At 60.9% G+C, this 57,671-nt stretch carries 49 protein-coding genes and 1 pseudogene (2 of these 50 running past the window's edge); 26 read left to right on the plus strand and 24 right to left on the minus strand.

Features of this window, described 5'->3' with window-relative positions:
* From KW846_RS19780 to KW846_RS19790, 3 genes are all read left to right on the plus strand, one after another.
* Positions 1–2,077, plus strand: partial view of a TonB-dependent siderophore receptor gene (locus tag KW846_RS19780; protein WP_218484500.1) — the 3' portion only. 413 nt of this gene lie to the left of the window's left edge; the window shows 2,077 of its 2,490 coding nt (coding positions 414–2,490); the start codon falls outside the window, past its left edge; it ends in the stop codon at positions 2,075–2,077.
* A 103-nt stretch (positions 2,078–2,180) separates the two neighbouring features.
* Entirely contained in the window at positions 2,181–2,684 is a 504-nt protein-coding gene (locus KW846_RS19785) for a VOC family protein (protein ID WP_218484502.1), read from the plus strand.
* Between the two features lie 33 nt (positions 2,685–2,717).
* Complete coding sequence (locus KW846_RS19790) at positions 2,718–3,551, plus strand: AraC family transcriptional regulator (protein ID WP_218484504.1); 834 nt, start codon at positions 2,718–2,720, stop codon at positions 3,549–3,551.
* Positions 3,552–3,762: 211 nt separating this feature from the next.
* Here the strand turns inward: KW846_RS19790 and KW846_RS19795 are convergent.
* The 6 genes and pseudogenes from KW846_RS19795 to KW846_RS19820 all read right to left on the minus strand — a co-directional run.
* A pseudogene (locus tag KW846_RS19795) lies at positions 3,763–3,924 on the minus strand (LysE family translocator); the annotation flags it as partial.
* A 34-nt stretch (positions 3,925–3,958) separates the two neighbouring features.
* Complete coding sequence (locus KW846_RS19800) at positions 3,959–4,993, minus strand: hypothetical protein (protein WP_218484507.1); 1,035 nt, start codon at positions 4,991–4,993, stop codon at positions 3,959–3,961.
* Positions 4,990–5,766, minus strand: coding sequence for a hypothetical protein (locus tag KW846_RS19805; protein WP_218484509.1), 777 nt, complete (start codon positions 5,764–5,766; stop codon positions 4,990–4,992). Before KW846_RS19805 ends, KW846_RS19800 begins: the two co-directional genes overlap by 4 nt.
* A gap of 28 nt (positions 5,767–5,794) precedes the next feature.
* Positions 5,795–7,942 carry a lipase family protein gene (locus KW846_RS19810; RefSeq protein WP_371321764.1) on the minus strand — a complete coding sequence of 716 codons (2,148 nt, stop codon included), beginning with the start codon at positions 7,940–7,942 and terminating at the stop codon, positions 5,795–5,797.
* A gap of 223 nt (positions 7,943–8,165) precedes the next feature.
* A complete protein-coding gene (locus KW846_RS19815) occupies positions 8,166–8,762 on the minus strand; it encodes a LysE family translocator (protein ID WP_218484510.1) in 597 nt (198 codons plus the stop codon).
* Between the two features lie 86 nt (positions 8,763–8,848).
* Positions 8,849–10,180: a PLP-dependent aminotransferase family protein gene (locus KW846_RS19820; RefSeq protein ID WP_218484512.1), complete on the minus strand. Its 1,332-nt coding sequence runs from the start codon at positions 10,178–10,180 to the stop codon at positions 8,849–8,851.
* Positions 10,181–10,269: 89 nt separating this feature from the next.
* On the opposite strand from KW846_RS19820, the gene KW846_RS19825 reads away from it, so the two are divergent.
* The 5 genes from KW846_RS19825 to KW846_RS19845 all read left to right on the plus strand — a co-directional run bounded on the left by KW846_RS19825 (position 10,270) and on the right by KW846_RS19845 (position 14,592).
* Positions 10,270–11,166: a DMT family transporter gene (locus KW846_RS19825; RefSeq protein ID WP_218484515.1), complete on the plus strand. Its 897-nt coding sequence runs from the start codon at positions 10,270–10,272 to the stop codon at positions 11,164–11,166.
* Between the two features lie 91 nt (positions 11,167–11,257).
* On the plus strand, positions 11,258–11,878 hold the full coding sequence (locus tag KW846_RS19830) for a LysE family translocator (protein WP_218484517.1): 621 nt from the start codon (positions 11,258–11,260) through the stop codon (positions 11,876–11,878).
* 162 nt (positions 11,879–12,040) lie between these two features.
* On the plus strand, positions 12,041–13,123 hold the full coding sequence (locus tag KW846_RS19835) for a bifunctional transcriptional activator/DNA repair enzyme AdaA (RefSeq protein ID WP_218484519.1): 1,083 nt from the start codon (positions 12,041–12,043) through the stop codon (positions 13,121–13,123).
* A gap of 35 nt (positions 13,124–13,158) precedes the next feature.
* Positions 13,159–13,971, plus strand: coding sequence for an isocitrate lyase/phosphoenolpyruvate mutase family protein (locus KW846_RS19840; protein ID WP_218484522.1), 813 nt, complete (start codon positions 13,159–13,161; stop codon positions 13,969–13,971).
* Positions 13,972–13,974: 3 nt separating this feature from the next.
* The gene (locus KW846_RS19845; protein WP_218484524.1) at positions 13,975–14,592 is read left to right on the plus strand and encodes a DNA-3-methyladenine glycosylase; all 618 of its coding nucleotides are present in this window, start codon (positions 13,975–13,977) and stop codon (positions 14,590–14,592) included.
* A gap of 104 nt (positions 14,593–14,696) precedes the next feature.
* On the opposite strand, the gene KW846_RS19850 is transcribed toward KW846_RS19845, so the two are convergent.
* The 3 genes from KW846_RS19850 to KW846_RS19860 form a co-directional block, all read right to left on the minus strand.
* A complete protein-coding gene (locus KW846_RS19850; protein ID WP_218484526.1) occupies positions 14,697–15,794 on the minus strand; it encodes an extracellular solute-binding protein in 1,098 nt (365 codons plus the stop codon).
* A 2-nt stretch (positions 15,795–15,796) separates the two neighbouring features.
* Entirely contained in the window at positions 15,797–16,921 is a 1,125-nt protein-coding gene (gene aguA / locus KW846_RS19855) for an agmatine deiminase (protein ID WP_218484528.1), read from the minus strand.
* A 100-nt stretch (positions 16,922–17,021) separates the two neighbouring features.
* On the minus strand, positions 17,022–17,906 hold the full coding sequence (locus tag KW846_RS19860) for a LysR substrate-binding domain-containing protein (protein WP_218484531.1): 885 nt from the start codon (positions 17,904–17,906) through the stop codon (positions 17,022–17,024).
* A gap of 341 nt (positions 17,907–18,247) precedes the next feature.
* Between KW846_RS19860 and KW846_RS19865 the strand changes: the two genes are divergently transcribed.
* Together KW846_RS19865 and KW846_RS19870 are read left to right on the plus strand one after the other, a co-directional pair.
* Complete coding sequence (locus KW846_RS19865) at positions 18,248–18,736, plus strand: GFA family protein (RefSeq protein ID WP_218484533.1); 489 nt, start codon at positions 18,248–18,250, stop codon at positions 18,734–18,736.
* A gap of 108 nt (positions 18,737–18,844) precedes the next feature.
* Positions 18,845–21,082 (plus strand): TonB-dependent siderophore receptor, encoded by a 2,238-nt coding sequence (locus KW846_RS19870; RefSeq protein WP_218484536.1) that lies wholly within the window; start codon positions 18,845–18,847, stop codon positions 21,080–21,082.
* Positions 21,083–21,274: 192 nt separating this feature from the next.
* Here the strand turns inward: KW846_RS19870 and KW846_RS19875 are convergent, their stop codons facing one another.
* Positions 21,275–21,883: a tRNA-(ms[2]io[6]A)-hydroxylase gene (locus KW846_RS19875; protein WP_007976299.1), complete on the minus strand. Its 609-nt coding sequence runs from the start codon at positions 21,881–21,883 to the stop codon at positions 21,275–21,277.
* A gap of 162 nt (positions 21,884–22,045) precedes the next feature.
* Here KW846_RS19875 and KW846_RS19880 point away from each other — a divergent pair, with 162 nt between their 5' ends.
* Positions 22,046–22,909, plus strand: coding sequence for a universal stress protein (locus tag KW846_RS19880; RefSeq protein WP_218484538.1), 864 nt, complete (start codon positions 22,046–22,048; stop codon positions 22,907–22,909).
* 83 nt (positions 22,910–22,992) lie between these two features.
* Here the strand turns inward: KW846_RS19880 and KW846_RS19885 are convergent, their stop codons facing one another.
* Positions 22,993–23,463, minus strand: coding sequence for a DUF1289 domain-containing protein (locus KW846_RS19885; protein WP_218484540.1), 471 nt, complete (start codon positions 23,461–23,463; stop codon positions 22,993–22,995).
* Between the two features lie 454 nt (positions 23,464–23,917).
* Between KW846_RS19885 and acnB the strand changes: the two genes are divergently transcribed.
* Positions 23,918–26,518 (plus strand): bifunctional aconitate hydratase 2/2-methylisocitrate dehydratase, encoded by a 2,601-nt coding sequence (acnB, locus tag KW846_RS19890; RefSeq protein ID WP_218484745.1) that lies wholly within the window; start codon positions 23,918–23,920, stop codon positions 26,516–26,518.
* Between the two features lie 227 nt (positions 26,519–26,745).
* Here acnB and KW846_RS19895 read toward each other — a convergent pair whose 3' ends face one another.
* Both KW846_RS19895 and KW846_RS19900 read right to left on the minus strand, forming a co-directional pair.
* Complete coding sequence (locus KW846_RS19895) at positions 26,746–28,398, minus strand: SulP family inorganic anion transporter (RefSeq protein ID WP_218484543.1); 1,653 nt, start codon at positions 28,396–28,398, stop codon at positions 26,746–26,748.
* A 130-nt stretch (positions 28,399–28,528) separates the two neighbouring features.
* A complete protein-coding gene (locus tag KW846_RS19900; protein WP_015095407.1) occupies positions 28,529–29,809 on the minus strand; it encodes a serine/threonine transporter in 1,281 nt (426 codons plus the stop codon).
* 362 nt (positions 29,810–30,171) lie between these two features.
* On the opposite strand from KW846_RS19900, the gene KW846_RS19905 reads away from it, so the two are divergent.
* From KW846_RS19905 to KW846_RS19925, 5 genes are all read left to right on the plus strand, one after another.
* Entirely contained in the window at positions 30,172–30,555 is a 384-nt protein-coding gene (locus tag KW846_RS19905; protein ID WP_218484545.1) for a tautomerase family protein, read from the plus strand.
* Between the two features lie 27 nt (positions 30,556–30,582).
* A complete protein-coding gene (locus KW846_RS19910) occupies positions 30,583–31,191 on the plus strand; it encodes a TetR/AcrR family transcriptional regulator (RefSeq protein ID WP_218484547.1) in 609 nt (202 codons plus the stop codon).
* A gap of 229 nt (positions 31,192–31,420) precedes the next feature.
* Positions 31,421–32,386 (plus strand): 2-hydroxyacid dehydrogenase, encoded by a 966-nt coding sequence (locus KW846_RS19915; RefSeq protein ID WP_218484549.1) that lies wholly within the window; start codon positions 31,421–31,423, stop codon positions 32,384–32,386.
* 144 nt (positions 32,387–32,530) lie between these two features.
* Entirely contained in the window at positions 32,531–33,598 is a 1,068-nt protein-coding gene (locus KW846_RS19920; RefSeq protein WP_218484551.1) for a phosphotransferase family protein, read from the plus strand.
* Between the two features lie 136 nt (positions 33,599–33,734).
* A complete protein-coding gene (locus tag KW846_RS19925; RefSeq protein ID WP_007976320.1) occupies positions 33,735–34,502 on the plus strand; it encodes an SDR family oxidoreductase in 768 nt (255 codons plus the stop codon).
* Positions 34,503–34,960: 458 nt separating this feature from the next.
* On the opposite strand, the gene KW846_RS19930 is transcribed toward KW846_RS19925, so the two are convergent.
* From KW846_RS19930 to KW846_RS19950, 5 genes are all read right to left on the minus strand, one after another.
* The gene (locus KW846_RS19930) at positions 34,961–36,052 is read right to left on the minus strand and encodes a hypothetical protein (RefSeq protein WP_218484554.1); all 1,092 of its coding nucleotides are present in this window, start codon (positions 36,050–36,052) and stop codon (positions 34,961–34,963) included.
* Positions 36,053–36,606: 554 nt separating this feature from the next.
* Positions 36,607–36,858, minus strand: coding sequence for a DUF1652 domain-containing protein (locus KW846_RS19935; protein ID WP_218484556.1), 252 nt, complete (start codon positions 36,856–36,858; stop codon positions 36,607–36,609).
* A 178-nt stretch (positions 36,859–37,036) separates the two neighbouring features.
* Complete coding sequence (locus KW846_RS19940) at positions 37,037–38,533, minus strand: helix-turn-helix transcriptional regulator (protein WP_218484558.1); 1,497 nt, start codon at positions 38,531–38,533, stop codon at positions 37,037–37,039.
* 237 nt (positions 38,534–38,770) lie between these two features.
* Positions 38,771–40,054, minus strand: coding sequence for a Zn-dependent hydrolase (locus KW846_RS19945; RefSeq protein ID WP_218484560.1), 1,284 nt, complete (start codon positions 40,052–40,054; stop codon positions 38,771–38,773).
* Positions 40,055–40,196: 142 nt separating this feature from the next.
* Entirely contained in the window at positions 40,197–41,681 is a 1,485-nt protein-coding gene (locus KW846_RS19950) for an NCS1 family nucleobase:cation symporter-1 (RefSeq protein WP_218484563.1), read from the minus strand.
* A gap of 543 nt (positions 41,682–42,224) precedes the next feature.
* Between KW846_RS19950 and hydA the strand changes: the two genes are divergently transcribed.
* The 3 genes from hydA to preA all read left to right on the plus strand — a co-directional run bounded on the left by hydA (position 42,225) and on the right by preA (position 46,491).
* The gene (gene hydA, locus KW846_RS19955; protein WP_218484566.1) at positions 42,225–43,664 is read left to right on the plus strand and encodes a dihydropyrimidinase; all 1,440 of its coding nucleotides are present in this window, start codon (positions 42,225–42,227) and stop codon (positions 43,662–43,664) included.
* Positions 43,665–43,848: 184 nt separating this feature from the next.
* Positions 43,849–45,216: an NAD(P)-dependent oxidoreductase gene (locus KW846_RS19960; RefSeq protein WP_218484747.1), complete on the plus strand. Its 1,368-nt coding sequence runs from the start codon at positions 43,849–43,851 to the stop codon at positions 45,214–45,216.
* Entirely contained in the window at positions 45,217–46,491 is a 1,275-nt protein-coding gene (gene preA, locus KW846_RS19965) for an NAD-dependent dihydropyrimidine dehydrogenase subunit PreA (protein WP_218484567.1), read from the plus strand.
* Positions 46,492–46,606: 115 nt separating this feature from the next.
* Here preA and KW846_RS19970 read toward each other — a convergent pair whose 3' ends face one another.
* Positions 46,607–47,227, minus strand: a complete 621-nt coding sequence (locus KW846_RS19970; protein WP_218484570.1) for a TetR/AcrR family transcriptional regulator — start codon at positions 47,225–47,227, stop codon at positions 46,607–46,609.
* A gap of 135 nt (positions 47,228–47,362) precedes the next feature.
* Here KW846_RS19970 and copC point away from each other — a divergent pair, with 135 nt between their 5' ends.
* From copC to KW846_RS20000, 6 genes are all read left to right on the plus strand, one after another.
* Positions 47,363–47,728 carry a copper homeostasis periplasmic binding protein CopC gene (gene copC / locus KW846_RS19975; RefSeq protein WP_218484573.1) on the plus strand — a complete coding sequence of 122 codons (366 nt, stop codon included), beginning with the start codon at positions 47,363–47,365 and terminating at the stop codon, positions 47,726–47,728.
* Between the two features lie 3 nt (positions 47,729–47,731).
* Positions 47,732–48,589, plus strand: coding sequence for a copper homeostasis membrane protein CopD (gene copD / locus KW846_RS19980; RefSeq protein ID WP_218484576.1), 858 nt, complete (start codon positions 47,732–47,734; stop codon positions 48,587–48,589).
* Between the two features lie 301 nt (positions 48,590–48,890).
* On the plus strand, positions 48,891–50,186 hold the full coding sequence (locus KW846_RS19985; RefSeq protein ID WP_218484578.1) for an OprD family porin: 1,296 nt from the start codon (positions 48,891–48,893) through the stop codon (positions 50,184–50,186).
* 248 nt (positions 50,187–50,434) lie between these two features.
* The gene (locus KW846_RS19990) at positions 50,435–51,259 is read left to right on the plus strand and encodes an NAD(P)-dependent oxidoreductase (RefSeq protein WP_116582821.1); all 825 of its coding nucleotides are present in this window, start codon (positions 50,435–50,437) and stop codon (positions 51,257–51,259) included.
* 52 nt (positions 51,260–51,311) lie between these two features.
* On the plus strand, positions 51,312–52,199 hold the full coding sequence (locus KW846_RS19995) for an SMP-30/gluconolactonase/LRE family protein (protein ID WP_218484580.1): 888 nt from the start codon (positions 51,312–51,314) through the stop codon (positions 52,197–52,199).
* Between the two features lie 88 nt (positions 52,200–52,287).
* On the plus strand, positions 52,288–53,172 hold the full coding sequence (locus KW846_RS20000) for an aldose 1-epimerase (RefSeq protein WP_218484582.1): 885 nt from the start codon (positions 52,288–52,290) through the stop codon (positions 53,170–53,172).
* Here KW846_RS20000 and KW846_RS20005 read toward each other — a convergent pair.
* The 5 genes from KW846_RS20005 to pqqC form a co-directional block, all read right to left on the minus strand.
* Complete coding sequence (locus KW846_RS20005; RefSeq protein WP_007972173.1) at positions 53,148–54,884, minus strand: NahK/ErcS family hybrid sensor histidine kinase/response regulator; 1,737 nt, start codon at positions 54,882–54,884, stop codon at positions 53,148–53,150. The two genes, KW846_RS20000 and KW846_RS20005, sit on opposite strands and share 25 nt — an antisense overlap.
* Entirely contained in the window at positions 54,868–56,031 is a 1,164-nt protein-coding gene (gene ercA, locus KW846_RS20010) for an alcohol dehydrogenase-like regulatory protein ErcA (RefSeq protein ID WP_007972176.1), read from the minus strand. Before ercA ends, KW846_RS20005 begins: the two co-directional genes overlap by 17 nt.
* A gap of 235 nt (positions 56,032–56,266) precedes the next feature.
* Entirely contained in the window at positions 56,267–57,409 is a 1,143-nt protein-coding gene (gene pqqE, locus KW846_RS20015) for a pyrroloquinoline quinone biosynthesis protein PqqE (RefSeq protein ID WP_218484584.1), read from the minus strand.
* Positions 57,387–57,659: a pyrroloquinoline quinone biosynthesis peptide chaperone PqqD gene (pqqD, locus tag KW846_RS20020; RefSeq protein ID WP_007972043.1), complete on the minus strand. Its 273-nt coding sequence runs from the start codon at positions 57,657–57,659 to the stop codon at positions 57,387–57,389. The genes pqqE and pqqD overlap by 23 nt, the downstream gene beginning before the upstream one ends.
* Positions 57,656–57,671: the final stretch of a pyrroloquinoline-quinone synthase PqqC gene (gene pqqC / locus KW846_RS20025; RefSeq protein WP_218474400.1), read on the minus strand. Its footprint extends 737 nt past the window's final position; 16 of the gene's 753 nt are visible here — the last part of the coding sequence; its start codon lies beyond the right edge, outside the window; it ends in the stop codon at positions 57,656–57,658. The genes pqqD and pqqC overlap by 4 nt, the downstream gene beginning before the upstream one ends.

Below are 57,671 nucleotides of genomic sequence, written 5' to 3' on the forward strand. Positions count from 1 at the left end.
GGCACCCGGGACCATCAGCGAAGACTCCCGTTCCTACACCGCCGGCTCGACGTCTTCAGCCACCGGCCTGCCGCTGTCCCTGCGTGAGACCCCGCAATCGGTCACGGTCATCACCCGCCAACTCATGGACGACCAGGGCGCCACCAGCATCGTCGACGCCCTGCGCCGCGCGCCCGGCATCAGCGTGCAAAACTACGACAGCGAGCGCTGGGAGTTTTCCAGTCGTGGCCTGCCGATCACCAACTTCCAGTACGACGGCGTCAATACCGACTACGACGGTGTCTACGACTACGGCACCACCAGCACCGACATGGCCCCCTATGACCGCGTCGAAATCATCAAGGGCGCGACCGGCCTGATGACCGGGGCGGGTGATCCCTCGGCGACCGTCAACCTGATTCGCAAGCGCCCGACCCCGGCATTCAAAGCCTCGGTCAGCGGCACCGTCGGCTCCTGGGACACCTATCGCAGCGAGGGCGATATATCCGGTCCGCTGAGCGCCAACGGAAATGTCCGCGGGCGCCTGGTCGGGGTCTATCAGGACCGCAGCGCCTACATCGATCACTACCGCAACACCAGAAACATCGCCTACGGCATTGTCGAAGCCGACTTGACCCCGGACACCCTCGTCACCCTCGGTATCGACCAGCAAGACACCCGCTCCCGGGGTGCCAGCTGGACCGGTTTCCCGATGTACTACAGCGACGGCTCGCGCACCGATTTCTCCCGTTCCTTCAATCCGGCCACCGACTGGAGCCGTCGCGACTTCACCAACCAGACGCTGTTCGCCACCGTGCAGCAACAACTGGCCAACGACTGGGCATTCAAGGTCAGTTACGACCGCAAGCACCGCCAGCACGATACCTTCCTCGCCTCCGCCAGTGGCGGCAACCCGGACCCGGTCAGCGGTGACGGCATGTTCATGTACATGGGCAAGTTCAAGGGCGACCAGGTGCAGGACAACATCGACGTCAACCTGAGCGGTCCGTTCACCCTGGCAGGTCGCGAGCACGAACTGATCGCCGGGTTCATGTCGATGAACACGCGCCAGGACATCCCGGTGTACGGCTCAGTGTATCCGCCGGTGGACGGCAGCCTCTTCGACTGGCGCGGCGAGTTTGCCAAACCCGAGATCCCGCGGGTGGGCACCAACGACATCGTCCAGCGCCAGACCGGCGCCTACCTGGCCGCCCGGCTCAAACCCTTCGACGACCTGGCGCTGATCCTCGGCGCGCGCGTCAGCAACTTCAGCGGACACGACGATCTGGACTACAGTGACCCGCACAGCGCCGACCTGCGCGACAGCTATCGCCAGAGCGGTGTCGTCACGCCTTACGCCGGGCTTGTCTATGATCTCGACGACACCTGGTCGGTGTACACCAGCTACACCAGCATCTATCAGCCGCAAATGAGCAAGGACGCCAACGGGCAACTGCTCGATCCGGTACAAGGCAAAAGCCTTGAAGCGGGCATCAAGGCCGAATACTTTGGCGGGCGCCTGAACGCCAGCTTCGCCCTGTACCGCATCGAACAGGACAACATCGCCGAACATGTCAGCGGCGTTGATACCGAGTCGGTGTACCGCGCCGTCCAGGGCGCCACCACCCAGGGCTTCGAGTTCGAACTGGCCGGCGAGTTGCGCGACGGCTGGAACCTGTCGGCCGGCTACACCTACAACCACACCCGCGATGCCCAGGGTGATTACGTCTACGGTTCGGTGCTGCAAACCACCGCACCGGAACAGCTGGTGCGGGTCTTCAGCACCTACCGCCTGCCAGGTGCGTGGGACAGGCTCACCGTCGGCGCCGGCGTGAACTGGCAAAGCGAATTCTTCGGCAAGGTGTTCCGCCCCGACCCCGCCGATACGGTGAACTTCGGTCAGTACACGACGATCACCCAACCGGGCTACACCCTGGTGGACGCGATGGCGCGCTATCGCTTCAACGAGCACCTGAGCACTACGCTGAACGTGAAGAACCTGTTCGATAAAACCTACTACACCGGGCTGGGCAACTTCGGCACCGGGTTTTATGGCGAACCGCGCACCGTGCAACTGACCACCCGGTGGGCGTTCTGATCGCGTCCTGAAACGGCTGTTTGGCGATCTACGGTACTGCCGACCCCACTCAGGCTGGCTACGCTGTATTCCTGCATGCATAACCTGCCGAGGAGTGCCCGCCATGCAACGCGTACAAAAACTCACGCCCTGCCTGTGGTTCGACGATCAGGCCGAAGCAGCGGCGAAGTTCTATTGTTCGATCTTCGACCATTCGAAAATCACCGCCATCACCCATTACGGCCGCGCCGGTTTCGAATTCCACGGGCGGCCCGAAGGCTCGGTCATGACCGTCAGTTTCGAGCTCGACGGCCAGAGTTTCACCGGCCTCAACGGCGGCCCCCTGTTCAAGTTCACTGAGGCGGTTTCGTTTCAGGTCAATTGCCTGACCCAGGAAGAAGTCGACCATTACTGGGGCAACCTGTCGGCCGGTGGCGCGCCCGAGGCCCAGCAATGTGGCTGGCTCAGGGACAAGTTCGGGCTGTCGTGGCAGATCGTCCCCGTCGCGATGATGGACATGATCAAAGACCCCGACACGAAAAAGTCCCAGCGGGCCATGCAGGCGATGATGCAAATGAAAAAACTCGATATCGTCACACTGCAACGAGCCTTTGACGGCGAGAGCTAATACACTCGGACGCTGACCTGCCGAGGAGTGAGCATGAAGCACGCCGTTGCCAAGAACACCGACAAGGCCCCGCGCTTCTGGCGCGATGACGCCCTGCCCTTCATCGAAGCCCGCGCCATCGCCGACGGGCGCGAGGTCTGCTACACCCGGCACGCCCACGAACACTTTTCCATCGGGGCGATCACCGCCGGGCGCAGCACCTATCTCCACGAGCAGTCAGCCTTCGAGGTCAGCGCCGGCACGGTGGTGCTGATGAACCCCGGCGACGTCCACGCCTGCAACCCGATCGAAGACCAACCCTGGTCGTACCTGATGTTGTACGTCGATACGCCGTGGCTGACCGATTTGCAGCATCAGCTCGGGTTCAGCGATGACGCGGCGTTCCGCCGCTTTTCAGCGACCCATACGCGCGATGCCAACCTGTTTGCCGGCCTCGCGCAGTTGTATGAAGTGTTGGTCGACCCGCAGCAGGATGTCCTGCGCAAGCACAGTGTGGCCGTGGAGTTTTTCACTGACGTGCAGCTGCGACTCAACCCGGTTGATCAGCCGCTGCGCGAACCCAACTTCAAGCTCGAGCGTGCCGCCGATTACATCCGCGACCACTGCACCCAAACCCTCAGGCTCGAAGACATTTGCGAGGCCGCGCAATTGTCACCGTCCTACCTGATCCGCGCCTTCAAACAGCATTACGGCATGACACCCCACGCATTCCTGGTGAACCGGCGCATCCAGTTCGCCCGGGATCAATTGCGCAGCGGCAAGCTGATCGCGGACGTGGCACTGGAAGCGGGGTTCGCCGATCAGGCGCATTTTCAACGGGCGTTCAAACAGCATTTGGCGGCGACACCGGGGCAGTATCGGGGGTGATACCCAGGTTTACCTAGATCTGTGGTTGGGTTAAATCTGTGGCGAGGGGGCTTGCCCCCGTTCGGCTGCGAAGCGGCCCCCGGCGTTCTTTCAGACATACTTTGCATTCAGGTTTTACGACGGCTTCGCCGCCGAACGGGGTGGTGCGGCATTCCGACCAGCCCCCTCGCCACAAAGTGCTCTCTCGCCACAAAACCTGCAGTGGCTGCCATTACGGCAGCAACAGGTACACCGCAATCACCACCAGCAACAACGCCATAACCCGATTGAACAACCGCATCCCCACCGGGTTGTTCAGGAAGCCGCGCAAAAACGTCCCGGCATAGGCCCAGCAACCCACCGACGCATAGCAGATCACCAGATAAATCGCGGCGAGTACCTTGATTGCCAGTTTTTACGCGTAAACATCACCACACCCGCTCGGGAAACTCGGCTTTGCTCAGCGCACGCGCGCTTTCCGGCAATGGGTTTGTCCGCCCGTTGAGCTCGGTCAATCCCTGGAACACCTCACCGTTCTCGCCGACCAGCCGATAGAAATACGACGGCAGCTTATTACCCCATTCGTCAACAATGAGGTAGCGCCCAAAACCAGGTTGATCGGGCTCGGGAAGCCAATCGGGCAATAGCTGTGGACGGCGGCCTGGACAGTTGGCATAACGCCAAACATCGAAACAATCGCGGTCGCGCCCAGTGCGGATCATTTGTAGTTTCAGAAAGTCCGGCTGCGATTGGCCATCTGCCACGACGCTGCCGTCCGGATACGTGAAGGTGGTGTGATTACCTTTTTTCTTAACCTTCGGTTGGGTGGAGTAAACCGTAAAGTCGCTATGCAGTATCGGCTCAAAGTACACTTGCCGCGCCTGCAACGCCTGATAGCTGAGATAAATACTTCCCTCTCCCACGAGACTGATACGCTTACTGTATCCGCCCAAAAAGTTCTCTTTTAACCAAGGGTAGTATTCCTTCTTGATCGTCAAATCCCCATCGACTTCAATCCCCGCACCTCCTCGTGGTGAATTGTTGTAGTCAAATATCACCACTACACCGCCCCCTGCCCCGGCGGTCACATTCTCGCCAAAGCGAGTCGGATCGGCATAAGTGACCCCAAAGATCACATTGGCCAAATGCCAACGGCATGCCCCGCCGCCATCCTTCGGCAGCTTGACTTGATAGAGATCGCTCTGCCCCTGACGCTTCAGTTGCACATCAAATCCGTGATGGCCGTCCGATTCAAGACGCTGGCCGCTCGGCCCCTGAGAGATGCGTTTGCAAGTGGCTGAGCGGTACATGACCTGCATGGTCTCCGCTTTCAGTTCCTTAGGGACCTTGACCGTCACGGTAATCTGTTCACTGTCCGCCGGCGGGGACAGGCTGTAATCCTGACCGCAGCCGTTCAAACTGAGCGCAAGAACAGTCAAAGCACTGGTATAGACCGAGGTCATTTTTTGTGCTCCGCAGCCAGGCGTATAGCCTGCAATTTGCGGAAGTCGGGTTGGGCTCGTGCTATGGCCTCTACAGTTCCATCTGGATAAGTAAAAACTGCATAGTTACCCTTTTCCTTTACTTTAGGTCCTACCGAATGAACCAGAAATCCGGAATGCAGAATCGGTTCAAAGTACACGTCTTTCGCCTGCAGTGCCTGATAGTTCAAGTAGTAAGTCCGACTCTCGCCTAGCAGGCTAATATCTTTTTCATACCTGCCAATAAATGACTCAATTATCCAAGGGTAGTAGTCCTTCTTGATCGTCAAATCCCCTTTGACTTCGATCCCTGTTCCTCCACGTGGCGAGTTTTTGTGATCAAAGACCACGACCACTCCTCCTCCCCCTCCAGTGGTCACGCTCTCGCCAAAGCGGGAGGGGTCAGCATAGTCAACGCCAAAGGTCACATTGGCCAGATGCCAACGGCATGCACCGCCACCATCCTTCGGCAGCTTTACTTGATAGAGATCGCTCTGCCCCTGACGTTTCAGTTGCACATCAAATCCGTGATGGCCGTCCGACTCAAGGCGTTGGCCGCTCGGCCCCTGAGAGATGCGTTTGCAAGTGGCCGAGCGGTACATGACCTTCATGGTTTTCGCTTTCAACTCCTTGGGGACTTTGACCGTTACGGTGATCTGTTCACTGTCCGCAGGCGGCGACAGGCTGTAATCCTGACCGCAGCCACTGAGACTGAAAAACACAACGAACAAACCAACAGAAATCCTCAGGGGCATGCTTTTTTCCTCTGCCGTATTGACGGGCTTATCCGAAGGTTTTTTCGTAATAGGCCTTTGGGTCGGCGATGGCATCGAAGCGCTGTATCGCCTCACCGCCGCCCTCGGCTTGCAGCGTCACCTGCAAGGCGCGGTCGATCAGTTTCTGCAACTCGAGGAACACGCTGTTACGGGTGTATTCATCCTCGGGAATGCTGCCGTAGTGTTCCTGCATCTGCCGTTCGAACTTGCGCCGCTGCACCTGCCGCTCCAGCAACGGCTCGCGTTCGGGATTGATCGACTCCAGCAACTGATTGTGGATATAGGGCTGGTACTGCGACATGAAGTGGTCGCCAATGCGCAGCATCCGGCCCACCGCCGGGTTGCTGTACTGTGGAAAAAACCTCGCCCGGCTTTCGGGATTCAGCGACGCGTTCAGACGTTCCTGGGCTTGTTCGGCCTGCTGCTCTTCGGCCTCGCCCAGGCTGGGCACAAGGTACAACTTGGCCTTTTCCTGCAGCTTGACGGTGATGGTGCTGCGATAGGGCGCGCCCTGTGGATTGCGGTAGGCGGGATACGGCGTGATCTGTTCCTCCCGGTGTTGTTCGGTCCTGAAAAACATGGCGACTTCGCCGTGATGGCTGAAGGGGTCGCCGTGTTTGAACAGTGCACTGACCAGCGCCTGGCGGGCCGACCAGCCCAGGCCCATCAATGTGCCCATCGGGCCGTGGAGGTCATACAGATGATTGTCCAGCGCCGCCTCGGGGGGGACGCGAGGGACGACGTCGGTGTCGTTGACATGACGGAAATGCCATAGCTCATTCAAGGACTGTACGGCCTTGAGGGTGAAGGTGCGCGGCATGCCGTAGGTGTATAGGAGCGGATTGCGTTCTTTCAGCGAAGCTGCATGAATCAGACCTAAGGCCCCGCCTAGGCTGTGGCCGCAGATAAACAACTCCTTGTCGAACGCATTTTCCAGAATCATCTCTCCCAAATCTTTCGCATAATTCCTTGTGGCTACCTCGAAGGCATCGCGAAAGCCCATATGCACGCTGCCTGCTGGGGTCAGGTCGCCACAGGGCACCTTGGGCTCACAATGGGCCGCAACCTTCGGCTCGGTCGGACGGAAGGTGACATCGGTGATGAGATCGGACAGACCATTCGTTTCGGTGCCACGCCAGCCAACCAGCACCTGGGTGGCACTGATGGCATAAAACAGTTGGGTATCACCTTCCGGTGGCTCTGCTTGAGCTGTGTTGATGGGTTTAATCGTTATATAGCGCTCACTGAAGGGCACGTCAGTAACCAAGCAGGGCCACGCCTGACCGTTATCCCAGACCCGAGGTGTGCGCGACAGATCCTGACATTGGTCTTTAAAAAGTTCCTCGACAGATCCACGTTCCTTTTTGGGCTGATTGCTGTAAGCCAAGATGCTCATCAGCCCCAAGTTGTAGGCGTTAGCCAGGCTGTACTCCGCCTGGTGATGCAACACCAGCGACCAGGCGCGAAACGGGCAAACTTCCAACACATGCCGGCGATCCAGTTGCTCGTCACCAATGGTAAAGCCACTGAATGTCCGGTCCGGAAAATGGAAGGCCGGGAGCTGATCAGGGTCTTCCAACGGCGGCACAAAAGTCGGACGCTGAGCGCACAACTGCCCAATGCGCAGGTAGTGATAGCCATGACCCTCCACCAGCGCCTGTCGCTCGATCGGCGAGAAGCCCGAGCGCTGCGGACCATACAGTGGCGTGCGATCCCCAAAACCGGGTTGCGGTGGCTCGGCCCGTACGGCACGCAGGCGCCGACCCTGCAGTTGTTCCGCCAATGGATCGGCCTGCATCTGCAGGGTGATGGGTAACGGGTGCAAACCCTCAATGCGGATCACCCCCAGGGCATCGCTCTGCCCGGCATATTCGGCAGCGATGCCGCATCGAGTGGCCTCATTCACCGCGCGCCAAGGCAGGTTCGCCAGGGGCTCACCCTGCTCGTCCAGCAACTGGAACTCGATCCAGTGCCGTTTTTGTGCGCCGCAAGTAACGGTCTTGAAAGGGTTCAGCGTGTCCGTACGGTGCAAGGTGTCGTTCATATCAGCCCTTTTACATTGGGTTACTCGACAGCCAGGGATGTTTGTCTTTTTCAACCACACGTTTTGCAATTGACCGTTTTTCGCCCTTGAGGGCGAGAACGGCGTCAACACCGTGGACGTGTCGTCTATCGCTGCTGGGGTCGAAGAAGGGCCGCAGGGGGTTGAGCAAATCCAGACATCCTTGGTCTGTATGAGGGATAAGGGAGACTGGAGGTCCACCCTCGTTCAAACGCTCGCAAGCTTTTACGAGGGTGACGAGGATGGAAATAAGCTGTTTCTGATAAGTGCGTAGGGCATTTCTGCGAATAGCATGAGCATCAAAAAACGTCTGCTATCAGTGCATCTCTGGCAACACCAGATACACCGCACTCACCACCAACAACGCCGCCATCACCCGATTGAACAACCGCATCCCTGCGGGATTGTTCAGAAACCCGCGCAAAAACGTCCCGGCATACGCCCAGCAACCGACCGACACATAACAGATCACCAGATAAATCGCGGCAAACTGCCAGACCAGACGAGCCTCGCCATCGGCGACAAACGCGCCCATGCCGGCCACGCAGGCAAGCCAGGCCTTGGGATTGAGCCATTGCATGACGGCGCCATACAGCATCGACGGGGCCTGCGCCGATTCACTGGCTTGCACCTGCCCATTGTCGGCCGCCAGCTTGAAGGCCATGTACAACAGAAAGGCCACGCCGGCCCATTGCACTCCCTGGGTCAACGCCGGCCACTTTTGCAACAGCTCATGCAGGCCCAGCCCCATCAGCACCAACAACAGGACAAACCCCAGCGTGGCCCCGGCCACGTGACGCTGGCTGGCCCGGAAGCCAAACCGCGCGCCGGCGCTCAACGCCACAATATTGACCGGCCCCGGGGTGATGGACGCGACCAGCGCAAACGCCGCCATGGACATCATCAGACTCATTGCACACCTTCTTCCATCGAGTTGAACAAGGCCCTCAAGGTAATGAGCCGAGCGGCTCGCGTATTGAACAAAACTGCCCTGCAGCGCTATGAGTAATAACCGACGACGCTTTTCACTTTGCCCAGGGCAATGCGCAGCGAGTCCATGTCCACCGAGCCCAACGCCAGGCGTATCGCGTGGGGAACGTGGGCTGAAATCGCAAAGGGCTCGGCCGGCGACACCGACACTTGCTCGCGCATCAGCGCCATGGCGATCTGGTCGGCCCGGGCGTCTTCCGCCAACGGCAACCAGATGAAGTAGGAATTCGGGTGACTGACGGTCCTGAGTCCCGCCAACACCTCACGGGCCAGGGTTTGCCTGGCCCGGGCGTCCGCACGTTTTTGCGCTTCCAGCTGGAGGACGGTGCCATCGTCGAGCCAGGCCGTGGCGATGGCGGTCATCACGCCGGGGGTGTTCCAGGTGGTCGCCATGATGGTGCGTTCGAAGGCAGCGATCCATTGCGCCGGTGCCGCGATAAAGCCGACGCGCAAGCCGGTGGCGATATTCTTCGACAGACCGGACACGTACACCGTTCTCTCCGGCGCCAGCTCGGCCAGCGGAGGCGGCACGTTTTCGGCCAGGAACGCGTAGGCGGCGTCCTCGATGATCGTCAGGTCATGCTGGCGCGCTATCGCCACCAGTTCCTCGCGCTGCCCGGCGTCCATCACCCAGCCCAGCGGGTTATGCAGGGTCGGCATCGAATAAACGGCGCGCACCGATCGGCTGCGGCAGAGTCTTGCCAGCGCGGGCAGATCAGGCCCGGTATCGGTGACCGGAATGGGCAAGACTTCCAGATGCAGGGTTTCGGCCAGCGTCTTGAAACCGGGATAGGTCAGCGCATCGGCGGCGATGACATCGCCGGGCTTGAGTAGCGTCATCATCGTCACCGCCAGGCCATGCTGGGCGCCGCTGACGATCAACACCTGCTCGGCCGGCACGTTCAGCCCGCGCTCGTCCAGATGACGGGCGACCGAGGCCCGCTCATGCAGGCGCCCCGCGTGGGGCTGGTAACGCAGGAGCGCCTCCAGGTCACCGGACAACGCCAGTTGACGCAGGGCATGGCGCAGCAGATCGGCCTGGCCGGGCAATGACGGGTAGTTGAAATTCAGGTCAATCATCCCCGCCGCCACCACGTGCTGCGAAATGCCCTGCCCCGGCGGCAGCGAGGTCTCCCTGACAAAGGTCCCGCGACCGGTTTCACCACTGACCAGGCCCATGCCCTCCAGCTCGGCATAGACCCGGCTGGCGGTGACCAGCGCCAGACCGTGCTCGGTTGCCAGTTGCCGGTGCGTCGGCAGGCGCGTGCCCGGCGGCAAACACCCGGAACGGATGTCGGCGGCAAAGGCATCCACCAGCGTTTTATAACGGGATCGAGGCATGTCGAGATGTATCCATGACAATTTTTTGATTGTATCGATACTCGCTCATACGATGGGTTTCGTGCAATCAGACAATGAGCGTGAGCCAAATGGAACGGACTTCGAACCTGCAACACCGGACGCTGGAAACCACTACCAGCGGCTGGATCAACGGACTGATCGGCGTGGTGATTTTCAGCGGCTCGCTGCCGGCGACCAGGGTGGCGGTGCTGGAATTCGACCCGGTGTTCCTGACGGTTGCGCGGGCGACCATCGCGGCGATCCTGGCGCTGTGCCTGCTGGGAGTATTCAAGGAAAAACGTCCGGCGCGCCAGCAACTGGTCCCGCTGATCATAGTCGCCCTCGGCGTGGTCATCGGGTTCCCCCTGCTGACAGCCCTGGCGCTGCAATACGTGACGTCCGCGCACTCCATCGTCTTCGTCGGCCTGTTGCCTCTGGCGACGGCGGTGTTTGGCGTGCTGCGCGGCGGCGAGCGACCACGGGCGGCGTTCTGGATTTTCTCGGTGCTGGGTAGCCTGTTGGTGGTCGGCTTTGCCCTGTCCCAGGGGCTGAGCGCCTCCCCGCAGGGCGACATCCTGATGCTGCTGGCGATCCTTGCCTGTGGCCTGGGTTATGCCGAAGGCGCGAAGCTGTCGCGCACCCTCGGTGGCTGGCAGGTGATTTCCTGGGCGCTGGTGCTGTCGCTGCCGGTCGTGGCGCTGCTCAGCTGGATGCGCATGCCGGCTTCGTTCAGCGGCATCAGCACCCCAGCCTGGTTCAGCCTGGCGTACGTCTCGCTGTTCAGCATGCTGATCGGTTTCGTGTTCTGGTATCGCGGCCTGGCCCAAGGGGGTATCGCCGCGGTTGGGCAGTTGCAGTTGCTGCAGCCGTTTTTCGGGTTGACCCTGGCGGCGACCCTGCTGCATGAACAGGTCAGCCTCGGCATGCTGGGTGTGACCGTCGCCGTGATCCTGTGCGTCGCCGGGGCGAAAAAATTCGCCAAATGAGCCCTGATACGGTGGTTTAAGCCCATCACTGTATGGGTCTGACCACCGCCTGGCTGTGATAAAAATAGCGCTCTTGCTTCAGGAGCCGACCATGGACCTCGCCACCCTCACCCTGTTTCTGCCGGCCTGCTTCGCCCTCAACATGGCACCCGGCCCCAACAACCTGCTGTCGGTCAGCAATTCGACCCGCTATGGCTACCGCACCGCGTGCGTGGCCGGCATCGGCCGGTTGCTGGCGTTCGCCGGGATGATTGCCCTGGCCTCGGCGGGGTTGGCGGTGGTGCTGCAAACTTCAGAACTGTTGTTCTACGCTATCAAGATCCTGGGGGCGGCGTATCTGCTCTACCTCGCCTGGCAGTTGTGGCGCGCCGATCCCACTGTCGAGAACCTGGTCACCAGTGCGCCAGCGGGCACCTTGGCACTGGCCCGGCAGGAGTTCCTGGTGGCGGCCGGCAACCCCAAGGCGATCCTGATCTTCACCGCGTTCCTGCCGCAATTCGTCGACTCGACCCAGGCCATTGCGCCGCAGTTCGTCGTATTGGGCGCGCTGTTCCTGGTGCTGGAATGGATCGCCATCGGCGCCTATGCCTACATGGGCCTGCACATGCGCCGCTGGTTCGCCAGGCCGTCCGGCAAGCGCCTGTTCAACCGCTGCTGCGCCGGGTTGCTGTCGGCGGCGGCCTCGGTACTCCTGATGGCCAGACGCGCCTGACCCTGTAGGAGCTGCCGCAGGCTGCGATCTTTTGATGTTGCTTTTCAAGATGAAGATCAAAAGATCGCAGCCTGCGGCAGCTCCTACGGATCGTTGCAAAAATCGGAATTCGCTGTCGATTTTCCGGTGGAGGCCACCCATGACGCCCTCTATGCTGCGCCCATGAACCTACAAAAAACGCTGCTCCCGCCCCGCGCCGAGATGGTTCGCGCCATGCTCGAACGAGACACCTCCTACGAGGGCGTGTTCTTCACGGCGGTCAAGACCACCGGCATCTTCTGCCGCCCCGGCTGCACCGCCCGCAGCCCGAAGCCTGAGAATGTCGAGTTCTTTGCCAACGCCGAGCAATGCCTGGCGGCGGGCTACCGCGCCTGCCTGCGCTGCAAGCCACTGGACACCGCCGCCAGCGCGCCGGACTGGGTGCAGAGCCTGTTCAAATCGGTAGACGCCGACCCGGAACAGCGCTGGACCGACGTCCAGCTACTGGCCGCAGGCATCGAACCGCTGAAGCTGCGCCGCTGGTTCAAGCAGCATTTCGGCATGACCTTCCACGCGTGGCTGCGCGCCCGGCGCCTGGGCATGGCGTTGGGCGGGATCAAACAGGGCGACTCCATCGACGCCGTCGCCTTCGATTCCGGCTACGAGTCCCTGAGCGGTTTTCGCGATGCCTTTCAAAAGTCGTTTCACATCACTCCGGGTCGCGCGGCCAACAGCGAGCCGCTGCTGTTCACCCGCCTGACCACCCCGCTGGGGCCGATGATCGCCATGGCCGAACGGCGCGGGCTGGTGCTGCTGGAGTTTCTCGATCAGGCCTCACTGACCCCGTCGATCGAAGCGCTGCAAAACCGTTTCGGTTATGCCGTGGCCCCGGGGCACAACACCCATTTGCAGCAGATCGAAGCGCAATTGTCGGCGTATTTCGCCGGGACGCTGACTGAGTTCAGCGTTACCCTGCACATGCCCGGCAGCGAGTTCTCCCGCCGCGTCTGGGCGGAACTGGCGAAGATCCCCTACGGCCAGACCACCACCTACGGCACCCTTGCGGCGACGTTGGGCAAGCCCGGTGCCAGCCGGGCGGTAGGCCTGGCCAACGGGCATAACCGCCTATCGATTGTCGTGCCGTGCCACCGCGTGATCGGCGCCGACGGCTCGCTGACCGGCTACGCTGGAGGCCAGCCGCGCAAGGCGTTTCTGCTCAGGCTGGAAAACGCTGCGGTGCAGCTCACGGAGCAGTTGACGCTCTGATCCCCCCACAGGCTTTTCATAAGGAAGGAAACTCGATGGACAGGCTCGACCATCAACTGCACCAACTGCATCACGAGGGTTTGCTGATCCTCACCAACGTCGCCGATGCCGCCGGGGCGCGGCTGGTGGAGCAACTGGGCAACAAGGCGGTGGCCACCAGCAGCGCCGCGGTGGCCTGGGTGCATGGCTATCCGGACGGCAACACCCTGCCCCTTGAGCGCTTGGTCTCGACTGTCGAGTCGATTGCCCGGGTCATTTCGGTGCCGCTGACGGTGGACATCGAGGCCGGTTACTCCGATGACCTGGAACGGGTGGCACAGGTGGTTGACGCGGTGATCGCCGCCGGCGCGGTCGGGATCAATATCGAAGACGGTTCCTCGCCGCCGGAGTTGCTCGTCCGCAAGATTGAAACCGCGCGCCAGGTGGCCGATCGACGTAACGTGAACCTGTTCATCAATGCGCGCACCGATGTCTACCTGCGCGGCCTGGTGCCTGCCGAAGACCGCGTCGCCGAAACCCTCAGGCGCGCCGCGCTGTATCAGGCGGCCGGTGCCAATTGCCTGTTTGCGGCGGGCGTTACCGCCGAGTACGAGATCAAGGCGCTGTGCCACGGCACCTCGCTGCCATTGAATGTGCTGGGGTTCCCGGGCCTGCCGTCGCCCGAAGCGCTTGAAGCGCTCGGCGTACGCCGTCTGAGCGCCGGTTCCGGCATCGCCGAATTCCTCTACGGTGCCATGGCCGGTATTGCCCAAAGCTTTCTGCAAACCGGCAAGTTCGATAGCCACAACCTGAAGGCTTTCACCTATGGCGAAATCAACGCCCTGTTGAAACCGTCCGGGAAAGCCTGAGCCATGGCCGACGGCTATCGGGCTGCCAGTGAGTTCCTGGCCGCCATCGATGACGACTGGCGCCGCCACATCGACGCCATCGGCCCCTGCCTGCACCAGCCGCATGCGGCGCGTGATCCGTATGAGTCGCTGGTGCGGGCGATTGCCTATCAGCAACTGCACGCCAAGGCCGGCGATGCGATTGTCGGCCGGCTGCTGGCGCTGTTCGGTTCGGGTGCCTTTCCCCGGCCTGAACAGATCGTCGCCACGGACTTCGACCGATTGCGCAGTTGCGGGTTTTCCGCGAGCAAGATCGCGACCATCCAGGGTATCGCCCAGGCATCACTGGACGGTGTGGTTCCGGATTACGCCACGGCGCTGGCCATGGACGATGAGGCACTGATCGAGCGGTTGATCACATTGCGCGGCGTCGGGCGCTGGACCGTGGAGATGCTGCTGATCTACAGCCTGGAACGCCCGGATATCCTGCCGGCCGACGACTTTGGCGTGCGTGAAGGTTATCGACGGCTCAAGGGGCTCCAGGTGCAGCCGACACGCAAGCAGATGATCGAGATCGGCTCGGCGTGGACCCCTTACCGGACGGTGGCGGCGTGGTATTTGTGGCGGGTGCCCGGGCGGTAGACCGCGTTATCGTTCTTCGCGAGCAAGCCCGCTCCCACATTTGAAATGCAATCCCCTGTGGGAGCGGGCTTGCTCGCGAAGACGTCAGCCCAGTCAACACAGCATCACAACCCCGACTTCAACCGGCTGAACGCCCGGATCAACGCCCGGTTGAACGCCTTGCCATTGTCATTCTTGCTGTACAGCGAAGCCTTGACCGCGGCCGGTGGATACGTCCCCGGATCATTGCGGATCGCCGGGTCGATCAAGCCATCCGCCGCCGTGATCGCATTGGCGTAATGGATGGTGTCGGTGATCGGCGCAATCACTTGCGGGGTCATCAGGTAGTCCATCAATGCCAGGCCGGCCTTCGGATGCGGCGCATCCTTGGGAATGACCATGGCATCGAACCAGATCAACGTGCCCTCCTTCGGAATCCGGTACTTGAGCGAATAGGGTTTGCCCGCCGCCTCGGCCTGGCCCGCCGCGATGCCCACGTTGCCGTTCCACGACATCGCCACGCAGGTGTTGCCGTTGGCCAGGTCGCTGATGTTCAGGTCGTTGTCGAAGTAGCGGATGTACGGCCGGATCTTCGCCAGTTGCTGCTCGGCGAGTTTCAGGTCGTCGAGGTTCTGGCGGTTGATGTCCAGCCCCATGTACTTCATGACCGCCGCGAACACTTCATTGGGATCATTGAGCAGGCTGACCCCGCAATCGGCGAATTTCGAGACCACGGCCGGGTCGAACAGCATCGCCCAACTGTCGGTCGGCGCGTCGGCCAGGCGCTGCTTCACGGCCTGCTCCTGATAACCCACGCCCGTGGTGCCCCAGGCGTAGATCCCGGCATAGCGGTTGCCCGGATCGAACACCGCCATGTGCTGGCGGAACTCCTCGCCGACGCCGGCGAAATGCGGCAGTTGCTGCTTGTCGACCGTCTGCACCGCGCCACTCTCGATGGCGCGCGACAGGTGCTGCCCCGCCGTCAACACCAGGTCGTAGCCACTGCGGCCGGTGAGCAGCTTGGTCTCGACGGTTTCCAGGGAATCGAAATGATCGACCACCACATGAATGCCGGTTTTTTCCTCGAAGTTCTTCAGGGTATCCGGGGCCAGGTACTCGCCCCAGATATACAGGTTGACCACCGGCTTGGCGGTGTCGGCGGCCTGCACACACAGGGGTGCAAGCACCAGCAGTATTGCTTGAGTCAGTTTGTGCAGGCCCATATTTAAACTCCCTTTTTGTTGCAAGCAGTGCCGGCGTACTGCGGCATGGTGATGCACGCGACGTTGCCGCCGCCGAGGAGGATCTCCCGGGAGTTTTCGATGCCGACGATGCTGTGTTTCGGAAACAGCTCGGCCAGGGTCGCCAGCGCCACCTTGTCGTTGCGATCACCAAACAGCGGTACCACGATGGCGCTGTTGCCGGCGTAGTAGTTGATGTACGACGCGCAGATCTTCGTCCCGGCCTGGCGGGTATGGGTGCTGTCCTGCTGGTCCAGACCTTCGGCTTCTTCGGCCGTCCATTCCAGCACGTCCGGCTGCGGCAGCTTGTGCACGATCAGCTCGCGGCCGCGACTGTCGCGGGTGCTGCGCAGGATGTCATAGGCTTCCTGATAGATTTCCCACTGCGGGTCGTCGCGGTTGTCGGTCCATTGCAGCACCACTTCACCGGGGCGCACGAAGCAGGCGAGGTCGTCGACGTGGCCATCGGTTTCGTCGAACTTGCAGCCCCGCGGCAGCCAGATCACCTGTTCGGCGCCGAGGTAGTCGGTCAGGCGACGGGTGACTTCGTCCTTGCCCAGATGCTGGTTGCGGTTGCGATTGAGCAGGCATTGCTCGGTGGTGAGGATGCTGCCCTGGCCGTCGCTCTGGATGCCACCCAGTTCGGCAATCAAGGGGGCGCGATAGCGGTCGAAGCGTTCGATTTCGAGGATCTTGCCCGCGATCTGGTCGTCCTTGTCCCACGGGTAGTACAGGCCGCCGTCGAGCCCGCCGTAGGCATTGAATTCGAAGTCGACACCGCGCACTTCGCCGCTCTGGTCATTGACCACAAAGCACGGGCCGCTGTCGCGGAACCAGGTGTCGTTGCAGGTCATTTCCACCACACGCACCTGCGGCGGCAACTGGCGGCGCGCGGTGGCGAACTGTGCCGCCGAGGCGCACACGGTGACCGGTTCGCTCATGGAAATGGCGGTGACGATCTGCACCCAGACTTTCTGCGCAGGCTTGGCACCGTTGCGCCAGACGTCGGTGCGCTCCGGCCAGCCGAGCCAGCAACCGGACTTGGCTTCGAATTCGCCGGGCAGACGGAAACCGTCCTGTTTGGGAGTGGTGTCGAGCAAACGGGCCATGGTCAAACCTCTTCAGCAGGGATTGGAATGACCACAGGCTAAGGGCGTTGGCGACTGGCTCGCCAACGATGATTATTTCGGAATACTTGAATTCAACTCATCAATCGAGCAATTGATCGTTGAACCATTCCAGCATCTGCGCCACGGCCGGACGCTCCAGCCGCACCCGCTCGCACACCAGCGCGTATTGGCCCAGGGCAGTCATGCTCGAGGTAAACGGCCGTACCAGGCGGCCGCTGAGCAAATCTTCCTGGGCCGTCAGGTTGTCGCCCATGGCCACGCCCTGCCCTTGCGCCGCCGCCTCCAGCGCAAGCCCGGCATGGGCGAAATACAACTGGCGGTCGGGGCGCAGGTCACCGGCATGGCCGGTGAGCCACGCGGTCCAGGTCTTGCCGTCCTGGTCGTCGTGCAGCAGGCAGTGACGGACCAGGTCCTTCGGGGTTTTCAGCGTGCCCTGGTTGAACAGGCCAGGGCTGCACACCGGGAAGAACTGCAACGCCGGCAGCGGCCGGACGAAATACGCGCTGCTGTCCACCGGGCCGGTGCCGTAGGTGATCGCCAGGTCGATGTCTTCCCCCGGCGCCGTGGCGTCGATCGGTTGTTCGTACAGGTGCAGGGTGATATGCGAATAGCGCGCATAGAAATCCGTGAGACGGCTCATCAGCCACTTTTGCGCCAGCTCGGCGGTCACCGCCAGACGCAGCACCGCGAGCGATGAAGGATCGCGCAGTTCATCGCAGGCATCGCCAATCAGTTCGAACGCCTGCTGCAAACTCTGCATCAGGCGCCCGGCGGCCAGGGTCGGGCGAATCTGCCGGCCTTCGCGCACGAACAGCGGCACACCGAGCTGCTCCTCGAGCTGGCGAATCTGGTGGCTGACCGCGCTGTCGGTGACACACAACTCGGCTGCCGCCCGGCCGAAATGAGCATGGCGGGCGGCGCATTCGAAGGTTCGCAGGGCTGCCAGGGAAGGTAATCGTCGCATCAGGTCGTGTCCCGGTTTCGAGGGGGACATGCTGACTTGGCCTTTGCCGGGCGTCCAGTGGGACTGCGTTATCGTTCTTCGCGAGCAAGCCCGCTCCCACAGGGGATTGCATTCTAAATGTGGGAGCGGGCTTGCTCGCGAATGGGCCGGTCCATTCACCACAAATCCACCCGCCCATCACCTTCCCTTATGGATCATGACATCCACCCGCACCCGGCACATGCTGGACGTGACCCGCGCACAAAGCGGCGAAGCCGAACTCACCCTGGCTTTTCGCGCCTGTCGAGTCACGCTAACGGTCTAGGCTGTTCCGGGTACGCTCAAGACAGCCGGAGGCTCCCATGCAACTCGAAGGTTCCTGCCATTGCGGCGCGGTGTCGTTCAGCCTGACCTGCGCCCACCCCTACCCGTACCAGCGTTGCTACTGCTCAATCTGCCGCAAGACCCAGGGCGGTGGCGGCTATGCGATCAACCTCGGTGGCGATGCCGCCAGCCTCAAGGTGCGCGGGCGCAAGCACATCACGATTTACCATGCGCGGCTCAAGGAAGAAGGCGACAAACGCGCCCACAGCAGCAGCGCCGAGCGGCATTTCTGTGCGGTCTGCGGTTCGGGCCTGTGGCTGTTCAGCCCGCAGTGGCCGGAATTGATTCACCCGTTCACCTCTGCCATCGACACACCGCTGCCGGTGCCGCCGGAGCACACGCACCTGATGCTCGGCTCGAAAGCGCCGTGGGTGGAGGTCCAGGCGCAGCCCGGGGATCAGCAGTTCGATCTGTACCCTGAAGAATCCATCGCCCAGTGGCATCAGCGTCTCGGCCTGGTTCGCTGAGAATAATTATCAATTTTTTTCAGACGGCAGTTCCCCTTTGCATGTTTCGTTCGGTTAACCCCTCAGAAGCACTTCAACTACCGATCGATTCGATGCAAAGGGATCCCCATGTCGCACCCGCTTGTCGCCCGTTTCCGTTTTGCCCTGTGCCCTCTGGCCCTGCCCGCCGCCCTGCTGAGCCTCGCCGCCCACGCCGCTGATACCGATGCCGAGAAGAAGCCGGCGAAGGACGACGGTGTACTGCAGCTAGGCGCAACGAACATTTCCGCCCAGGCGCTGGGCGCCACCACCGAAGGCACCCACTCCTACACCACCGGTTCAACGTCTTCGGCCACCGGCCTGCCCCTGTCGATCCGGGAAACGCCGCAATCGGTGACCGTCATCACCCGCCAACAGATGGACGACCGCGGCGTGCAGACCATCGGCGACGCGCTGCGCAACACCCCCGGCATTTCGACGCAGAAGTACGACAGTGACCGCACCGAGTTTTCCGCCCGTGGCTTTGCCATCACCAACTTCCAGTACGACGGCATCAACATCCCGTATGACGGCGTCTACGGTGAAAACCCCAGCAACAGCGACGACGCCTCCAGCCTGGACCGCATCGAAATCGTCAAGGGTGCGACCGGCCTGATGACCGGATCGGGCGACCCGTCCGCCACCGTCAACCTGATCCGCAAGAAGCCGACCAAGGAATTCAAGGCGTCGATCAGCGGCACCGTCGGTTCGTGGGATGCCTATCGCAGCGTCGGAGACATTTCCGGCTCACTGAACGATTCCGGCAGCGTGCGTGGCCGTTTTGTCGGCGCCTATTCCGACAAGAACGCCTACCAGGATCACTACAGCCAGAAGAAGGACCTGTTCTACGGCGTCCTCGAAGCCGACCTGACTCCCGACACCCTGCTGACCTTCGGCATCGACAAGTCCAGCGCCACCCCGCGAGGCTCGTCCTGGACCGGCAACCCGGTGTACTTCTCGGACGGCGGCCGTACCGACTTCCCGCGTCACTTCAACCCGGGTGCCGACTGGAGTCGTCGCGACTTCGACGACATCACCTACTTCGCCTCCCTGGAACAGGCCCTGGCCAATGACTGGACGTTCAAGGCCACCGTCGACCAGAAAACCACCGATCACGACACTCGCCTGGCCTCGGCCAGTGGCGGCAACCCGGACCGCGCCACCGGCGAAGGCATGTTCCTGTACTGGGGTCGCTGGGAGGGTCACCGCGTGCAAAACACCGCTGACGTGAACGTCACCGGCCCCTTCTCCCTGGGTGGCCGCGAGCATGAACTGGTGGCCGGCTTCATGGCCTCCCACTCGCGCCAGACCGGCGCAACCTTCGACACCAGTGCCTTCGCCATGGTCCCGGGGAGCATCTACGACTGGAATGGCGATCTGCCGGAACAGGACTTCCCGAAGAACGGCAAGTACGAACGCACCCAAAGCCAGAACGGCCTGTACCTGGCCACGCGCCTGCACGCGACCGATGACCTGTCGATCATCCTCGGCAGCCGCTTGAGCACCTTCAAGTACAGCGAAGACTATTCGTACTATCCGGGTGCGGGACTCGATGACACCCATGCCAGCTACAAGGAGCATGGTGTGGTCACGCCTTATGCCGGTGTGGTCTATGACCTGGACGACACCTACTCGGCCTACGCCAGCTACACCAGCATCTACCAGCCGCAAACCTACAAGGATAGCAACGGCTCGACCCTGGCACCGGTCGAAGGCGACAGCTACGAAGCCGGCCTGAAAGCCGCCTACTTCGACGGGCGCCTGAATGCCAGCCTGGCCTTATTCCGCATCGAGCAAGACAACCTCGCCGAATCGATCGGCACCAACCCGGTGACCAACGAAGGCATCTACAAAGCCGTTGACGGCGCGACCACCAAAGGCGTGGAGCTGGAATTGGCCGGTGAACTGGCCGAAGGCTGGAACGTGTCGGCCGGCTACACCTACGCCCGCACCCGTGACGCCGATGAACAGCGCATCTTCGGCTTCCCGCTGTCCACCAGCAAACCGGAACACGTCGTGCGTACGTTCACCACCTACCGCCTGCCCGGCGCTCTGGACAGGGTGACCGTCGGCGGCGGCATCAGCTGGCAGAGCGCGTTCTACGGCAAGATCTACAGCCCGACCGTGGGCGACTACACCCGCATCAAGCAAGGCGGATACACCCTCGTCGACCTGATGAGCCGCTACCAGTTCAACGAGAACCTGAGCTTCACCGTCAACGCCAACAACGTCTTCGACAAACGCTACCTGACGGGCCTGGGCAACTTTGACACCACGTACTACGGCGAACCACGCAACGTGATGGTGACCACCACGTGGGATTTCTGAAGCTGAAGACCTGACAAAAAAGCCAGTCAGTCAAGCACAATACCTGTGGGAGCGGGCTTGCTCGCGAAAGCGGTGTGTCAGGCAGCATCAATGTTTACTGTTGCGCAGTCTTCGCGAGCAAGCCCGCTCCCACACTGGATCCCGGCGTTTATGAGATCCCATGTGGGAGCGCGTCGGAACCACACCAGCTGATCAGGCTGCGGCCGGTACGCCGCTATGGAAACGGAATTCCACATCCGGGGATTCGATCAGTTCCTGTTCGGCGGCGCGGACCTTGTCGATCACCTGGGCGATGTCCCTGGCGTCGCCATACTGGTAGGCCAGTTTCAGGTAACCCTGGAAATGCCGGGCTTCGCTCTTGAGCAGGCCGAAATAGAACTTGCCCAATTCTTCGTCCAGATGCGGCACCAGCGCTTCGAAACGCTCGCAACTGCGGGCCTCGATGAATGCGCCCACCACCAAGGTGTCCACCAGTTTCACCGGCTCGTGACTGCGCACCACCTTGCGCAGGCCCGACGCATAACGCCCGGCGGACAGCTGGCGCAGGGCAATCTTGCGGCGCTTCATCAGGCGCATGACCTGCTCGTGGTGCACCAGTTCTTCCCGGGCCAGGCGCGACATCATGTTGATCAGGTCGACGTGGGAATGGTACTTGGCGATCAGGCTCAACGCAGTGCTGGCGGCCTTGAATTCGCAGTTCTTGTGGTCGATCAGCAAGGTTTCCTGATCGGCCAGCGCGGCTTGAACCCAGCCGTCGGGGGTGCGGCAGCCAAGGAACTCGTGAATTTCGGGAAGGATCATGGGGCTCACGGACAAATAGGTTCAAAACGAAGGGCGCCGATTATACCGGCCTGCCCGCAGACCACCAGTCGCCAACCGTTGATATGCATCAAGACCCCGAATCGCAGGCAGCAACTATAGTTGTGCAACGCCGTGCTTTTTTATTTTCAGGAGATCGCGCTCATGCAAGCCGTACGCAGCATTCTGGTGGTCATCGACCCCGAACACTCCGAAAGCCTGGCGCTCAAGCGGGCGAAGCTGATCGCCGGGGTGACCCAGGCGCAGTTGCATCTGCTGGTGTGCGACCCCAAGCATGATCACAGTGGCCTGTTGGGTGTGCTCAAGGCCGCTTTGACGGAGGACGGCTATAGCGTCACCACCGAGCAGGCCTGGAACCACAGCCTGCATCAAACCATCGTCGAGGTTCAGCAAGCCGAAGGCTGCGGTCTGGTGGTGAAGCAGCACTTTCCCGACAACGCCCTGAAAAAGGCCCTGCTGACACCCGAAGACTGGAAATTGCTGCGCCAATGCCCTTCCCCGGTACTGCTGGTGAAAACCGCTGGCTCATGGAAAGACAAGGTGATCCTGGCCGCTGTCGACGTCGGCAACACCGACCTCGAACACCGCCACCTGCACGACACCATCATCAATCATGGCTATGAAATCGCAACGCTGGCCAAGGCCCGTTTGCACGTGATCAGCGCCCACCCGTCGCCGATGCTGTCGTCGGCCGACCCGACGTTTCAACTCAGCGAAACCATCCAGGCGCGCTACCGCGACCAATGCAAGTCGTTCCAGGCCGAGTACGACATCGACGATGAACACCTGCACATCGAGGAAGGCCCGGCGGATGTGTTGATTCCGTTCATGGTGCGCAAGCTGCAGGCGGCCGTGACCGTCATCGGCACCGTGGCTCGTAGCGGGTTGTCAGGGGCGTTGATCGGCAATACGGCGGAAGTGGTGCTCGATGCGGTCGAGAGCGATGTGCTGGTGCTCAAGCCGACGGAGATCGAGGATCATCTTGAGGAGATTGCCGGCAAGCATTGAGGGCAGATCAAAGGATCGCAGCCTTCGGCAGCTCCTGCATTGATCGTGTTTTCCTGTAGGAGCTGCCGCAGGCTGCGATCTTTTCAGCCGCCAAAAGCATCTTTCAGGAACCCCGGCGCAATATAGCGCTGGTAATGCGCCTCGGAGAGTAGGAAAAACTCCCGATCAATGGCATCGCGCAATTCCGGCAGGTTCCAGTCGCGAAACTCCGGCAGCAACACCATCCCGTAGGCTTCCAGGTTGTTGATCACCCGCGCGCCCCGGGCGATCAACTGGTAGGCCCAGCAATACTCCGACTGATGGGGCACGAAACGGATCTTGCGTTGCTCCAGCTGCATCCGCAGCTGCGCCGGATCGAAAACTTCCACCTTGGCGGCCATCACTTGCGACAGCAATTGCTCAAGACGTAGCCATACAGCGCGCTTTTCCTCCTCGTTGTAACCGTTCCAGTGGATCACTTCGTGATGGAAACGCTTGCAGCCACGGCACACCAGGTCACCGTAAACAGTGGAGCAAAGGCCGACGCACGGCGTCTTGATGGTCTGATTGGGCATAGGTAGGCAAAACGCGAAAAAGCAGAACAGGCCGGCATGTTAGACCTTTGTCCACCATTGATCACCCCTCAAAGTTCAGGGCCATGGCTAAATCGGCGTTTACCGGCCGCCACCAAAGTCCAATAAAACCTGACTTACCTTAAATTTTTTTTTGCCGTAGAATCAGCCTGCCTTTTTAGGCGCCAATGTCCGTTAGAAGCTGTTTTCAAAGCGTCACGAGCACAGTCGTTCCTTCAGAGCGGTGTTGGCGAGGGGTTTTTCCAGCGGGGAAAAGCCCAACGCCAACCCTCATCAGCTCCCGTTCTGCAGGCGTAAAACTTTGAAAGCAGCTTCTGTAAGGAATTGTCGGTAATTCTGGCTAAGTGGCTCACAACGCCATGCAGCGCATGAGTACGGCAATTTCGGGATGAGCGTCCCGGACACCCATTTGGGACCACTGATGAGGGTAATAACTGTGCTTGAAGCCTACCGCAAACATATCGAAGAGCGCGCAGCACTGGGTATCGTTCCCCAGCCGCTAAACGCCGAACAAACTGCAGGCCTGGTCGAGCTGCTGAAAAATCCCCCGGCTGGCGAAGAAGCATTCCTCGTTGACCTGATCACCGATCGCGTTCCGCCAGGCGTGGACGAAGCGGCCTATGTCAAGGCCGGTTTCCTGTCCGCCATCGCCAAAGGCGAAGCCAAATCCCCCCTGATCGACAAGAAGCGCGCTGTTGAACTGCTCGGCACCATGCAGGGCGGCTACAACATCGTGACTCTGGTGAACCTGCTGGACGACGCCGAACTGGCGCCAGTAGCTGCCGAAGAACTCAAGCACACCCTGCTGATGTTCGATGCCTTCCACGACGTCGCTGAAAAAGCCAAGAACGGTAACGTTCACGCCAAAGGCGTGCTGCAATCCTGGGCTGACGGCGAGTGGTTCGTGAAGCGCCCGACCCTGGCCGATAAGATCAGCCTGCGCGTGTTCAAGGTCACCGGCGAAACCAACACCGACGACCTGTCCCCTGCGCCTGATGCCTGGTCCCGTCCGGACATCCCGCTGCACGCCCTGGCCATGCTGAAAATGGCTCGCGACGGCATCGTGCCTGACGCACAAGGCGTCACCGGTCCGATGAAGCAGATCGAAGAAATGCGCAACGCCGGCTTCCCGATCGCCTACGTCGGCGACGTGGTCGGTACCGGTTCTTCGCGTAAATCGGCCACCAACTCCGTACTGTGGTTCTTCGGCGACGACGTTCCTTACGTGCCGAACAAGCGTGCCGGCGGTTTCTGCTTCGGCAGCAAGATCGCTCCGATCTTCTACAACACCATGGAAGATGCTGGCGCACTGCCAATCGAATTCGACGTTTCCAACATGCACATGGGCGACGTGATCGACCTGTACCCGCATGCTGGCAAAGTCTGCAAGCACGGCACCGACGAAGTCCTGACCACCTTCGAAATGAAGACCCCGGTCCTGCTGGACGAAGTTCGTGCCGGCGGCCGTATTCCGCTGATCATCGGCCGTGGCCTGACCGAGAAGGCTCGCACCGAGCTGGGCCTGCCACCTTCGACCCTGTTCAAGAAGCCTGAAGCACCGGCTGAAAGCACCAAGGGTTTCACCCTGGCGCAGAAAATGGTCGGCAAGGCTTGCGGCGTGACCGGCGTTCGTCCGGGCACCTACTGCGAACCTAAGATGACCACCGTGGGCTCCCAGGACACCACAGGTCCAATGACCCGTGACGAACTGAAAGACCTGGCGTGCCTGGGCTTCTCGACCGACCTGGTGATGCAGTCCTTCTGCCACACCGCGGCTTATCCAAAGCCGATCGACGTGACCACCCACCACACCCTGCCTGACTTCATCATGACCCGCGGCGGTGTTTCCCTGCGTCCGGGCGACGGCATCATCCACTCGTGGCTGAACCGCATGCTGCTGCCAGATACCGTCGGTACCGGTGGTGACTCCCACACCCGTTTCCCGATCGGCATCTCGTTCCCGGCCGGTTCCGGTCTGGTTGCGTTCGCCGCAGCCACTGGCGTCATGCCGCTGGACATGCCTGAGTCGGTCCTGGTTCGCTTCAAGGGCGAACTGCAGCCAGGCGTCACCCTGCGTGACCTGGTTCACGCCATTCCTTACTACGCGATCCAGGCTGGCCTGCTGACCGTAGAGAAGAAAGGCAAGAAGAACGCCTTCTCCGGTCGCATCCTGGAGATCGAAGGCCTGCCTAAGCTGACCGTCGAGCAAGCGTTCGAACTGTCCGACGCCTCGGCTGAACGTTCGGCTGCCGGTTGCACCATCCAGCTGTCCAAAGAGTCGATCGCTGAATACCTGCAGTCCAACATCACCCTGCTGCGCTGGATGATCGGCGAAGGCTACGGCGATGCCCGTACCCTGGAGCGTCGTGCCCAGGCGATGGAAGCCTGGCTGGCCAACCCTGAGCTGATGGAAGCGGACAAGGACGCCGAGTACGCCGAAATCATCGAGATCGACCTGGCCGACATCAAGGAGCCTGTGCTCTGCGCGCCGAACGATCCGGACGACGCCCGCCTGCTCTCCAGCGTTGCTGGCGAGAAGATCGACGAAGTGTTCATCGGTTCGTGCATGACCAACATCGGTCACTTCCGCGCTGCCGGCAAATTGCTGGAGCAGGTCAAGGGTCAGCTGCCAACCCGTCTGTGGCTGTCGCCGCCGACCAAGATGGACGCTCACCAGTTGACCGAAGAAGGCTACTACGGCATCTACGGCAAGGCCGGCGCGCGCATGGAAATGCCGGGCTGCTCGCTGTGCATGGGTAACCAGGCACGTGTAGAGCCGAACTCGACCGTTGTGTCGACTTCGACCCGTAACTTCCCGAACCGTCTGGGTGACGGCGCGAACGTCTACCTGGCTTCGGCTGAGCTGGCGTCCGTGGCTTCCATCCTGGGTCGCCTGCCGACCGTCGAGGAGTACATGGAATACGCTGGCAAGATCGACAGCATGGCGGCCGATGTCTACCGCTACCTGTCCTTCGACCAGATCGCCGAGTTCCGTGAAGCTGCTGCGAACGCCAACATCCCGGTCGTTCAAGCCTAACGTTGCAACGCAATGAAGAACGCCGCCCATCGTGAGATGAGCGGCGTTTTTTTATGCCTGAAAACTCGCCAGTGAAGTGAGAGCTTTTTGTGGCGAGGGGGCTTGCCCCCGTTGGGGCGCGCAGCGGCCCCGGTATTTCCATGGCTAAACAGTGTTTACCGAATTTACGACTGCTTCGCAGCCGAACGGGGGCAAGCCCCCTCGCCACAAAGGCCTGCACCTAGCAGTCATGTGTTCAGCTCAAGGGCCTGCTGCACCGCACCATCCACACTCAGCCCACTGAGCACCACCCCGTTAGCCCCCACCTGCGGCAATGCCGCCAACGCCGCTTGTGCGTCGTCTTTCAGACGCGCCAGGGTCAGGCACTGGCCTTCCTGATGCACATGCACGAAAAACGCCTGCAACGCCTCAATGCTGGTGCCATCCAGATCCGGCGACTCCTCCAGGCTGAGAATCACCGTATGAATCGGCGTTTGCGAATGTCGGATCAAGTGCAAGGCAGCGCCGAGAATCCGCTCGACATTGGCAAAGAACAACGCTTCACCCGGCCGCACAATCAACACGCCAGGCACGGCTTGCGCCGTTGGATGGCGTTGCAGGTCGACAAAGTCGTGACCGCCATCGATGCGCCCGAGAATCTGGATATCCGCCGCCGACAGTTGCTTGAGCATCAACAACACACTGATCGCCACCGCCACCAGCAAACCGTCCAGCACACCCAGTAGCAATACCGCACCCACGGCGCAGATCACCAGCAAGCGGTCACGGCGCCAGATGAAATAGCGTCCCAGGGGTTGCAGGCTCAAGCCACGCCCCAACGCATGGATAACGATGGCGGCGAGAATCGGTTCCGGTGTCAGGGCGATGTACGGCAGCACTGTCAGGACAATGAGCAGCACCACCAGCGCCGCCACGATACCGGCCAGGCGTGAAGTGGCACCGGCGGCCTCATTGGCCGACGTCGCCGAATACCCCGCGCCCGCCGGCATGCCGTGGAACAGACCGGACAGCAGGTTGGAAGCCCCCAGCGCCAGCAGGTCGCGGTTCGAGGTGACGCGATCACCGTGCTTGAGCGCATAGGCACTGATCGAGCCATACGACTCGGCATACAGAATCATCACCATGGCGAACGCCAGCTCACCCAGACGCAACCAGTCGGCAAACGGCAGTACCGGCAGCTTCGGCACCTCCAGGCTCAGGTCGATCAAGCCGATCAGTTTCACGCCATAGGCCGGCAGGTCCAGCCACTGCCCCGCTGCGATGCCGATCACCACCACCAGCAAACCACCCGGCAGGTGCCGGAACCGCGCGAACAGCCATAACAAGGTCAACGCCACGGCGCCGACCGTGGCTGCGACCCAGTTCCATTGCGGCAGTTGTTCCAGCAATTGCGGCAGAAAGCCCACCAGGTTGGCTTCGGTCAAATGCACGCCCACCACGCTGGCGACCTGCTTGAGAATGATGGTCAACGCCAGGCCAAAGGCAAAACCACGCAGCACCGGCTTGGCGATGAACGAGGTCACGCTGCCGAGCTTGAACAGCCCGGCCAACAGGAAAAACGCCCCGGTCACCAGCACCAGGCCGATGGCCAGGGTCGAGCGAAGCTCAGGGTCGCCATTGGCCAGGGTGGCGGTCGCGGCGGCCAGCACGGCGGCGGAGGATGAAGTGGCCGAGACAATGGCAAAACGGCTGGTACCGAACAAGCCATAGCACAACAACCCGGCGAACAAGGCGATCACTCCGGCCTGAGGCGCCACTGCGGCGATGCTTGAATAGGCGACGGCTTCGGGCAACAACAGGCCGGCTATCGACAACCCGGCCAACAGGTCCTGCCAGCGGTTGGGTTGCTCGGTGGGGGTTGCGTTGGGGGCGCTCGACAATCGAATGTCTCCAGGCAAAAAAAAGCCGCTGCACGTATCACGTGCAGCGGCCACTGTAGCTGAAAATCAAAGGATCGTCCGAACGCGGCCCGAGCCTGTAGGAGCTGCCGCAGGCTGCGATCTCCTGGTCTTACGCGCTCAACGAATAAATCAACGCGGTAATCGCCACCAGGCCCACCGCCGTCACAAAGACGTTGGACGCCTGACCGCGATAGCGTGCCATCGCCGGCACCTTGCGAATGGCGTACATCGGCATCAGGAACAGGATCGCCGCGATCACCGGGCCACCGAGGGTTTCGATCATGCCCAGGATGCTCGGGTTCAGCGTGGCGACGATCCAGCACACCACCAGCATGAACGCGGCGGTCATGCGGTCCAGGGCCTTGGCGGACGGACGCTGGCCGCTCTTGACGATCAGCCCCTTGAGACCTTCGCTGGCGCCGATGTAGTGCCCCAGGAACGACTTGGAAATGGCCACGAAGGCAATCAACGGCGCCGCAAAGGCGATGGTCGGGTTGCTGAAGTGGTTGGCCAGGTATGACAGGATCGACAGGTTCTGCGCCTTGGCTTCAGCCAGTTGCGCTGGCGACAGTGTCAGCACGCAACTGAAGACGAAGAACAGCACCATCACCACCATCAACAGGTGCGCCCGGGACAGGATCTGCGAGCTGCGCTCCTCGGCGTGATCGCCGTAGCGACGCTTCTGGTCCACGGCGAAGGCCGAGATGATCGGTGAATGGTTGAACGAGAACACCATCACCGGAATCGCCAGCCATAGGGTGTGCAACAGCGCCGACGGTGCCGGCACGCTGCTGGCGGTGGTCAGGATGCCGCCGTTCCAGTGCGGAACCAGGTACACCGCCAGGAACAGCAGGGCGACGATGAACGGATAGACCATCAGGCTCATGGCCTTAACGATCAGTTGCTCACCGCAACGCACCACCGCCAACAGGCCGAGGATCAGCACCAGCGACAGCACGGCGCGCGGTGGCGGCGTGATGTGCAGTTGATGCTCGAGGAAGCTGCCCACGGTGTTGGTCAGGGCCACGCTGTAGATCAGCAGGATCGGGAAAATGGCGAAGAAGTACAGCAAAGTGATCAGCGCGCCGGCCTTGATGCCGAAATGCTCTTCCACCACTTCAGTGATGTCGGCGCCTTCGCGACCGGACAACACAAAACGGGTCAGCCCGCGGTGCGCGTAGAACGTCATCGGAAACGCCAGCAACGCCAGGATCAGCAGCGGCCAGAAACCGCCGAGGCCCGCATTGATCGGCAAAAACAGGGTGCCCGCACCAATCGCCGTGCCAAACAGGCCCAGCATCCACGTGGTGTCCTGGCGATTCCAGCTCGAAAGCGTTGCGGGTGTTGCTGCTACATAGCGTTTGTTGACGCTATTGGCCTGATCATTCATCCGGTGGGATCTCCACATTCCGGTCACTTGCCACCCGGTCAGAACGCGTCGGAATACCCGACAGGCAGCGCCCTGACTGGAACAGGGACGCGATTCTGGAGGATTAGTGAACAGAAGCAAAGACTTAGGTGAGGAACGGTGGTACCAGATTGACGAAAAAATCCTGTGGGAGCGGGCTTGCTCGCGAAAGCGGTGTGTCAGACACATCAATGCTGAATGTGCCGCCGTCTTCGCGAGCAAGCCCGCTCCCACAGGTTTTCTGTTTGTTTTCGAGATCGCCATCGGCATTTCATCATCCACACTTGATAAAGGTCTACCATCATGTATTTTTAAACAACCTGCATTCCACCTGGAGTCTTCCCATGCCACTGGTTCGCGTAGACATCAAAAAACATCAGGACCCCACCCACGCCAAACGCATCGGCCAACTGATCTACGCCGCCATGCACAGCACCATCGGCGTGCCGGAGAACGATAATTTCCAGATACTCGCCGAACACGATGAGCAGCATTTCATCTTTGATCCCGGTTACCTGGGTATCGACCGCACGGACCAGTTGGTGGTGATCCAGATCACCATGAGCGAAGGGCGAACCGTCGAGCAGAAAAAAAACCTCTACAAAACCATCGCCGAAAGCCTTCACACAGAGCTGGCCGTGCGCCTGGAGGATGTTTTCATCAATCTGGTGGAAGTCAAAAAAGAGAACTGGTCGTTCGGCAACGGAATTGCCCAATACGCCCTCTGATATTCAACCTGCATCCGAGAAAGCCCCATGCCCCGCGTTTCCCGCAAACAAGCCGACCTCAACCGCGAGACTATCGTCGATGCCGCCACGCGGTTGTTCCGCGAACGCGGTTTGCATGGGATCAGCGTGGTCGATGTGATGGCCGCCGCGGGCCTGACCCACGGCGGCTTCTACGGGCACTTCGAATCCCGCGAAGCGCTGGCGCAAGAGGCCAGTGGCCGCGCCTTCGAGCAGGCCGCGCAACGCTGGCAAGCACGGGTGGCCGATCAGGAGAGCAAGGACACCGCCCGCCGCGCCGTGGTCGGAACGTACCTGTCCAGCGAAAGCCGGGACAATCCGGGTGACAGCTGCCCGGTGGTGGCCTTTGCCGGGGACATGTGCCACGAGGCCGCCGAGAGCGGTTTGCGTCAAACCTATCTGCAGGGCCTGAACAACCTGCTCGACTCCCTGGGCTCACTGCTCGACACGGAGGACGAAGCCGACAAACGGCAGCAGGCGCTGGTGCAGTATTCACTGATGTTCGGCGCACTGATGTTGTCCCGAGCGACCCGCGGCGATCCACTGTCGGATGAAATTCTCGAGGCGGCACGGGCAGCACTCTCAGCGTCGTCTTTAAGCATTCCCGGGAAACCGTAGGAGCCAGCTTGCTGGCGATGGACTCCAGTGCGCCGCGTTCATCCAGGTCACCCGCGTTATCGTTAACGACCATCGCTGCGATGCGGCGACCCGACAAGCCAGCTCCCACACACGCAGTTCCATATGAAATGGCGCAGGTCGCGATCGCCGGCGGTTGCCAAGCTATCCTGAAATCAGCAATCTCAAGCGACGTTCGAGCCGATTTTCCGATGCCCACAGGGAGCCAAGCATGCCTGTAACCGTTCTGGTACTGGTTGAAACCATCAATGATTACCTGCCTATCCTCGAACATCAGGGCTTCCACCTGATACTGGCCCCGACGCCCGCCGAACGCGCCGAAGCCATCGCCCGCCACGCCGGGCAGATCGACGCCGTCCTGACCCGGGGTCCATTGGGACTGTATGCCGATGAAATCGCCGCGCTGCCCAATCTCAAGATTATCTGCGTGATCGGCGCCGGCTACGAACACGTCGACTTGCAGGCCGCCGCCGACCGGGGCATCACTGTCACCAATGGTGCCGGGGTCAACGCCTCGTCCGTCGCCGACCATGCCATGGCGCTGCTGCTGTCGCTGGTACGCGACGTGCCACGCTGTGATGCCGCCGTTCGGCGCGGCGAGTGGCCGAAGATCATGCGCCCTTCCCTCGCCGGCAAGCGCCTGGGCATCCTCGGCCTCGGCGCGGTCGGCATGGCCATCGCCAAACGTGCCGGCACCGGCTTCGACATGAGCATCGGCTATCACAACCGTCAACGTCGCAGCGATGTCCCCTACACGTTCTGCTCCACCCCGACCGAACTGGCGCGCGCCTCGGACTTCCTGATCGTCGCCACGCCCGGCGGCCTGGGCACCAAGCACCTGATCAATCGCCAGGTGCTCGACGCCTTGGGGCCCCAGGGATTTATCGTCAACATCGCCCGGGCCAGCGTGATTGCCACCGCCGACCTGGTCACCGCCCTGGAGCAACGCCGGATCGCCGGCGCCGCGCTGGATGTGTTCGACGCCGAACCGAAGGTGCCGGATGCGCTCAAGACCCTGAACAACGTGATCCTCACACCCCATGTCGCCGGACTGTCCCCGGAAGCCACCCAGGGCACCGTCGAACTGGTGGGCCAGAACCTCGTGGCGTTTTTCTCCAGCCAACCGGTGCTGACGCCGATCGACTTGCCACCAGCCATGAGCCGGGTCGTTCATTGATGGCAATTCAAACAGCTGTATCAAAAACAATGATTGGCCGGCAACACGCTCACCTATAAGAGCCGATCGCGGTTGTAGGTGCGGGGTGTGCGCATTAGATTAGCCAATAGTTTCAGGCCTCCAGAATAAGCAGAAGGGATAAGCATGGCGCTTACTGACCAGTCCACCCGTATCCGCACCGGCGAAGAGCTCGATGCCAGCCTGATCGATCCCTACCTCAAGACCCATATTCCGGGGCTCAGCGGTTTGCCGAAGATCAGCCAGTTCCCGGGCGGCGCTTCAAACCTCACCTACTTGCTGGAATACCCCGAACAGGAATTCGTCCTGCGTCGCCCGCCCTTTGGCCACAAGGCCAAGTCGGCTCACGACATGGGTCGTGAATTCCGCATCCTCAATCAACTGCGCGACGGATTTCCGTACTGCCCGAAAGCCTACGTACACTGCACCGACGAATCGGTGATCGGTGCCGAGTTCTACGTGATGGAACGGGTCAACGGCATCATCCTGCGCTCCGACCTGCCGCCGGAACTGGGGCTGGACTCAGCGAAAACCGAAGCCCTGTGCAAGAGCTTCATCGACAAGTTCGTCGAACTGCACCAGGTCGACTACAACGCCTATGGCCTGGGTGACCTCGGCAAACCCGAAGGCTACGTGGCGCGCCAGATCAAAGGCTGGAGCGATCGCTACGAGAAGGCCCTGACCCCCGATGCGCCACAATGGGAAAAGGTGAAAGCCTGGCTCAACGACAAGATGCCGGCCGACCATCCGACCTCCAGCCTCGTGCACAACGACTACCGCTTCGACAACGTGATCCTCGACCCGGCCAACCCGATGCAGATCATCGGCGTGCTCGACTGGGAGCTGACCACCCTGGGCGATCCGCTGATGGACCTGGGCAACACCCTCGCCTACTGGATCGAAGCCGATGATCCGGCACCGGTGCAGATGATGCGCCGCCAGCCAAGCCACGCGCCGGGCATGTTGACCCGCCGCGAGTTCGTCGATTACTACGCCCAACGCTCGGGCATCCAGATCGACAATTTCGATTTCTACTACACCTACGGCCTGTTCCGCCTGGCCGGTATCGTGCAGCAGATCTACTACCGCTTCTACCACGGCCAGACCCAGGACAAACGCTTCGCCCAGTTCATTCACATGAACAAGCTGCTGGAGCAGATGAGCTTGCAGGTGATCCAGAAATCCAGCCTGTGACCGTACGCGATCCCTGTAGGAGCGAGCCTGCTCGCGATGATCGTGAACGATAACGCGCACTGACTGGCCTCAACTCAACAGCATTGGCCGCACCCGGCATTTGACTCGATAACAAGACTTTTCATAAGGGAATCCCATGTCCAAGACTCAGTTGTTCGACCTCGACGGCAAGATCGCTTTCGTCTCCGGCGCCAGCCGTGGCATCGGTGAAGCCATCGCCAAACTGCTGGCCCAGCAAGGCGCCCACGTGATCGTCTCCAGCCGCAAGCTTGAAGGCTGCCAGCACGTCGCCGACGCGATCATCGCCGCTGGCGGCAAGGCCACCGCCATCGCCTGCCACATCGGCGAAATGGAACAGATCAGCCAGGTCTTCGCCGGCATCAAGGAACAGTTCGGCCGCCTCGACATCCTGGTCAACAACGCCGCGACCAACCCACAGTTCTGCAACGTCCTGGACACCGACCTCAGCGCTTTCCAGAAAACCGTCGACGTGAACATCCGCGGCTACTTCTTCATGTCGGTCGAAGCCGGCAAGCTGATGCGCGAAAACGGTGGTGGCAGCATCATCAACGTCGCCTCGATCAACGGCGTCTCGCCGGGGATTTTCCAGGGCATCTACTCGGTGACCAAGGCGGCGGTGATTAACATGACCAAGGTATTCGCCAAGGAATGCGCGCAGTTCGGGATTCGTTGCAATGCCCTGCTCCCGGGCCTGACCGACACCAAGTTTGCTTCGGCGCTGGTGAAAAATGAGGCGATTCTGAATACTGCGCTGCAGCAGATTCCGTTGAAGCGCGTGGCGGATCCGAGTGAGATGGCGGGGGCGGTGTTGTATTTGGCCAGTGATGCTTCGAGTTATACGACTGGGGTTTCGTTGAATGTGGATGGGGGGTTTTTATCCTGATTGCATCTTGGGCGAAGACAGCCGCTTAGCTCAAGGCTAAGGGAGATGCAGCACTGTAGGAGCCGACTTGCTGGCGATAGTGGTTCGTTAGGCGACATCTTCGTCGACTGTTATCCGTCATCGCCAGCAAGCCTGCGCGCCTACCTATTCACTATTGATGATAATTGTCTGCGTACCCTGCTTGTTCTTCATAAGCATTCAATAGCCTTAATTGACGGGACTCAACAAAAATTCCAGCTCCAGATCAGGCAGCTCAGGCTCGATAAATTTCAATAACATTGAAAAAGTACCTTCATCCGCTGACATGTTGCCACAGTACATTCTCCAGCTGGCCCCAGTAATTGAGTCCAACGGCTGCGAAACTTTAATATCCGGACTAATCCATACAGATGCAGGCGGATGTTTACCCCAATCCACTGTTACTAGCGCCTCCTTTATCAAACTACTTGATTTAAGTTTCAATGCCAACGTCGAATAACCACCCTTAATTGGAAAAAAATTTCCCCTGGATCGCGTAGTTTATCGTTGAATCGCAGTTCGAGCTCAGTAGCAATATTTCCTAGTAGCTGGAGAGCTGGAGTTCTTATCTCGGCCTTTCCAGCATCGACCGATGCAACCAAGTCAAATGTCCCCCATTTTCCCTCTGCCCCCGTAACTGTCCATTTATGGACAGGGACATCCAGCAAAAATGGTGGATCACTTAAGACATCATCTGGACCAAGACCTGTTTTTGGAACCATAATCAACTTCAACGGCACACCAGACAAATAACCACCATTTTTGTATCTCAAGCTCAACTCCTTTGGCCTCCCTGCATAAAAGTTCACTCCATCGGCTGGAATAATTGTTCCGTCAAGAAAAATATCCGCCTCATCCAGCAAGTCACTCGATAGTAATTTACTGACCTTCAGGGAAATTCCAGTCATACCCCGCACCCTTTCCAGATACACATTGAGCGTAAAGGTATACTCCGAGGTGGTGTCGTCATACCGACTGTAGACCTTGGCCGTAATCGTATGCTCCCCCTCTGCGGTAACTACATGGTCGAACTTGCTCCACCCCGAGCCCGTTGTCGGCTCAGTACGCACGATTTTCCCGTCGAAGTACCATTCGACATCCACACCTTCCAGTTCCTTCTCGATATAAAACGAACCGACCTGAATCTCTGCTGATACTTCATCGCCCACCACCGGCGCACTGATAGGATCCCGCTCATTCAGAATTTTTCGCCGGTAATCCCCCAACTTGAAAGGAAACTGATAGGGCACTGCAGTAAATTCACTCTGCACCTGAAGATTGAAATCGATGTCCGTTCCTTCAGCCGGGCATTTGAGCTTCCACTCGCCCCCCTCCGCCAGAAGTGGCTGATATTGACCGAATTCAGGTTCGGTAGTGATGTAAAGTGTTTCTCCGGGAATCGGATTGACGCTGGCGCCCTGGTTGATCCAAGGACTGTCCTCGACTGCCGCAAACTTTAAATCATGTTCAGCACCACGGCAGATATATAGCGGTTCAGCAGCCATCACTCCAGAATTACGATTACCAGCCATAACGACATCTCCCGATCATTGGCACAACGTGAAAATTATGTGTTTTCACTACCTGAGAAATGTCGGCTGGCGACCACTGTCAGAAATGACAGATCGAAAGATCATTCGGCGATAAAAACAGACTGCCTGATATCAACTTTTATTCAATAAAGAAGGCCGCGCCGTTCATCAGTGCGGCCATTGCACAGACTCACTGAGTAACACAGCGAGTCGTGGTGGTGGTTCGGGTCACCTCGCCGTTTTCAGCCCGCACATCGCCCAGTACATCGGTTTTATCCATGGCCTGGCAGGTGCGTACAGGTGGGGGTGGCGTGACCGCTGGAGGGGGTGGCGGGCTGGAACAGCCGCCGAGAATCGCTACGCACAATGCCAGCGACAAGGATGAGATAACGCGTTTCCCAAGAGTTTTCATAGGTTGACCCGCGATAAGTGATCGACACATTTTTGTGACAACAAAACCGGCGCGCAAAATCCATACACCTGTCACAAAAATAAATATCTGCGAATCACTTATAGTCCAGCCGGTGGTCAATGCCAGTAAAAGCTGGCAGTTCTTACATCACCGGGTCAGGGCGTTGCAGGGAATTGCACTGCAGTTCATAGCGCAACTCTTCGATCAGCGAGGCGACCGACTCTGCTGTTTGTAGTGTGCTCATGTTCAGGCCGCTGACCACCAGGTCCACCTGACCCGACACCGGGTGATAGAGCTTCACGGTCAGCCAGTGGTCGCCGGTGATACTGCATTCACAGGCCAAGGGTGAAAAACTGCCTTCGATCAGCAGCCTCAACTGCGCCAGCGTAATCATTGCGACGGACCCTGGCGGCCTGATGCAGGGGGTAACGGGCTCATGGGGCTATTCCTGTTGGCGGTTTACGCAAGGGGCGCGCAGGTGACTTCAAGTCGCCTGCTGCATCACCAGCCTAAGATCCATCACAGCGAGTCGACACATGAATTTGCACCCTGCGCCTTAGTGCAATTGCACCTTAACGCTGCCCCTTGGGCCGCCACTCGCTGGAGAACAGTCCCCGCTCCCGCGCCCAGACAATCGCTTCGCTGCGACTGTGTATAGCGAGCTTGGAATACACCGCAGCCACATGGTTGCGCACCGTGTTCGGCGCCAGTTTCAGGCGCGCGGCGATTTCCTTGTCGGCCAGGCCTTCGCAAATCAGTCCCAGCACATCGCGCTCACGGGCGGTCAGCTCAGTGAAGGACACGCTGGGCAACTTCGGCGAATTCACGCTTTTTACGTTGGCCAGTTTTTCGATCAGCGTGCGGCTGAACCAGGAGGCGTCCTTCATCACTTCCTCGATGGCCGCCACCAGCTCCAGCTCGGTGCGCTTGCGCTCAGTGATGTCCATCAACACCAGCAGATAACAGGGTGTGTCCTGAATGTTCACGGTGTCCGCCGACACTGTGCAATCGATCAGCCCGGCGTCTTTTCTACGCACACGCACATCGATGCGGTCCAGGCTGCCGGTTTTCTCCAGGGCGGCGAACAGCTGGATGCGTGCATGCCGGTCTTCGAAGAAGTCGATCTGCGTTATGCCGATCCCACGCACCTCTTCACCGGAATAACCCAGGGTATCCAGGAACGCTTCGTTGAAATCCAGCACCATCTGATCCGCCGCGCCGCATACCAGTATCGGCACCGGCGAGAGGCGAAAGGCCTTGGCGAAACGTTCTTCGCTTTGGCGCAGGGCGATTTCAGCCTTGTGCCGGGGCTCCATGTCGACAAAGGAAAACAGCATGCAGGCCTCGTCGTTGAGCTCCAGCGGCTGGCCGGCCACGATCACTTGCTTGCTGCCACCGTCGGCCAGGCGCAACTCGGCCTGCATCTGGGGAATGGTCACCCCTTCGCACAGACGCTGCCTGGCCAGTTCCTTGTGCTCGGCCTGGTCCAGCACGTCCAGCTCATAGGTTGAAGTGCCGATCACCTGGTCACGGGCATAGCCGGTCATTTCGAGGAAACCGGGATTGACCTTGATGTAGCGCAAGTCACTGAGGCGGCAGATCACTGCCGGCGCCGGGTTGGCGGCGAAGGTTTTCTCGAAGCGTTGCTCGGCGCTGGCCCACTCGGTGACGTCGTCCATGATCAGTACCAGCGATTCCGGGTCGCCACGGCTGTCAGCCAATACCAGGCTGCGCACGCGATGGACCCAGGTACGCGTTTCGTCCGCCGCCGGCGTCACTTGCACCAACACATCGCTGAACGTCTCGCCCCGCGCGACCCGGTTGATCGGGTAGCTGTCGATTGCCACCCCGTGATTGTTGCGATAGCGCAAGGCGAAGCGTTTGGCATACGCCCCGGCGTTGGCACCCAGGTCGCTGACTTGCGCAACACCGTGCATGGCCAGCGCCGCCTCGTTGGCCCACAGGATGCTCTGGTCGGGATCGAGCAGAATCACCCCGTCGGACAGACCGGCGATGATCTGCTGCAACTGGCGGCGATTGGTTTCAGTGCTCAGGACGTCCTGGCTCATTGCATCTCCACAAGAATGGCGACCCTGTGAGAATACGACCGCCCGGGCTTGCAATAGTGCAAAGAGACCTTGTGGGAGCGAGCCTGCTCCGGGCGGCCGTTTGACTAGTACAGATTCAACGATGCCTCCCGCCCTGCCAATTTGGTGACATAAAAGCAAAGATCGCAGCCTGCGGCAGCTCCTACATGAGAACGCATTCCCCTGTAGGAGCTGCCGAAGGCTGCGATCTTCTGATCTTCAAGCCGCCAATTCACCACTGGCCACCGCCGCCGAAGCCGCCAGCATCGCCCGCAACAACACCGCACACCCGGCCGCCAGATCTTCCGGTGCGGCGTTTTCGATTTCGTTGTGGCTGATACCGCCTTCGCACGGCACAAAGATCATCCCGGCCGGGCCGAGTTCGGCGAGGAAGATCGCGTCGTGCCCTGCTCCGCTGACGATATCCATGTGCGACAGGCCCAGGCCTTGGGCAGCGCCGCGCACCGCCTCGACGCAGCCCTTGTCGAAGTACAGCGGCGGGAAGTCGGCAGTCGGAGTGAGTTCGAAGGTCAGGCCGTGTTCGTCGCAGGTGGTTTCGATGACTTCGCGCACTTCGGCGATCATCGAGTCCAGGCGCGCCGGTTCCAGGTGGCGGAAGTCCAGGGTCATGCGCACTTCGCCGGGAATGACGTTGCGCGAGCCGGGATAGGCTTGCAGACAACCGACGGTGCCACAGGCATGGGGTTGATGGCTGAGGGCGGCGCGGTTGAGCGCACCGACGATCACCGCGGCGCCGACCAGGGCGTCCTTGCGCAGGTGCATCGGGGTCGGGCCGGCGTGGGCTTCGACGCCACGCAGTTTCAGGTCGAACCATTTCTGCCCGAGAGCGCCCATGACCACGCCAATGGTCTTGCGCTCGTCTTCCAGGATCGGGCCTTGCTCGATGTGGGCTTCGAAATAGGCCCCGACCTTGTGGCCGCTGACTTTACGCGGGCCGGCGTAGCCAATGGCATTCAGCGCCTCACCCACGGTCACGCCATCGGCATCGACCTTGGCCAGGGTTTCCTCGAGGGTGAATTTTTCCGCGAACACACCGGAACCCATCATGCAAGGAGCAAAGCGCGAGCCTTCTTCGTTGGTCCAGACCACCACCTCCAGCGGTGCCTCGGTTTCGATGTTCAGGTCATTGAGGGTGCGCAGCACCTCGACGCCCGCCAATACACCGAAGCAGCCATCGAACTTGCCGCCGGTGGGCTGGGTGTCGATGTGGCTGCCGGTCATCACCGGTGGCAGGTCGGGATTGCGCCCGGGGCGACGGGCGAAGATGTTGCCGACCGCGTCGATGCTGACGGTGCAGCCGGCATCGATACACCATTTGACGAAGATGTCCCGGGCCTGGCGATCGAGATCGGTCAGGGCCAGGCGACACACCCCACCCTTGACCGTGGCGCCGAGTTTGGCCAGTTCCATGAGCGACTGCCACAGGCGGTCGCGGTTGATGTGTTGATGGCTGGACTGCAGAACGTCGACGGCCGCGTTCATGATGATCTCCTCTGGCTGTTCTTGTGTGTTTCTTCAGGCAGTGCTTTGGTGATTGTGCGGCCGCCTTCGCGAGCAAGCCCGCTCCCACAGGGGGAATGCATTCCAAATGTGGGAGCGGGCTTGCTCGCGAAGAGGCCAGCCGCTACACCGCAGATTTCGCAACAGATGGGCTGGGCCGCATCACACTCAACCCGTAATAAATCACCCCGCCCAGGATCGAACCTGTAAACCAGCCGTAGCTGTAGAACCAGCTGAACGCATCGCTGCCCAGGGACGCCAGCGTCAACACCACCGGCACGCCGAAGGCCATGAAACCGCTCCAGTTCCACGCCGGATACACGTCATCGCGGTACAGGCCGGCAAGGTCCAGTTGCTGTTTCTTGATCAGGAAATAGTCCACCACCATGATCCCGGCGATCGGCCCGAGCAGGCTGGAATAGCCGAGCAACCAGTTGGAATAAACGGTTTCCAGGCTGAGATCAGAGACAATCAGGCCAAGCTTTTTCAGCAGCTCATGGGCCATCAAAGCCAAGCCGACGAAGCCGGTCAGCAGCACGGCGTTGGTGCGGTTGATCACCTTGGGGGCGATGTTCTGGAAGTCATTGGTCGGCGACACGATATTGGCCGCGGTATTGGTCGACAGCGTGGCGATGATGATCAGCGCCATGGCCAGTGCGACCCACACCGGGCTCTGGATATGGCCGATCAGAGTCACCGGATCGGAAACCGTCACGCCCACCAGCTTCACCGAGGCCGCGGTCATCACCACACCCAGGGACGCAAACAGGAACATGGTCAGCGGCAGGCCGATGATCTGCCCGACAATCTGATCCTTCTGGCTTTTCGCGTAGCGGCTGAAGTCCGGAATGTTCAGTGACAACGTGGCCCAGAAGCCGACCATCGCGGTCAGCCCGGCGGCGAAGTAACTGGCCACCCCGGCGCCTTCGGGACGCTTGGCCGGAATCGCCAGCAACTCGGTCATCGACACGTTCGGCATGGCCCAGACCAGCAGCCCTGCGCCCACCAGTACCAACAGCGGTGCAGACAGGGTTTCCAGCCATTTGATCGACTCGGCGCCACGTATCACCACCCACAGGTTCAGCGCCCAGAACACCATGAAGCCGATGACCTCGCCGGTGCCGCCCAGGGACTTCCAGCCCTCGAACACCGAGCCGAGGAACAGGTGAATCGCCAACCCGCCGAACATGGTCTGGATGCCGAACCAGCCGCACGCCACCAGCGCGCGGATCAGGCACGGAATGTTGGAACCGAGCACGCCGAAGGACGAGCGCAGCAACACCGGAAAGGGAATGCCGTACTTGGTGCCGGGAAAGGCGTTCAGGGTCAGGGGAATCAGCACGATGATGTTGGCAAACAGAATCGCCAGCAGCGCTTCGCCGACAGTCAGGCCGAAGTACGCGGTCAGCACGCCACCGAGGGTGTAGGTCGGCACGCAGATCGCCATGCCCACCCACAGCGCGGTGATGTGCCATTTGTTCCAGGTGCGTTCGCGCACCTTGGTCGGGGCAATGTCGTGGTTGTAACGGGGACTGTCGAGGACATCGCTGCCGGCTTCCAGCTCAAACAAGCCGTCGCGCTCGGTCACTTGCGATCTGATCTGTTGCATGGCCGCTCCACTGTTCTTTGAATTATTTTTTTGCTCATCGGGGGCTGACGGCATCAATAAACGTGCCGGGCACCCCGATTACGCATCGGGCAGTTCCATAAACACATTGCAACCAACTGATGTTTATCGGTTTTATTCGCTGACTCGACTAGTTGTCAGGTCACTCCGGCCAAATGCCAGGCAAGTTGTCCGGACAGTCAGGACTCAAACTGGTGCGTTGATCTTTTTTTCAATGGTTGCGCATCAACCATAGACCATACTCAAACAGCTGATTTCACATAAGAAATCTTGACTATTTTTCGATCCTGTCAAGTGCGTCAAAATGGTGAGGTCGCTCACCATTTTGGTGATTCTTGTATTTAATCGTTAAATATCAATCAGTTAATAACTGCATAAGCTTATAAAAAATATTCTTGCCGATTCGAATAACTGCAGCTAGCGTTTAATCCTGACAGCACTGACAGGAATACACCTGTTGACACTGGCGTCATATAAAACATCTAGAGCCGGCACAAGCCGGTCATTGCCTGCGAGGAACTCGGAATGTCTCTGTTGATCCGTGGCGCCACCGTTATTACCCATGATGAAAGTTATCGCGCCGATGTGTATTGCGCAGACGGCGTGATCAAGGCCATCGGCGAAAACCTCGATATCCCTGCAGGCACGGAAGTGCTCGACGGCAGCGGCCAGTACCTGATGCCCGGCGGCATCGACCCGCACACCCACATGCAACTGCCCTTCATGGGCACCGTGGCCAGCGAAGACTTCTACAGCGGCACGGCGGCGGGACTGGCCGGCGGCACCACCTCGATCATCGACTTCGTGATTCCCAACCCGCAGCAATCCTTGCTTGAAGCCTTCCACCAGTGGCGCGGCTGGGCCGAGAAGTCGGCGTCGGACTACGGCTTTCACGTCGCCATCACCTGGTGGAGCGACCAGGTCCGCGAGGAAATGGCCGAACTGGTCAGCCAGCATGGCGTCAACAGCTTCAAGCATTTCATGGCCTACAAGAACGCGATCATGGCCGCCGATGACACCCTGGTGGCGAGTTTCGAACGCTGCCTGGAACTGGGCGCGGTGCCGACCGTGCATGCGGAAAACGGCGAACTGGTCTATCACCTGCAACGCAAGCTGATGGCCCAGGGCATCACCGGGCCGGAAGCGCATCCGCTGTCGCGGCCATCACAGGTTGAAGGCGAGGCCGCGAGCCGGGCGATCCGCATCGCCGAAACCCTGGGTACGCCGCTGTACCTGGTGCACGTCTCGACCAAGGAGGCCCTCGACGAAATCACCTACGCCCGCGGCAAGGGCCAGCCAGTGTACGGCGAAGTACTGGCCGGGCACCTGCTGCTGGACGACAGTGTCTACCGTGATCCGGACTGGCAGACCGCCGCCGGTTACGTGATGAGCCCGCCGTTCCGTCCTCGCGGCCATCAAGAGGCGCTCTGGCATGGCCTGCAATCGGGCAACCTGCACACCACCGCCACCGACCACTGCTGCTTCTGCGCCGAGCAAAAAGCCGCCGGCCGCGACGACTTCAGCAAGATCCCCAACGGCACCGCCGGCATCGAAGACCGCATGGCAGTGTTGTGGGATGAAGGGGTGAACAGCGGGCGCTTTTCGATGCAGCAATTCGTCGCGCTGACGTCCACCAACACGGCGAAGATCTTCAACCTCTACCCACGCAAAGGCGCGATTCGCGTGGGGGCCGATGCCGACCTGGTGCTGTGGGACCCACAAGGCACGCGGACCATTTCCGCCAAGACCCACCATCAGCAGGTGGACTTCAACATCTTCGAAGGCAAGACCGTGCGCGGCGTGCCCAGCCACACCATCAGCCAGGGCCTCGTGGTCTGGGCCGACGGCGACCTGCGGGCCGAACGTGGCGCCGGGCGCTACATCGAACGGCCGGCGTACCCGGCTGTGTTTGACTTGCTGAGCAAGCGGGCCGAGCTGCACAAGCCGACGGCAGTGAAACGCTGAGAGCGGCCTTCGCTCCCACATTTGGAATGCGATCCCTGTAGGAGCTGCCGAAGGCTGCGATCTTTTGATCTTGATCTAAAAAACAAAGTCAAAAGATCGCAGCCTTCGGCAGCTCCTACAGGAGATCGAGTTGAATCAATGCCCATTCAGAGGCAGCACCTCAAATAACCGTGAGGCCAACACCGTGATCAAGACCCTGGACCACCTACCGCATCCCGTCGAGAATGCGGCCGCCCTCGCCGGCCATTTCACCGATCTGGCACCGCCACTCAATGAGCGCCAGGCTCAGCTCGAAGCTTCGCGCTGCCTGTATTGCTATGACGCGCCCTGCGTGAATGCCTGTCCGAGCGAAATCGACATTCCCTCGTTCATCCGCAATATCCAGCAGGACAACGTGCAAGGCGCCGCGCAGAAGATCCTCTCGGCCAACATCCTCGGCGGCAGTTGCGCCCGGGTGTGCCCGACGGAAATCCTTTGCCAGCAAGCCTGCGTGCGCAACAACGCCCACGAATGCGCGCCAGTCATGATCGGCCTGTTGCAGCGCTACGCCGTGGACAACGCCCATTTCAGTACTCACCCATTCCAGCGTGCGGCCGCCACCGGCAAACGCATCGCCGTGGTGGGCGCCGGTCCGGCGGGGTTGTCCTGCGCCCACCGCAGCGCCATGCACGGGCATGACGTGGTGATTTTCGAGGCGCGGGAAAAGGCTGGCGGCCTCAATGAATATGGGATCGCCAAATACAAACTGGTGGACGACTACGCGCAACGGGAGCTTGAGTTCCTGCTGGAAATCGGCGGAATCGAAATCCGCCACGGGCACAAGCTCGGGGACAACCTGACCCTCAGCGAACTGCATCAACAGTTCGATGCGGTGTTCCTCGGCCTCGGGCTCAACGCCAGCAAACAACTGGGCCTGGCCCACGAAGACGCGCCCGGTCTGCTCGCCGCCACCGACTACATCCGCGAACTGCGCCAGGCCGATGACCTGAGCCAATTGCCCCTGGCCGACCATTGCATTGTCCTCGGCGCAGGCAACACCGCCATCGACATGGCCGTGCAAATGGCCCGTCTCGGCGCCCGTGACGTGAATCTGGTGTACCGGCGCGGCGTCGAAGACATGGGCGCCACCCATCACGAACAGGAGATTGCCAAGGCCAATCAGGTGCGGCTGATGACCTGGGCGCAACCTGAAGAAGTGCTGCTCGATGACCACGGCCGGGTGCGCGGCATGCGTTTCGCCCGCACCCACCTGGTCGAAGGTCGCCTGCAAACCACCGGTGAAACCTTCGAGCTGGCTGCCGACGCGATCTTCAAGGCCATCGGCCAGTCCTTCGACAGCGACGCCCTCGCCGATCCGCTGGCACGCGAACTCAAGCGCCAGGGTGAGCGCATCGCCGTCGATGAACAGCTGCGCACCAGCATCCCCGGCGTGTATGCCGGCGGCGACTGCACCAGTCTCGATCAAGACCTGACGGTGCAAGCGGTGCAACACGGCAAGCGCGCCGCCGAGGCGATCAACACTCAACTGATGCTCAACGTGGAGGCTGCGTAAATGGCCGATCTGTCGATTGTCTTCGCCGGCATCAAGGCACCCAATCCGTTCTGGCTGGCCTCCGCGCCACCCACCGACAAAGCCTATAACGTGGTCCGCGCCTTCGAGGCCGGCTGGGGCGGCGTGGTCTGGAAAACCCTGGGGGAAGATCCGGCGGCGGTAAACGTGTCCTCACGCTACTCGGCGCACTTCGGGGCGAACAGGGAGGTGCTGGGCTTTAACAACATCGAGTTGATCACCGACCGCTCGCTGGAGATCAACCTGCGGGAAATCACCCAGGTCAAAAAGGACTGGCCGGACCGTGCGCTGATCGTGTCCTTGATGGTGCCCTGCGTCGAGGAATCCTGGAAACACATCCTGCCGCTGGTGGAGGCCACTGGCGCCGACGGCATCGAACTGAACTTCGGTTGCCCCCACGGCATGCCGGAACGCGGCATGGGCGCGGCGGTCGGCCAGGTGCCGGAATACGTGGAACAGGTCACCCGCTGGTGCAAGACCTATTGCTCGCTGCCGGTGATCGTCAAGCTCACGCCGAACATCACCGACATCCGCGTCGCCGCCCGCGCGGCCCACCGTGGCGGTGCCGATGCGGTGTCGCTGATCAACACCATCAACTCTATCACCAGCGTCAACCTCGAACGCATGGTGGCCAACCCCATAGTCGGCAGCCAAAGCACCCATGGCGGTTACTGTGGCTCGGCCGTCAAGCCGATTGCCTTGAACATGGTCGCCGAAATCGCCCGTGACCCGCAGACCCAAGGTCTGCCGATCAGCGGCATTGGCGGCATCGGCAACTGGCGCGACGCCGCGGAATTCATCGCGTTGGGCAGCGGCGCGGTGCAGGTGTGCACGGCGGCGATGCTGCATGGCTTCCGGATTGTCGAAGACATGAAGGACGGTTTGTCACGCTGGATGGACAGTCAGGGCTACGCCAGCGTCGCGGAATTTTCCGGGCGCGCGGTGGGCAACACCACGGACTGGAAGTACCTGGACATCAACTACCAGGTGATCGCGAAAATCGACCAGGAGGCGTGCATCGGCTGTGGTCGTTGCCACATTGCCTGTGAGGACACCTCGCACCAGGCCGTGGCCAGCTTCAAGCAAGCGGATGGCACGCACAAGTACCAGGTGATCGATGAGGAGTGCGTGGGCTGCAACCTGTGCCAGATCACCTGCCCGGTGCAGGACTGTATCGAGATGGTGCCGGTGGAGACTGGCAAGCCGTTCCTGGACTGGAATCATGATCCGAGGAATCCGTATCACGTCAGCCCTTGATATTAGCGGCGCCTGAACCGACGCCTTCGCGAGCAAGCCCGCTCCCACATTTGAAATGCATTCCAATGTGGGAGCGGGCTTGCTCGCGAAGAGGCCGGCACAGTCACCACAAACCTCAAGGCTCCAACCCTATCCCCCGCAAAATCACACTGGTCACCGTCTGCACCGCTTTTTCAAATTGCATGTCCGACAGCGGCTGGTGGTCGTTGAGAATATTCACCTGGTGATCGAAGTCGGCATAGTGTTGGGTCGAGGCCCAGATCATGTACAGCAGGCTCGACGGCTCCACCGGCAGGATGCGTTTGTCGTCCACCCACTGGCGGATTTTCGCTTCCTTCATCTTGGCCCAGTCGTACAGGCTCACATCCAGCGCTGCGCCGAGGGTCGGTGCGCCGTGGATGATTTCGTTGGCCCAGACTTTCGAACCATGAGGCCGGCTGCGGGAATGGTTCATCTTGGCGCGGATGTAGCTGCTGAGCACCACGCGCGGGTCGTCGAACATCTCGAAGCACAGCGCGTCCTGCTTCCAGACTTCCAGCAAATCGAACAGCACCGCGCTGTACAGTTCGGTCTTGGTGCTGAAGTAGTAATGCAGGTTGGAACGCGGCAGTTGCACTTCAGCGGCGATGTCGGCCATGGCCGTGCTGCCGAAGCCCTTTTCAGCGAAGACCTTTTCCGCCCCCAGCAGGATTTTTTCGACGTTACTGCGACGAATCTCGATCTTGTGATTGCCCATGCGGGTCCCCGACAACAGCGTTGAGCAAGACTAGCATCCGCTCTGGACTGCGGCGACAGGGGAAAACGAATCTTCGTACAGCCGCTGTCGGAAAGCTAAACTCTGCGCACTTGGAAACTGCCAGAGGTACCCACGATGCTGCTGAAGAAAACCCTGACCGTCGCTGCCCTGCTCGGCTCGCTGCTCGCCGCTTCTTCGGTGTTGGCCCACGCCCACCTGAAAAGCCAGACACCGGCCGCCGACAGCACCGTGACCGCGCCAATGCAGTTGCGCCTGGAGTTCTCCGAGGGTATCGAGGCCAGTTTTACCAAAGTCACCCTGACCCGGGATGGCGCACCCGTGACGGTCAAAGCACTGACCACCGAAGGCAGCGACAAGAAGACCCTGATCGTCACCCCGGCCGCGCCGTTGACCGCCGGTACCTACAAGGTCGAATGGCACGCGGTATCGGTCGATACCCACAAAAGCGAAGGTGCCTACGACTTCAAGGTTGGCCAGTAACTCATGGCGAGTGCGCTGGTGCTGTGTCGCTTCCTGCATTTCATCGTGGTGCTGATGCTGTTCGGGGCCTGGCTGTTCAGGCCCTTGCTATCCAGTGACGAAAACACACTGGATCAGCGCCTGGCACGCACCTGCCGTTGGCTGGCCGTGGTGGCGCTGGCCAGCGGGGTCTGCTGGTTGTTGCTGATTACCGCGAGCATGGCCGGAACCTGGGACGCGGCCTTCGATCCGTCGACCCTGGGCCTGGTGCTGGGCAATACCTTTTTCGGCCAGGCCTGGCGCTGGCATTTGCTGATCAACCTCGCGCTGGTGGCGTTGCTGCTGACACCCTTGCGCGCAAGCCTCGCACTGCGCCTGAGCCTCAGCGGCCTGCTGCTGGCCACCCTGGCCCCGGTCGGCCACGGCGCCATGCTCGATGGCAGCGCAGGCCAGCTGCTGATCCTCAATCAACTCATTCACTTGTTCTGCGTGAGTGCCTGGCTCGGCGGCCTGTTGTTGCTGGTGATGATTCTGCGACAGCCTGCGGGGCATTCGATCCGCATGATGTTGCAGCGTTTCAGCGGCGTCGGTTACGGCCTCGTCGCCGGGCTGCTGATCACCGGGCTGATCAATGTAAGGGTGCTCACCGGGGCGTTCTGGCCGACGCCGTTGTTCAGCGGGTTTGCGCTGATCCTGTTGATCAAGGCAACGTTGGTGGCCACGATGCTGGGCCTGGCCTTGTTCAATCGCTTGCGGATCAATGATTGCGAGCAGCGCCTGCAAGCATTGCGCACCAGCGTGATGCTGGAGTGGATGCTGGGGCTTGGTGCAGTGGCGGCGGTCTCGCTGCTGGGTACCCTGCCCCCCATGATTTCCAGCTGACAATCCATTCCTCTGTGGGACCCACCTTTTGTGGCGAGGGGGCTTGCCCCCGCTCGACTGCGAAGCAGTCGTAAATGCGAACTCCTCGGTATGCTTGAAAAATCACAAGGGGCCGCTGCGCGCCCCAACGGGGGCAAGCCCCCTCGCCACAAAAGCTCGCATCCACAACATGTCATCCATCCGGCACCAAGTCATCGTATAACTTCCGATTGACAACCCCCCAAAATCCCGCAAATATCGCCCCCAATGTTGTACGACGACGTATGACAACAATAAAAACAAGAAACAAAGGAGCGTCACAGTGAGCAAGCTCGTCCGTAATTCGTCCGCCCGTTCTTCGCGTGCAAACCTTTCTCGTCGTCATACCCTGAGCCTGATCGGCTGCAGCGGGCTGGCCCTCGTCTTGCCCATCAACGCCCAGGCCGCAGGTTTCACCGACGACACCAAGGCCACGCTGAACCTGCGCAACGCCTACTTCAACCGCAACTACACCAACCCGGCCTACCCCCAGGGCAAGGCTGAAGAGTGGACGCAAAACTTCATACTCGATGCCAGGTCCGGGTTCACCCAGGGCACCGTGGGTTTCGGTGTCGATGTACTGGGCCTGTATTCGCAGAAGCTCGATGGCGGCAAGGGCACTGGCGGTACGCAACTGTTGCCGATCCACGACGACGGCCGCCCCGCCGACAATTTCGGCCGCCTGGGCGTGGCGCTCAAAGGCAAGATTTCGAAAACCGAGTTGAAAGTCGGTGAATGGATGCCGGTGCTGCCGATCCTGCGTTCCGACGACGGTCGTTCGCTGCCGCAGACCTTCCAGGGCGCCCAGGTGACGTCCGCCGAAATCAGCGGCCTGACGCTGTATGGCGGTCAATTCCAGAAAAACAGCCCACGCAATGACGCGAGCATGGAAGACATGTTCATGAACGGAAAAACGGCGTTCACCTCCGACCGTTTCAACTTCGGCGGCGGTGAATACGCGTTCAATGAAAAGCGCACGCAGGTCGGCGTCTGGTACTCGGAGCTCAGCGACATTTACCAGCAGCAATACTTCAACCTGACCCACAGCCAGCCCGTCGGCGACTGGACCCTGGGCGCCAACCTGGGTTACTTCATCGGCAAGGAAGACGGCAGCGCCAAGGCCGGTGACCTCGACAACAAGACCGCGTTTGCCCTGCTCTCGGCCAAATATGGCGGCAACACCTTCTATGTCGGCCTGCAAAAACTCACCGGCGACGACGTGTGGATGCGGGTCAATGGCACCAGTGGCGGCACCCTGGCCAACGACAGCTACAACTCCAGCTATGACAACGCCCGGGAGAAATCCTGGCAGGTGCGCCACGACTACAACTTCGTCGCCCTCGGCATTCCCGGCCTGACCCTGATGAACCGCTACATCAGTGGTGACAACGTGCACACCGGCGCCATCACCGACGGCAAGGAATGGGGCCGCGAATCCGAACTGGCCTACACGGTGCAAAGCGGTGTGCTGAAAAACCTCAACGTGAAATGGCGTAACGCGAGTATCCGCAAGAGTTTCAGCACCAACGAATTCGATGAAAACCGCATTTTCATCAGCTATCCGATCAGCCTCCTGTAAACACAGAACCACTGTGGGAGCGGGCTTGCTCGCGAAGGCGGAGTGTCAGTCGATATGTTGTTAACTGACACTCCGCCTTCGCGAGCAAGCCCGCTCCCACAGGAGGGTATTTCAGTTCAGCGAATAGGAACGACCCTCCGTCAATTTCCACCCATGCCGCGTTGACAAGCAGCGGAGACCCTAACGATACTTCATCCAAGTCATACGACAACCTACAACAAACCAATAACAGCGCACCCAGGATTCCCATGACGACCACAGCAACCGCCCGCCCCCCTTTCAACCGCCTGCTGCTGACCGGCGCCGCCGGTGGCCTCGGCAAAGTCCTGCGCGAAAGCCTGCGCCCTTACGCCAATGTCATTCGCCTGTCGGACATCGCCGACATCGCGCCCGCCATCGATGATCGCGAAGAAGTGATGCCGTGCGACCTCGCCGACAAGCAAGCGGTGCATCAACTGGTCGAAGGCGTGGACGCGATCCTGCACTTCGGCGGCGTGTCGACCGAGCACTCGTTCGAAGAGATCCTCGGCGCCAACATCTGTGGCGTATTCCACATCTACGAAGCCGCGCGCCGCCACGGGGTCAAGCGAGTGATCTTCGCCAGTTCCAACCATGTGATCGGCTTCTACCGGCAGGACGAAGTCATCGACGCCCACTCCCCTCGCCGCCCCGACAGCTACTACGGCCTGTCCAAGTCCTACGGCGAGGACATGGCCACGTTCTACTTCGACCGCTATGGCATCGAGACCGTCAGCGTGCGCATCGGCTCCTCGTTCCCCGAGCCGCACAACCGGCGGATGATGAGCACCTGGCTGAGTTTCGGCGACCTGACGCAACTGCTCGAACGCGCCTTGTACACCCCGAACGTCGGCCACACCGTGGTCTACGGCGTGTCCGACAACAAGAACGTCTGGTGGGACAACCGCTACGCTACAGCCCTGGGTTTTGTCGCGCAGGACAGCTCCGAACAGTTCCGCGATAAAATCGAAGCCCAGCCGATGCCTGCCGCCGATGACCCGGCGCGGCTGTATCAGGGCGGCGCCTTTTGCGTAGCCGGCCCGTTCGGTGACTGAACCTTCACGCCCCGCTTGATCCCCACAACAAAAGCCAAGGGAATGAGTTGCCATGCAAGCTGAATTGATTGTCGACGCCCGTAACGCAGTCGGTGAAAGCCCGGTCTGGGTGCCTGAGGAAAGCGCTCTGTACTGGGTCGATATTCCCGCCGGTGGTTTACAGCGCTGGAGTGCCGACACCGGGCGGGTAGATACCTGGAAAACCCCGGAGATGCTCGCTTGCATCGCGCGTCATGCCGACGGCGGCTGGGTCGCCGGCATGGAAAGCGGGTTCTTCCGCCTGCATCCGCGCAACGACGGCAGCCTCGACAGTGAACCCTTGGCCCACGTCGACCATGCCCGCGCCGACATGCGCCTGAACGACGGCCGCTGCGATCGCCAAGGACGCTTCTGGGCTGGCAGCATGGTGCTGAACATGGGCGCCAACGCCGCCAACGGCAGGTTGTACCGCTACAGCGCCGGGCAACGCGGGCCACTCGATTCCCGGTTGGGCGGGTTCATCGTGCCCAACGGCCTGGGCTTCAGCCCGGACGGGCGCACGATGTATCTGTCCGACTCCCATCCGCAGGTCCAGCAGATCTGGGCCTTCGACTACGACATCGAAACCGGCACTCCTTCCAACCGCCGCATGTTCGTTGACATGAACCGGCACGAAGGTCGACCCGACGGTGCGGCGGTCGACGCCGATGGCTGCTACTGGATTTGCGCCAACGATGCCGGCCTGATTCACCGTTTCAGCCCCGATGGACGCCTCGACCGTTCCCTCGCCGTACCGGTGAAAAAACCCAGCATGTGCGCCTTCGGTGGCAGTCGGCTGGACACCCTCTTCGTGACCTCGATTCGCCCCGGCGATGACCATGACGTTCAGTCGCTGGCCGGTGGCGTGTTTGCCCTTGATCCCGGGGTGAAGGGATTGCCTGAGCCTTTGTTCAAGTCCTGACGGATCGCAGCCTCGTTGCACCTGTAGGAGCTGTCGAGTGCAACGAGGCTGCGATCTTTCCCACCCTTCCAACGCAGAACGAAAAACAATGAATCTGCTCGAACTCGAAGACGACCTCACCCACCTCACCCTCGCCCCCGACATTGGCGCCAGTATCGTCAACTGGACCGTGCGCAGCAGCGGCCAGCCCTTGCTGCGCCACGCCGATGAGCACGCCCTGAACACCGGCCTGCCCGGCAAGCTCGGCTGCTTTCCCTTGGTGCCCTGGTCCAACCGCATCGCCGAAGGCGGCTTCGACTGCCCCGATGGCTGGCTGGCACTGACACCCAACAGCCTCACCGATCCCCTGCCGATTCACGGCAGCGCCTGGCAGCAGGCGTGGGATGTGGTTTCCCGGTCGGAAAATGAAGTGGTCCTGCAACTCGACAGCACAACCCCCTTCGCTTATCGAGCCCGACAACGTTTCCATTTGAACGCGGGCAAGCTGAGCATCGAATTGAGCGTCACCCATCTGGCCGAACACGCGGCCTGGCATGGACTGGGCCTGCATCCGTATCTGCCACGCACCACCCACACCCGACTGCAGGCCACGGCCCGCGAGGTATGGTTGTGCAATGAGAAAAAACTACCGACGCAACTCAGCGCATTGCCGGTCGAGTGGGATTTTCAGCAGCTCAAGCCATTGCCCGAATCGCTCGTGGACAACGGCTTCTGCGAATGGAACGGCCACTGCCTGATCCGCCAGCCTGACCTCGGATACGAACTGGACTGCCAGGCCACCGGCAGCGATTACTACCTGCTCTACTGCCCCGTGGGCCTGGAATTTTTCTGCATCGAACCGGTGAGCCACCCGGTCAACGCGCACCACCTGCCCGGCCGGCCGGGGTTGCGCTTGCTGGAGCAAGGTCAAGCCATCGAACTGGGCTTGACCCTGCAGTATCGGCCGTTTCAGGCTGATGCCCCCAACAGTTGACTCAGCACCGCTCGCAACTTGCCGGGCTTCACCGGTTTGTTCAACAAGGGCGCGTTGAGCCGCTGCAACGCACGCCGACAATGGTCGGTGCGGTCGGCAGTAATGATCACCGCGGGAATGTCCTGGTGGAAATGCTCACGCAAATGTCGCACCACATCACAGCCGACCACCCCGTGATCGAGGTGGTAGTCCGCGAGAATCAGTTCCGGCGCCTGCCCGCCTAACGCCGCCAGCGCAGCCGCTTCATCGGTGGCGACCAGAACCTCGCAGCCCCACTGCCCGAGCAACGCGCCCATGCTCTGGAGAATGCTCACTTCGTTGTCGATCACCAATAAACGGCGTCCCGGCAACGGGTTGCCGGTGCCCGGCTGTGGCACCGCCTGGCTCACGGGCAATGGAACCTCATCGGATAACGGCACCTCGATGCTGAACATCGAACCCCGCCCCGGCAACGAGTGAACGCCAATCCTGTAGCCAAGGATCTTGGCGATGCGCTCGACAATCGCCAACCCCAGGCCCACGCCCTTGCGGTCGGCAGCGCGGCCGACGTCCAGTTGGTTGAACTCGAGGAAGATCGAATCGAGCCGGTCGGCGGCGATGCCACGCCCGGTGTCCCAGACCTCCAGGCGCAACATCTCGCCCCGACGCCTTGCCGCCAGCAGGATGCTGCCGTCATCGGTGTAGCGGCAGGCATTGCTGAGGAAGTTGCGCAGGATCCGCGTCATCAGGCGCAAGTCGGTGCTGATGGCGTAATCGGCCATGTGCACCCGCAGATTCAAGCCGGCGGCCTGGGCGACGGACTGGAACTCCGACACCAGAGGCCCCAGCAGTTCGTCGAGGCGGTACAACGCGATGTCCGGCTTGACCGCGGCCTGATCGAGCCGGGAAATGTCCAGCAGATCCGTCAGCAGGTCTTCGGCCCCTTCCAGGGCCTGGTGAGTGCGTTCCACCAGCACCTGCTCGGCTTCCGGCAACTTGCGTTCGCGCAAAGTCGAAATCAGCAACCGCGCGGCGTTCAGCGGTTGCAGCAGGTCGTGGCTGGCGGCGGCGAGGTATTTGTCCTTGCTGTGGTTGGCGGCCTCGGCGGCATCGCGGGCATCGCGCAAGGCCTTGGCAATCTGTTTACGCTGGGTGATCTGCTGCTGAAGGTTACGGTTGGCTTCGAGCAATTCATCGGTGCGCGCGACGACGCGCTGCTCCAGTTCGTCGTTGAGTTGCTGCAGGCGTCGCTGGGCCAGCTTGCGCTCGGTGATATCGGAGACGAACCCCTCCACCAGGCCTTCCTGGCCGGGCTTGAGCAGCAGGTTCATCAACACATCCAGGTGACTACCGTCCTTGCGCCGCAAGCGGGTTTCATAGCCGTGCAGGCTGCGCTGGTGCCTGAGGATTTCGCCGATGGCTTCCAGTTCCTGCGCGCCGTCCACGAACAGGGTGCTGCCCAGGTCGGTCAGGGAGAACAGCACCTCCTGCGGGTCCTGGTAGCCGAGCATGTGTGCCAGCGCCGGGTTGGCGGCGCGCATGCCATCGTGCAGGCTGGCCTGGAAGATCCCGTGCACCGCGTTTTCGAACAGCCACTTGTAGCGGTTGCGCTCGGCTTCCAGATCATCCAGGCGCGCGGCCAGTTCCGGATAATGACTCTTGCGCGCCGAATGGCTGCCCAGCCCCAGCAGCCCGGTCAGGGCCCGTTGTTGCTCGTCAGAGGGCTTCGCCATAGACGACCTCGACATCGCGCTGGCTGGATTCGCGCGGGTTGGTCAGGATGCACGGATCGTGCATCGCATGCTGCGACAGGAACGGAATGTCCGAGGTCCTGACGCCATGCAAACCGAGGGTTTCGTGAAAGCCGATGGCGTGCTTGAGGGCGATCAGGTGTTCGACCAGGCGCCCGCAGATCTGCCGGTGATTCAGGCCCCGGCAGTCGATGCCGAACGTCTCGGCGATTACCTTGAAGCGCTCCGGCGCCGAGTTGTAATTGAAGGCCACCACATGCTCGACCAGCACCGCGTTGCACAGGCCGTGGGGCAGATCGAGAAAGCCGCCGAGGCTGTGGGACATGGCATGCACGGCGCCCAGGATGGCGTTGGAGAACGCCAGCCCGGCCTGCATGCTGCCGAGCATGATCTTCTCGCGCAGGGCAATGTCGCTCGGGTTGGCGATCATCTGCACCAGGTTGCCATTGATCAGGCGCATCGCCTCCAGCGCATGAGGATCGGTCAACGGCCCGTGGCCGGTGGACACGAAGGCTTCGATGGCATGCACCAAGGCGTCGATGCCGGTGCAGGCCGACAGGAACGGATCCATGCTCAGGGTGGTTTCCGGGTCGATCAGCGAAACGTCCGGCACCACGGCCTTGCTGACGATGGAGAACTTCATGCGCTCCTGCTGGTTGGAAATGATCACGAATTGCGAGACATCGGCCGAGGTGCCGGCAGTGGTCGGAATCAGGATCAGCGGCGGGCTGGGCACGCGGATGGTGTCCACGCCCTCGAAATCGAGAATGCTGCGGCCATGGGCGACGACAATGCCGATGCCCTTGCCGCAGTCCATCGGGCTGCCGCCACCCACGGCGACGATCACGTCGCAGTGGTTTTCCCGGTACATCTCGGCACCGAGCATCACCTCTTCAACCCGAGGGTTCGGCGAGACATCGCTGTACAGGCAGTACTCGATGCCCAGCGCCTGCAGGCTGGCCTCGACATCGGCGACCCAACCGGCGGCGATCACGCCGGGATCACTGACCACCAGGACCTTGCGTGCGCCAAAGGTCTTGGCGTAATTGCCGACACTGTGGCGGCTGCCGGCACCGAAGATGATTTCAGGAGAAACGAACTTGCGCAGCTGGTTGAGACTCTGGCTCATTGGAAAGCCTGTTTTTATTGTTTTGGAAGGTAGAAACCACACTAAACCATCCTGCTGTGAATGCAATCAGACCAATGGGTAGCACTGCCAGGAGTGTACTCACATTCGAATTCACCGCAGATCCCGTGTGGGAGCGGGCTTGCTCGCGAAGAGGCCTTAACATTCAACATTTATATTGCCTGACCCACCGCTTTCGCGAGCAAGCCCGCTCCCACAGAGGATCTGTGTCGCCAGACTAGCTGCGGTAGATCAGCTGCGAAGCCTTCGCGTTGCGCAATGTCAGATGCTCCATCCCCAGCCCCGGCGCCTCCGCTTCCTCGCGGGCCTTGAGGATCACCCCGTGGTGCGGGGACTTGCTGCACACCGGGTCGGCATTGGCGGCATCGCCGGTCAGCATGAAGGCCTGGCAGCGGCACCCGCCCAGGTCCTTGTGCTTTTCGTCGCAGGAGCGGCACGGCTCCTTCATCCAGTCGTCGCCGCGAAAACGATTGAAGCCGAACGAGTCGTTCCAGATGTGCGAGAGGCTGTGCTCGCGCACGTTGGGAAACGCTACCGGCAACTGCCGGGCGCTGTGGCAAGGTAAGGCCGTGCCGTCGGGGGTGATGTCGAGAAACAGGTTGGCCCAGCCGTTCATGCAGGTCTTGGGACGTTCCTCGTAGTAGTCCGGGGTGACGAAGATCAGCTTGCACGGGTGGCCCTGGGCTTCAAGGCGTTCGCGGTATTGGTTAGTGATGCGCTCGGCACGCTGCAATTGTTCACGAGTGGGCAGCAGGCCGACGCGGTTGAGTTCAGCCCAGCCATAGAACTGGCAGGTGGCCAATTCGACAAAGTCCGCTTCCAGCTCCAGGCACAGCTCGATGATCTGCGCGATCCGGTCGATGTTGTGCCGATGGGTGACGAAGTTCAGCACCATCGGATAGCCCTGGGCTTTCACCGCACGGGCCATGGCGAGCTTCTGGGCAAAGGCCTTGCGCGAACCGGCGAGCATGTTGTTCACCGCTTCGTCGGCGGCCTGGAAGCTGATCTGGATATGGTCCAGCCCGGCCACCTTGAAGTCGCGCACCTTCTGCTCGGTCAGGCCGATGCCGGAGGTGATCAGATTGGTATAGTAGCCCATGTCCCGGGCGGCCTTGATCAGTTCGGCGAGGTCCTGGCGCACCAATGGCTCACCGCCGGAAAAGCCCAACTGCGCGGCACCCATGTCCCGCGCCTCGCGGAATACGCGAATCCATTCTTGTGTGCTCAGTTCCTCGCCGTGCCGGGCAAAATCCAACGGATTGGAGCAATAGGGGCACTGCAACGGGCAGCGGTAAGTAAGCTCGGCGAGCAGCCACAACGGCGGTCCGGGCAGCGTCTCACTCGATCCAGAATTGCGCATGGGCCACCTCCAGAAACGCCAGCACATCTTCGTCGATCCCGGGTACGCCGGGGAAATTCGCGCTCAATCGCTCAATGATCGCCGCCACACTGCGCTGGCCATCCACCAGGTCGAGAATCTGCCCGGCACTGGCGTTGAGCTTGATCATGCCTTCGGGGTACAGCAGCACATGGCAGTCCTGACGGGGCTCCCATTGCAGACGAAAACCGCGACGCAAGGCCGGTGACTGCTGGCGGTCGATCAGGCTCACAGGGCGATCCCC

The sequence above is a fragment of the Pseudomonas sp. PDM32 genome (assembly GCF_019219225.1).
In the GTDB taxonomy this organism is placed as follows: domain Bacteria; phylum Pseudomonadota; class Gammaproteobacteria; order Pseudomonadales; family Pseudomonadaceae; genus Aquipseudomonas; species Aquipseudomonas laurylsulfatiphila.

Excerpts from the sequence above, each read along its gene's own strand:
- KW846_RS19845 (WP_218484524.1), top strand. The coding sequence starts at position 13,975 with ATGGCCGACGGCTATCGGGCTGCCAGTGAGTTCCTGGCCGCCATCGAT.
- KW846_RS19930 (WP_218484554.1), bottom strand. The coding sequence starts at position 36,052 with ATGGCTGGTAATCGTAATTCTGGAGTGATGGCTGCTGAACCGCTATAT.
- KW846_RS19830 (WP_218484517.1), top strand. The coding sequence starts at position 11,258 with ATGGACCTCGCCACCCTCACCCTGTTTCTGCCGGCCTGCTTCGCCCTC.
- copD (WP_218484576.1), top strand. The coding sequence starts at position 47,732 with ATGGCGAGTGCGCTGGTGCTGTGTCGCTTCCTGCATTTCATCGTGGTG.
- KW846_RS19825 (WP_218484515.1), top strand. The coding sequence starts at position 10,270 with ATGGAACGGACTTCGAACCTGCAACACCGGACGCTGGAAACCACTACC.
- KW846_RS19840 (WP_218484522.1), top strand. The coding sequence starts at position 13,159 with ATGGACAGGCTCGACCATCAACTGCACCAACTGCATCACGAGGGTTTG.
- KW846_RS20005 (WP_007972173.1), bottom strand. The coding sequence starts at position 54,884 with ATGGCGAAGCCCTCTGACGAGCAACAACGGGCCCTGACCGGGCTGCTG.
- KW846_RS19905 (WP_218484545.1), top strand. The coding sequence starts at position 30,172 with ATGCCACTGGTTCGCGTAGACATCAAAAAACATCAGGACCCCACCCAC.
- KW846_RS19805 (WP_218484509.1), bottom strand. The coding sequence starts at position 5,766 with ATGCCCCTGAGGATTTCTGTTGGTTTGTTCGTTGTGTTTTTCAGTCTC.
- KW846_RS19945 (WP_218484560.1), bottom strand. The coding sequence starts at position 40,054 with ATGAACGCGGCCGTCGACGTTCTGCAGTCCAGCCATCAACACATCAAC.
- KW846_RS20000 (WP_218484582.1), top strand. The coding sequence starts at position 52,288 with ATGAATCTGCTCGAACTCGAAGACGACCTCACCCACCTCACCCTCGCC.
- KW846_RS19995 (WP_218484580.1), top strand. The coding sequence starts at position 51,312 with ATGCAAGCTGAATTGATTGTCGACGCCCGTAACGCAGTCGGTGAAAGC.
- KW846_RS19835 (WP_218484519.1), top strand. The coding sequence starts at position 12,041 with ATGAACCTACAAAAAACGCTGCTCCCGCCCCGCGCCGAGATGGTTCGC.
- ercA (WP_007972176.1), bottom strand. The coding sequence starts at position 56,031 with ATGAGCCAGAGTCTCAACCAGCTGCGCAAGTTCGTTTCTCCTGAAATC.
- KW846_RS19875 (WP_007976299.1), bottom strand. The coding sequence starts at position 21,883 with ATGATCCTTCCCGAAATTCACGAGTTCCTTGGCTGCCGCACCCCCGAC.
- KW846_RS19925 (WP_007976320.1), top strand. The coding sequence starts at position 33,735 with ATGTCCAAGACTCAGTTGTTCGACCTCGACGGCAAGATCGCTTTCGTC.
- hydA (WP_218484566.1), top strand. The coding sequence starts at position 42,225 with ATGTCTCTGTTGATCCGTGGCGCCACCGTTATTACCCATGATGAAAGT.
- KW846_RS19915 (WP_218484549.1), top strand. The coding sequence starts at position 31,421 with ATGCCTGTAACCGTTCTGGTACTGGTTGAAACCATCAATGATTACCTG.
- KW846_RS19800 (WP_218484507.1), bottom strand. The coding sequence starts at position 4,993 with ATGACCTCGGTCTATACCAGTGCTTTGACTGTTCTTGCGCTCAGTTTG.
- KW846_RS19885 (WP_218484540.1), bottom strand. The coding sequence starts at position 23,463 with ATGCCCAATCAGACCATCAAGACGCCGTGCGTCGGCCTTTGCTCCACT.
- pqqE (WP_218484584.1), bottom strand. The coding sequence starts at position 57,409 with ATGCGCAATTCTGGATCGAGTGAGACGCTGCCCGGACCGCCGTTGTGG.
- KW846_RS19870 (WP_218484536.1), top strand. The coding sequence starts at position 18,845 with ATGTCGCACCCGCTTGTCGCCCGTTTCCGTTTTGCCCTGTGCCCTCTG.
- KW846_RS19790 (WP_218484504.1), top strand. The coding sequence starts at position 2,718 with ATGAAGCACGCCGTTGCCAAGAACACCGACAAGGCCCCGCGCTTCTGG.
- KW846_RS19935 (WP_218484556.1), bottom strand. The coding sequence starts at position 36,858 with ATGATTACGCTGGCGCAGTTGAGGCTGCTGATCGAAGGCAGTTTTTCA.
- copC (WP_218484573.1), top strand. The coding sequence starts at position 47,363 with ATGCTGCTGAAGAAAACCCTGACCGTCGCTGCCCTGCTCGGCTCGCTG.
- KW846_RS19785 (WP_218484502.1), top strand. The coding sequence starts at position 2,181 with ATGCAACGCGTACAAAAACTCACGCCCTGCCTGTGGTTCGACGATCAG.
- KW846_RS19860 (WP_218484531.1), bottom strand. The coding sequence starts at position 17,906 with ATGCGACGATTACCTTCCCTGGCAGCCCTGCGAACCTTCGAATGCGCC.
- aguA (WP_218484528.1), bottom strand. The coding sequence starts at position 16,921 with ATGGCCCGTTTGCTCGACACCACTCCCAAACAGGACGGTTTCCGTCTG.
- KW846_RS19850 (WP_218484526.1), bottom strand. The coding sequence starts at position 15,794 with ATGGGCCTGCACAAACTGACTCAAGCAATACTGCTGGTGCTTGCACCC.
- KW846_RS19920 (WP_218484551.1), top strand. The coding sequence starts at position 32,531 with ATGGCGCTTACTGACCAGTCCACCCGTATCCGCACCGGCGAAGAGCTC.
- KW846_RS19990 (WP_116582821.1), top strand. The coding sequence starts at position 50,435 with ATGACGACCACAGCAACCGCCCGCCCCCCTTTCAACCGCCTGCTGCTG.
- KW846_RS19900 (WP_015095407.1), bottom strand. The coding sequence starts at position 29,809 with ATGAATGATCAGGCCAATAGCGTCAACAAACGCTATGTAGCAGCAACA.
- KW846_RS19880 (WP_218484538.1), top strand. The coding sequence starts at position 22,046 with ATGCAAGCCGTACGCAGCATTCTGGTGGTCATCGACCCCGAACACTCC.
- KW846_RS19820 (WP_218484512.1), bottom strand. The coding sequence starts at position 10,180 with ATGCCTCGATCCCGTTATAAAACGCTGGTGGATGCCTTTGCCGCCGAC.
- KW846_RS19865 (WP_218484533.1), top strand. The coding sequence starts at position 18,248 with ATGCAACTCGAAGGTTCCTGCCATTGCGGCGCGGTGTCGTTCAGCCTG.
- KW846_RS19910 (WP_218484547.1), top strand. The coding sequence starts at position 30,583 with ATGCCCCGCGTTTCCCGCAAACAAGCCGACCTCAACCGCGAGACTATC.
- preA (WP_218484567.1), top strand. The coding sequence starts at position 45,217 with ATGGCCGATCTGTCGATTGTCTTCGCCGGCATCAAGGCACCCAATCCG.
- KW846_RS19815 (WP_218484510.1), bottom strand. The coding sequence starts at position 8,762 with ATGAGTCTGATGATGTCCATGGCGGCGTTTGCGCTGGTCGCGTCCATC.
- KW846_RS19950 (WP_218484563.1), bottom strand. The coding sequence starts at position 41,681 with ATGCAACAGATCAGATCGCAAGTGACCGAGCGCGACGGCTTGTTTGAG.
- KW846_RS19940 (WP_218484558.1), bottom strand. The coding sequence starts at position 38,533 with ATGAGCCAGGACGTCCTGAGCACTGAAACCAATCGCCGCCAGTTGCAG.
- KW846_RS19970 (WP_218484570.1), bottom strand. The coding sequence starts at position 47,227 with ATGGGCAATCACAAGATCGAGATTCGTCGCAGTAACGTCGAAAAAATC.